41 protein-coding genes, 1 tRNA gene, 1 pseudogene and 1 riboswitch (1 of these 44 only partly in view) are annotated in these 42,742 nt (G+C 53.1%); of the genes and pseudogenes, 29 read left to right on the top strand and 14 right to left on the bottom strand.

The window, feature by feature from the left end; all coding sequences use genetic code 11:
- Positions 1–184: 184 nt before the first annotated feature.
- Positions 185–838 carry a 3,4-dihydroxy-2-butanone-4-phosphate synthase gene (gene ribB / locus ACH0WD_RS16490; RefSeq protein WP_001076978.1) on the bottom strand — a complete coding sequence of 218 codons (654 nt, stop codon included), beginning with the start codon at positions 836–838 and terminating at the stop codon, positions 185–187.
- A gap of 105 nt (positions 839–943) precedes the next feature.
- A riboswitch (FMN riboswitch) is annotated at positions 944–1,142 on the bottom strand.
- Positions 1,143–1,274: 132 nt separating this feature from the next.
- Here ribB and ubiK point away from each other — a divergent pair.
- The gene (gene ubiK, locus ACH0WD_RS16485; RefSeq protein ID WP_000566824.1) at positions 1,275–1,571 is read left to right on the top strand and encodes a ubiquinone biosynthesis accessory factor UbiK; all 297 of its coding nucleotides are present in this window, start codon (positions 1,275–1,277) and stop codon (positions 1,569–1,571) included.
- A 74-nt stretch (positions 1,572–1,645) separates the two neighbouring features.
- On the opposite strand, the gene glgS is transcribed toward ubiK, so the two are convergent.
- Complete coding sequence (gene glgS / locus ACH0WD_RS16480) at positions 1,646–1,855, bottom strand: cell surface composition regulator GlgS (RefSeq protein ID WP_000928927.1); 210 nt, start codon at positions 1,853–1,855, stop codon at positions 1,646–1,648.
- A gap of 257 nt (positions 1,856–2,112) precedes the next feature.
- On the opposite strand from glgS, the gene ACH0WD_RS16475 reads away from it, so the two are divergent.
- From ACH0WD_RS16475 to ACH0WD_RS16465, 3 genes are all read left to right on the top strand, one after another.
- On the top strand, positions 2,113–2,733 hold the full coding sequence (locus ACH0WD_RS16475) for an OB-fold-containig protein (RefSeq protein ID WP_000171739.1): 621 nt from the start codon (positions 2,113–2,115) through the stop codon (positions 2,731–2,733).
- A gap of 18 nt (positions 2,734–2,751) precedes the next feature.
- Entirely contained in the window at positions 2,752–4,431 is a 1,680-nt protein-coding gene (locus ACH0WD_RS16470) for a flotillin family protein (protein ID WP_000342880.1), read from the top strand.
- Between the two features lie 239 nt (positions 4,432–4,670).
- On the top strand, positions 4,671–4,730 hold the full coding sequence (locus tag ACH0WD_RS16465; RefSeq protein WP_111754053.1) for a type I toxin-antitoxin system Ibs family toxin: 60 nt from the start codon (positions 4,671–4,673) through the stop codon (positions 4,728–4,730).
- Between the two features lie 159 nt (positions 4,731–4,889).
- Here the strand turns inward: ACH0WD_RS16465 and hldE are convergent, their stop codons facing one another.
- The 3 genes from hldE to ACH0WD_RS16450 all read right to left on the bottom strand — a co-directional run bounded on the left by hldE (position 4,890) and on the right by ACH0WD_RS16450 (position 10,633).
- Entirely contained in the window at positions 4,890–6,323 is a 1,434-nt protein-coding gene (gene hldE, locus ACH0WD_RS16460; RefSeq protein WP_000867682.1) for a bifunctional D-glycero-beta-D-manno-heptose-7-phosphate kinase/D-glycero-beta-D-manno-heptose 1-phosphate adenylyltransferase HldE, read from the bottom strand.
- A gap of 47 nt (positions 6,324–6,370) precedes the next feature.
- Positions 6,371–9,214, bottom strand: coding sequence for a bifunctional [glutamate--ammonia ligase]-adenylyl-L-tyrosine phosphorylase/[glutamate--ammonia-ligase] adenylyltransferase (gene glnE / locus ACH0WD_RS16455; RefSeq protein WP_000188316.1), 2,844 nt, complete (start codon positions 9,212–9,214; stop codon positions 6,371–6,373).
- 117 nt (positions 9,215–9,331) lie between these two features.
- Positions 9,332–10,633, bottom strand: coding sequence for an inorganic triphosphatase (locus ACH0WD_RS16450; protein WP_000046217.1), 1,302 nt, complete (start codon positions 10,631–10,633; stop codon positions 9,332–9,334).
- A gap of 241 nt (positions 10,634–10,874) precedes the next feature.
- Here ACH0WD_RS16450 and ACH0WD_RS16445 point away from each other — a divergent pair, with 241 nt between their 5' ends.
- A complete protein-coding gene (locus tag ACH0WD_RS16445; RefSeq protein WP_001125344.1) occupies positions 10,875–11,489 on the top strand; it encodes a TIGR04211 family SH3 domain-containing protein in 615 nt (204 codons plus the stop codon).
- 62 nt (positions 11,490–11,551) lie between these two features.
- Entirely contained in the window at positions 11,552–12,793 is a 1,242-nt protein-coding gene (locus tag ACH0WD_RS16440; protein ID WP_000708447.1) for a multifunctional CCA addition/repair protein, read from the top strand.
- A gap of 107 nt (positions 12,794–12,900) precedes the next feature.
- On the opposite strand, the gene bacA is transcribed toward ACH0WD_RS16440, so the two are convergent.
- On the bottom strand, positions 12,901–13,722 hold the full coding sequence (gene bacA, locus ACH0WD_RS16435) for an undecaprenyl-diphosphate phosphatase (protein ID WP_001281933.1): 822 nt from the start codon (positions 13,720–13,722) through the stop codon (positions 12,901–12,903).
- A 97-nt stretch (positions 13,723–13,819) separates the two neighbouring features.
- On the bottom strand, positions 13,820–14,179 hold the full coding sequence (gene folB, locus ACH0WD_RS16430) for a bifunctional dihydroneopterin aldolase/7,8-dihydroneopterin epimerase (RefSeq protein WP_000355776.1): 360 nt from the start codon (positions 14,177–14,179) through the stop codon (positions 13,820–13,822).
- Between the two features lie 106 nt (positions 14,180–14,285).
- Between folB and plsY the strand changes: the two genes are divergently transcribed.
- Positions 14,286–14,897, top strand: a complete 612-nt coding sequence (plsY, locus tag ACH0WD_RS16425; RefSeq protein WP_001272784.1) for a glycerol-3-phosphate 1-O-acyltransferase PlsY — start codon at positions 14,286–14,288, stop codon at positions 14,895–14,897.
- Positions 14,881–15,024: pseudogene (locus ACH0WD_RS16420) on the top strand (fumarate hydratase); the annotation flags it as partial. The gene plsY and the pseudogene ACH0WD_RS16420, both read left to right, overlap by 17 nt.
- A gap of 122 nt (positions 15,025–15,146) precedes the next feature.
- On the opposite strand, the gene tsaD reads toward ACH0WD_RS16420, so the two are convergent.
- Complete coding sequence (gene tsaD / locus ACH0WD_RS16415; RefSeq protein WP_001264394.1) at positions 15,147–16,160, bottom strand: tRNA (adenosine(37)-N6)-threonylcarbamoyltransferase complex transferase subunit TsaD; 1,014 nt, start codon at positions 16,158–16,160, stop codon at positions 15,147–15,149.
- Between the two features lie 227 nt (positions 16,161–16,387).
- Between tsaD and rpsU the strand changes: the two genes are divergently transcribed.
- The 3 genes from rpsU (at position 16,388) to rpoD (ending at position 20,581) form a co-directional block, all read left to right on the top strand.
- Positions 16,388–16,603, top strand: coding sequence for a 30S ribosomal protein S21 (gene rpsU, locus ACH0WD_RS16410; protein ID WP_001144069.1), 216 nt, complete (start codon positions 16,388–16,390; stop codon positions 16,601–16,603).
- 235 nt (positions 16,604–16,838) lie between these two features.
- Entirely contained in the window at positions 16,839–18,584 is a 1,746-nt protein-coding gene (gene dnaG / locus ACH0WD_RS16405; RefSeq protein WP_000918865.1) for a DNA primase, read from the top strand.
- A gap of 14 nt (positions 18,585–18,598) precedes the next feature.
- Complete coding sequence (gene rpoD, locus ACH0WD_RS16400; RefSeq protein ID WP_001120159.1) at positions 18,599–20,581, top strand: RNA polymerase sigma factor RpoD; 1,983 nt, start codon at positions 18,599–18,601, stop codon at positions 20,579–20,581.
- A gap of 123 nt (positions 20,582–20,704) precedes the next feature.
- Here rpoD and mug read toward each other — a convergent pair whose 3' ends face one another.
- Complete coding sequence (gene mug, locus ACH0WD_RS16395) at positions 20,705–21,211, bottom strand: G/U mismatch-specific DNA glycosylase (protein ID WP_000237776.1); 507 nt, start codon at positions 21,209–21,211, stop codon at positions 20,705–20,707.
- 125 nt (positions 21,212–21,336) lie between these two features.
- On the opposite strand from mug, the gene ACH0WD_RS16390 reads away from it, so the two are divergent.
- Positions 21,337–21,412: transfer RNA gene (locus ACH0WD_RS16390), tRNA-Ile, on the top strand.
- Between the two features lie 79 nt (positions 21,413–21,491).
- On the opposite strand, the gene ACH0WD_RS16385 is transcribed toward ACH0WD_RS16390, so the two are convergent.
- Positions 21,492–22,259 carry a siderophore-interacting protein gene (locus ACH0WD_RS16385; protein ID WP_000213690.1) on the bottom strand — a complete coding sequence of 256 codons (768 nt, stop codon included), beginning with the start codon at positions 22,257–22,259 and terminating at the stop codon, positions 21,492–21,494.
- A 231-nt stretch (positions 22,260–22,490) separates the two neighbouring features.
- Between ACH0WD_RS16385 and ACH0WD_RS16380 the strand changes: the two genes are divergently transcribed.
- A complete protein-coding gene (locus tag ACH0WD_RS16380) occupies positions 22,491–23,138 on the top strand; it encodes a PadR family transcriptional regulator (protein WP_001582501.1) in 648 nt (215 codons plus the stop codon).
- Here the strand turns inward: ACH0WD_RS16380 and ACH0WD_RS16375 are convergent.
- Together ACH0WD_RS16375 and ACH0WD_RS16370 are read right to left on the bottom strand one after the other, a co-directional pair.
- On the bottom strand, positions 23,135–24,703 hold the full coding sequence (locus ACH0WD_RS16375; RefSeq protein WP_000478462.1) for a methyl-accepting chemotaxis protein: 1,569 nt from the start codon (positions 24,701–24,703) through the stop codon (positions 23,135–23,137). The genes ACH0WD_RS16380 and ACH0WD_RS16375 overlap by 4 nt on opposite strands.
- A 387-nt stretch (positions 24,704–25,090) precedes the next feature.
- Positions 25,091–26,611: a PAS domain-containing methyl-accepting chemotaxis protein gene (locus tag ACH0WD_RS16370; RefSeq protein ID WP_000094642.1), complete on the bottom strand. Its 1,521-nt coding sequence runs from the start codon at positions 26,609–26,611 to the stop codon at positions 25,091–25,093.
- A gap of 429 nt (positions 26,612–27,040) precedes the next feature.
- On the opposite strand from ACH0WD_RS16370, the gene ygjG reads away from it, so the two are divergent.
- Both ygjG and ACH0WD_RS16360 read left to right on the top strand, forming a co-directional pair.
- Entirely contained in the window at positions 27,041–28,420 is a 1,380-nt protein-coding gene (gene ygjG, locus ACH0WD_RS16365; RefSeq protein ID WP_001520281.1) for a putrescine aminotransferase, read from the top strand.
- 170 nt (positions 28,421–28,590) lie between these two features.
- Positions 28,591–30,609 carry an NADPH-dependent 2,4-dienoyl-CoA reductase gene (locus ACH0WD_RS16360; protein WP_000121522.1) on the top strand — a complete coding sequence of 673 codons (2,019 nt, stop codon included), beginning with the start codon at positions 28,591–28,593 and terminating at the stop codon, positions 30,607–30,609.
- 80 nt (positions 30,610–30,689) lie between these two features.
- Here ACH0WD_RS16360 and rlmG read toward each other — a convergent pair whose 3' ends face one another.
- Complete coding sequence (gene rlmG / locus ACH0WD_RS16355) at positions 30,690–31,826, bottom strand: 23S rRNA (guanine(1835)-N(2))-methyltransferase RlmG (protein ID WP_000019985.1); 1,137 nt, start codon at positions 31,824–31,826, stop codon at positions 30,690–30,692.
- 85 nt (positions 31,827–31,911) lie between these two features.
- Here rlmG and ACH0WD_RS16350 point away from each other — a divergent pair, with 85 nt between their 5' ends.
- The 14 genes from ACH0WD_RS16350 to ACH0WD_RS16285 all read left to right on the top strand — a co-directional run bounded on the left by ACH0WD_RS16350 (position 31,912) and on the right by ACH0WD_RS16285 (position 42,306).
- Positions 31,912–32,409, top strand: a complete 498-nt coding sequence (locus ACH0WD_RS16350; protein ID WP_000202966.1) for a M48 family metallopeptidase — start codon at positions 31,912–31,914, stop codon at positions 32,407–32,409.
- 151 nt (positions 32,410–32,560) lie between these two features.
- Positions 32,561–33,253 carry a vancomycin high temperature exclusion protein gene (locus tag ACH0WD_RS16345; RefSeq protein WP_000937454.1) on the top strand — a complete coding sequence of 231 codons (693 nt, stop codon included), beginning with the start codon at positions 32,561–32,563 and terminating at the stop codon, positions 33,251–33,253.
- An 87-nt stretch (positions 33,254–33,340) separates the two neighbouring features.
- A complete protein-coding gene (locus ACH0WD_RS16340; protein ID WP_000617682.1) occupies positions 33,341–34,339 on the top strand; it encodes a Gfo/Idh/MocA family protein in 999 nt (332 codons plus the stop codon).
- Between the two features lie 270 nt (positions 34,340–34,609).
- The gene (locus tag ACH0WD_RS16335; protein WP_001098833.1) at positions 34,610–35,578 is read left to right on the top strand and encodes a TerC family protein; all 969 of its coding nucleotides are present in this window, start codon (positions 34,610–34,612) and stop codon (positions 35,576–35,578) included.
- A gap of 254 nt (positions 35,579–35,832) precedes the next feature.
- Positions 35,833–37,077 (top strand): serine/threonine transporter SstT, encoded by a 1,245-nt coding sequence (gene sstT, locus ACH0WD_RS16330; protein WP_000235360.1) that lies wholly within the window; start codon positions 35,833–35,835, stop codon positions 37,075–37,077.
- A 449-nt stretch (positions 37,078–37,526) separates the two neighbouring features.
- The gene (yqjA, locus tag ACH0WD_RS16325; protein ID WP_000422143.1) at positions 37,527–38,189 is read left to right on the top strand and encodes a DedA family general envelope maintenance protein YqjA; all 663 of its coding nucleotides are present in this window, start codon (positions 37,527–37,529) and stop codon (positions 38,187–38,189) included.
- 3 nt (positions 38,190–38,192) lie between these two features.
- Entirely contained in the window at positions 38,193–38,576 is a 384-nt protein-coding gene (gene mzrA / locus ACH0WD_RS16320) for an EnvZ/OmpR regulon moderator MzrA (protein ID WP_000917514.1), read from the top strand.
- Between the two features lie 144 nt (positions 38,577–38,720).
- The gene (locus ACH0WD_RS16315) at positions 38,721–39,089 is read left to right on the top strand and encodes a DUF1090 domain-containing protein (protein ID WP_000877300.1); all 369 of its coding nucleotides are present in this window, start codon (positions 38,721–38,723) and stop codon (positions 39,087–39,089) included.
- Positions 39,090–39,130: 41 nt separating this feature from the next.
- Positions 39,131–39,436: a YqjD family protein gene (locus ACH0WD_RS16310; RefSeq protein WP_000031219.1), complete on the top strand. Its 306-nt coding sequence runs from the start codon at positions 39,131–39,133 to the stop codon at positions 39,434–39,436.
- 2 nt (positions 39,437–39,438) lie between these two features.
- Positions 39,439–39,837 (top strand): phage holin family protein, encoded by a 399-nt coding sequence (locus ACH0WD_RS16305; RefSeq protein WP_000785626.1) that lies wholly within the window; start codon positions 39,439–39,441, stop codon positions 39,835–39,837.
- A complete protein-coding gene (locus tag ACH0WD_RS16300) occupies positions 39,834–40,133 on the top strand; it encodes a YqjK-like family protein (RefSeq protein WP_000095496.1) in 300 nt (99 codons plus the stop codon). The genes ACH0WD_RS16305 and ACH0WD_RS16300 overlap by 4 nt, the downstream gene beginning before the upstream one ends.
- Positions 40,134–40,370: 237 nt before the next feature.
- Entirely contained in the window at positions 40,371–40,763 is a 393-nt protein-coding gene (locus tag ACH0WD_RS16295; protein WP_001592732.1) for a DoxX family protein, read from the top strand.
- A gap of 67 nt (positions 40,764–40,830) precedes the next feature.
- Positions 40,831–41,817, top strand: coding sequence for a glutathione S-transferase family protein (locus ACH0WD_RS16290; protein WP_000531167.1), 987 nt, complete (start codon positions 40,831–40,833; stop codon positions 41,815–41,817).
- Between the two features lie 123 nt (positions 41,818–41,940).
- A complete protein-coding gene (locus ACH0WD_RS16285) occupies positions 41,941–42,306 on the top strand; it encodes a DUF805 domain-containing protein (protein ID WP_000384139.1) in 366 nt (121 codons plus the stop codon).
- Between the two features lie 38 nt (positions 42,307–42,344).
- Here ACH0WD_RS16285 and yhaJ read toward each other — a convergent pair whose 3' ends face one another.
- Positions 42,345–42,742 carry the final stretch of a DNA-binding transcriptional regulator YhaJ gene (gene yhaJ / locus ACH0WD_RS16280; protein WP_001041026.1) on the bottom strand. The gene runs 499 nt beyond the window's last position, so 398 of the gene's 897 nt are visible here — the last part of the coding sequence; its start codon lies beyond the right edge, outside the window; the stop codon is at positions 42,345–42,347.

Here is a 42,742-nt window from a genome sequence, read left to right as displayed (position 1 = left end):
CGACCTGCTCAACGACGGCTATTTTAAAGGATAGAGGATAATCGCGTTGGGTGCGTTTGAACTCAGTCATCATCACGTTCTCCGGATTTAAGTCTGGAACGTGTCAACGCTATTCAGGACGGGTCAAGGAATACAAAAAAGCCGATGACATCTCATCGGCTTTTTTCAACCATGATCCGTTCGATCAGCTAGCTTTGCGCTCATGCGCCTGGCGGTAAGCCACCAGATCTTCAATCGTGACTACCGCCATATTATGCTGGCCTGCAAACGCGATACACTCCGGCGCGCGCGCCATCGTCCCATCGTCGTTAGTCAACTCGCACAGTACACCTGCAGGTTTAAAACCGGCCAGCGTCATCAGATCGATGGTCGCCTCCGTATGACCGCCGCGCGTCAGCACGCCGCCCGCCTGAGCGCGCAGTGGGAAAACGTGCCCCGGACGGTTAAGATCGGACGGTTTTGCGCCATCCTTAATTGCCGCACGCACCGTAGTGACACGGTCAGCGGCGGAAACACCAGTGGTCACGCCTTCTGCGGCTTCAATGGTCACGGTAAAACCGGTGCCGTAGGCGCTGGTGTTGTTTTCCACCATCATTGGTAAGTCGAGCTGCTTACGACGGTCTTCAGTAATACACAGGCAAACAATACCGCTACCGTGACGAATGGTTAACGCCATCTGTTCTACGGTCATCGTCTCTGCGGGGAAAATCATATCGCCTTCGTTTTCACGATCTTCATCATCAAGCACCATCACACCGCGTCCTTCACGCAGCGCATCCAGTGCAAGTTCAACACGTTCAAAAGGCGTACCAAAAGAGGAAAGTAGCGTCTGATTCATGGTAAAAAAACCTCATTAACATTATGGTTACCAGAATCAGGGCAGTCTTAGGAGTGCCGACAAGCGGCAAAAAAATAACGTGAGCGGGTCCATGCCCGACTGGATCGTTACCCTCTCCCATCCGGACTTTAACCGTCGGCCCCGGAATTACACCGGATCTGCTGACCTTTTCGCTATGGCAAAAAGCGCTCGCGGGCTTTCAACCTGCTCTCCGCGTTCCGTCACGGCGCGCCGTGATGAGAAATGCGTTAAACATCGCTGATTTACCGCCGGTGGGGAATTTCGCCCCGCCCTGAGAATAAGCGGGTTAACTATAACGCTATTGATTACCTTCATCAACGCCTTTACTCCGTATGACGTCACACAATTCTGGTTTATGGCGTCCACATATCGCACTACAATAAGAGCTAACACTTACCAGTTCAGGGAAACCACAATGATTGACCCGAAAAAAATTGAGCAAATCGCACGCCAGGTTCATGAGTCAATGCCGAAAGGCATTCGCGAGTTCGGGGAAGATATCGAGAAAAAAATCCGTCAAACGCTGCAATCTCAGCTGACGCGTCTCGATCTGGTGAGCCGCGAAGAGTTTGATGTCCAGACTCAGGTCTTGCTGCGCACCCGGGAAAAACTGGCACTGCTGGAGCAACGCCTCAGCGAACTGGAAGCTCGCGACAAGCCTGAAGAAGTAAAACCTGCGCCCGCCATTCCGCCAGTCGATCCACAAGAGTAAAAACGTGAACGGGCCTGACGGCCCGCTCATATAAGATCTGAATAATGCCCTGCGCCTGTATAAGGGAGCCGGCATTAGTGTTCTAATTCTAACCTTTTCGCCTGAGTCGCCTGCTGGCAGTAAAGCGCGTAACGCTTGCAAAACCAGTCGCGGTGCTCCTCGTCCATATTGCCGGTTACCGCCTGAATATCAACAGGACGCCCCTCCGCCTGCATTCTGGCAAAACTGCGCGCCAGAAAATCGAAATTATTTAATGAATAGACGTTATTGTTGTTCATCAGCATACCCTCCAGTTATTGAATTCTGTTAAGGCTATATGCTTTTTCTAATTTCAGTATTTCCCTATATGTACGGCGGTTTTATACATAACGTGCGCAAATTTAATGCGCAAAATCACAATATTCACCAAAGATAACGACGGATAAATCGCTTTTCGGACTTAAGGAGATATGGGTCACATGATATTGTAACGCAATGAAATAACAAGCATGAAAATTATCACGCGAACACCCTTCTGAAGGCGGCGACAAGGATAGAAAATATGACCTTATTTGCGGAGTATAACAGCCCCTATCTGTTTGCCATCGCGTTCGTTTTCTTTATCGGCGTGCTGGAGATGATTTCTCTGATTTTTGGCCACTTTCTTTCAGGCGCGCTCGACGCCCATCTCGATCATTATGATGCCCTGTCATCCGGCCCTGCGGGCCAGGCGCTTCATTATCTGAATATTGGACGCGTTCCCGCCCTGGTCGTCCTCTGTCTATTGGCCGGTTATTTCGGCCTCTTCGGCATCCTCATCCAGCATGGCGGGATCATGCTCTGGCAAGCGCCGCTCAGCAATCTGCTGCTGGTCCCGTTGAGCATTGTCCTGTCGGTCTTTGCCGTGCATTACAGCGGAAAAATCCTCGCGCCCTGGCTACCCAGAGATGAAAGCTCCGCCCTCCGGGAAGAGGAATTTATCGGCGGCATGGCGATTATTACCGGCCACGCCGCCGTCGCCGGTACACCTTGCGAAGGAAAATTTACCGATAAGTTCGGCCAGATTCACTATTTACTGCTGGAACCCGAAAAGGGAAAAGAATTTAAAAAAGGAGACAAGGTGCTGATTGTCTGCCGACTTTCCGCAACGCGTTATTTGGCTGAGCGTACCTTCTATGTCTAATTGAGAGGAACTTACATAATGGATGATGTTTTTGGCATATTGCCATCATGGATGTTTACCGCCATCGTTGCGGTTATCGTCTTACTAATTATCGGGATCATTTTTGCTCGCCTCTATCGCCGCGCATCTGCGGAACAGGCGTTTGTCCGTACCGGGCTTGGCGGGCAAAAAGTGGTGATGAGCGGCGGCGCTATTGTGATGCCAATCTTTCACGAAATTATTCCGATCAATATGAATACCCTAAAACTTGAAGTCAGCCGTGCTACCGTCGACAGCCTGATCACCAAAGATCGTATGCGCGTTGACGTGGTCGTTGCTTTCTTCGTGCGTGTAAAACCCTCTGTTGAAGGTATTGCCACCGCCGCACAAACGCTTGGCCAGCGAACGCTGTCACCGGAAGATCTTCGTATGCTGGTTGAGGATAAATTCGTTGACGCCTTACGCGCTACCGCAGCCCAGATGACGATGCATGAGCTACAGGATACGCGTGAAAACTTCGTTCAGGGCGTACAAAACACCGTTGCGGAAGATTTGTCGAAAAACGGCCTGGAGCTGGAAAGCGTCTCATTAACCAACTTTAACCAAACGTCCAAAGAGCATTTCAATCCAAACAATGCCTTTGATGCCGAAGGTCTGACGAAACTGACGCAGGAAACCGAACGCCGCCGTCGTGAACGTAATGAAGTGGAACAGGATGTGGAAGTGGCGGTGCGCGAAAAGAACCGCGACGCGCTTGAGCGCAAGCTGGAAATCGAGCAGCAAGAAGCCTTTATGACTCTGGAGCAGGAGCAACAAGTTAAAACCCGCACCGCCGAACAAAACGCTAAAATTGCCGCTTTTGAGGCCGAGCGCCATCGTGAAGCAGAACAGACGCGCATTCTTGCTGAGCGGCAGATCCAGGAGACGGAGATCGAACGTGAGCAAGCAGTACGGTCCAGGAAAGTTGAGGCCGAGCGTGAAGTACGTATTAAAGAGATCGAACAGCAACAGGTGACAGAAATCGCCAACCAGACGAAATCTATCGCCATTGCCGCCAAATCCGAGCAGCAATCACAAGCAGAAGCGCGCGCCAACGACGCGCTGGCCGATGCGGTTCGCGCCCAGCAAAACGTAGAAACCACCCGCCAGACCGCCGAAGCGGATCGCGCCAAGCAGGTCGCTCTGATCGCCGCGGCGCAGGATGCGGAAACCAAAGCGGTCGAACTGACCGTTCGGGCAAAAGCAGAGAAAGAAGCGGCAGAATTGCAAGCCGCCGCCATCATCGAACTGGCGGAAGCAACGCGTAAAAAAGGTCTGGCGGAAGCCGAAGCGCAACGGGCGCTGAATGACGCTATCAACGTGCTTTCTGACGAACAAACCAGCCTCAAATTTAAACTAGCGCTCTTACAATCGTTGCCTGCTGTTATTGAGAAGTCTGTTGAACCGATGAAATCCATCGACGGCATTAAGATTATTCAGGTCGATGGCCTCAATCGCGGCGCGACGGTGGGCGACGTCGCCGCTGGCGGCGCTAACGGGGGAAACCTGGCGGAACAAGCGTTATCTGCCGCGCTCACCTATCGTACCCAGGCGCCGCTGATCGATTCGCTGTTAAACGAGATTGGCATCGCTGGCGGCTCGCTAAAGGCGCTGACCACGCCGTTGGTTTCATCGGCAACGGATGAGATTAATCGCGAAGCAACGGTAAAAGAGCAATAACCCCCCGCTATATCTCCTGTCCCTGGCCATAAGGCCGGGGATTTTTTTATCTTTTTTCCACCTTGTCTGTACAAAGCGTTATGACCAGCAGGCCATTTTGCGTGGGCGATCCAGTAACGCAAAATCGGCGGGAGAAAGCCCTTGCGCCAGACAGGCCACTCACCAACAATCGCGATGTCAGCAAGGGGCTGAAACGGGAAAGCCCCTCCCGAGGAAGGGGCTTTAATAAGGAAAGGGTTATGATGCAACAGGTCATCATACTGATTGTTCTGTTACTGATAAGTTTCGCAGCTTACTAACAGCCAATCAGAGGGGGGAGAGATCCCCTCTCACCCTTATTCCTTTACTTTAGGTCGAAAAAAAAGCAGCGTCAACCGCGAGATACGCGTCGAAACAAAATGTCCGACGCGCCTTCAAAATCAGCGCCCGCAGCGTCTGTAACGCCTGATGACGCGGTTTTACTTCTCGCTCTCGGTCTGGATCTTTTTGATGATATTGGTCGTGGAACAACCATCTTCGAAGTTCAGCACCATGACTTCGCCGCCGTTGGCCCAGACCTCTTCGCTGCCCGCGATCTCTTCCGGCTTATAGTCGCCGCCTTTTACCAGCAGATCCGGCAGAATACCGGCAATCAGTCGTTGCGGCGTATCCTCTTCAAAAGAGACAACCCAGTCGACTGACTCCAGCGCGCCCAGCACGATCATACGCTGTTCGAGCGGATTAACCGGACGGCTTTCGCCTTTCAGGCGTTTAGTCGAGGCGTCACTATTGACCGCAACAATCAGGCGGTCGCCCAGTTTGCGCGCGTTCGCCAGATAAGAGACATGGCCCGCGTGCAGAATATCGAAAACGCCGTTGGTCATGACCACTTTCTCGCCACGCTTACGCGCGCTGGCGACGGCCTGTCTCAACTCCTCTTCGGTCATAACGCCGAAGCCGGTATCCGCGCGTCCGCGCACTGCGTTTTCCAGCTCAATAGGGGAAACCGTTGACGTCCCGAGTTTACCTACCACTACGCCCGCCGCCGCATTGGCGAAATAACACGCCTCTTCCAGGGTATTTCCCGCCGCCAGCGTCGCCGCCAGCACGCCGATCACCGTATCGCCCGCACCGGTAACATCATAAACTTCCTGCGCCTGCGTCGGCATATGTAGTGGCGCTTTATTCGGTTGCAGCAGCGTCATTCCCTGTTCGGAACGCGTGACCAACAGCGCGGAAAGGTCGTAATCGGCAATGAGCTTCATGCCGCGTTCAACCAGTTCGTCTTCGCTTTTACATTTCCCCGCGACCGCCTCGAATTCAGAAAGGTTTGGCGTCAGCAGCGTGGCGCCGCGGTAACGTTCAAAATCCGTTCCTTTCGGATCGATGAGCACCGGCACGCCCGCCTGGCGCGCCAGGGAAATCATAGTCTGCACGCTGGTCAGAGCGCCTTTGGCATAATCGGACAATACCAGCGCGCCGATCGATCCCAGCGCCTGGTTGATACGCTCATGCAACGGCTGCGGGTCCACCCCCTCAAAGCCTTCTTCAAAATCAAGACGAATGAGCTGCTGATTACGTGATAGCACGCGCAGTTTGGTAATCGTCGGATGCGTCGGCACAGAAACGAAGTCGCACTTCACATTGACCTCCGCCAGCGTTTTGCTCAGCGCGCGCGCGGCGTCATCAATACCCGTCAGGCCGACCAGACGGGCGTTCGCTCCCAGAGACGCAATGTTCATCGCCACGTTCGCCGCGCCGCCCGGGCGTTCCTCAACGGTATTTACCTTAACCACGGGCACCGGCGCTTCCGGTGAAATACGGCAAGTGGGGCCATACCAATAGCGATCCAGCATTACATCACCCACAACCATGACGCCTGCACGTTCAAACGCTGGCAGATTTACTTTCATTCCTGTCTCCTGAGAGATTCAAAATTTGCGCGCGATAATAGCATAATTCAAACGGCTACCAGCCACTTCCGCCAGCTTGCCTGCACCAGCGCGCGCTCTTTGCTAAAACATGTCTGCGCCACATGACCGGGAAGCTCCTGCAACGCCAGGTGGTGCAGTTCATCACGCAGTGTGGTGTAGGCTACCGTCAGCGCCTGCGCTTCGTGTTCATCCATAATGCCGTTTTGCGCCAGAAGCTCCAGGATGCGCACGTTATCAGACCAGCGCGTTAATTTAGGTTTTTCATGAGCGTAGCGCAGTACCAGATATTGCGCGATAAACTCAATATCCGTAATACCGCCTTCATCAGCTTTAATATCAAAACGATCGCGATGCTTATTGCCGAGATGCGCCCGCATTTTCTCGCGCATTTCACGCACTTCAGTCTGCAATGTCTTGCCGTCGCGCGCCGTCGTCATGATAGTGCGGCGCACCGTATCAAACTGTGAGGTAAGCTGCGGGTCGCCATATACCACGCGAGCGCGTACCAATGCCTGATGTTCCCAGGTCCAGGCTTCATGCTGCTGATAATCGGCAAACGCGTCCGCTGAAGTCACCAGCATTCCCGCCGCGCCAGAGGGGCGTAGACGCGCATCCACCTCATACAAAATGCCGGAGGAGGTGCGCGTACTGAACAGATGCATAATGCGCTGCGCCAGGCGCAGATAAAACTGCCGCCCGTCGATTTCGCGTTCGCCGTTGGTCATGACGTCCATCGGACAGTCATGCAGGAAGATGAGATCCAGATCGGAACTGTAGCCCAGCTCCCATCCGCCCAACTTGCCATAACCGACAACCGCAAACCCCCGCCCCTGGCGCTCGTCCAGATGCGCTGGCTGACCATAACGCGCAACCATTTGCGTCCACGCCTGCTGCACCACAGCATCAATCATCGCCTCCGCCAGCCATGTGAGGTGATCGCTCACTTTCATCACCGGCAGCGTACCGGCAATATCCGCCGCCGCAATCCGCAAAAGCTGTGCCTGTTTAAACTGGCGTAATGCCTCCAGTTGTTGCTCTTCGTCTTCTTCCGGCACGCGCAGTAAATATTGGCGTAATTCGTCGCGGTAAGCGTCGGTAGCCGTCGGCTGATAAAGCGTGCCGGGGTCGAGCAGTTCATCAAGCAACAACGGATAACGCGCCAGTTGGCTCGCTATCATTGGCGAAGCGGCGCAGAGCATAATCAGGTGTTTCAGCGCGCCAGGAAATTCGCTCAGCAGCTCCAGATAGGTAGTGCGAGTGACAATCCCCGCCAGCAACGGCGTTATCCGCGATAGCGTAACAGCGGCGTCTTCGCGAGAGCAGACATCAGCAAGCAGGTGCGGCATCAGTTGGTCCAGCACTTGCCGCCCGCGCGGGCCGATAGGGCGTTTATCCAGTTCCTTACGGAAGTCAGCGATGAGGGTCAGAACTTGTCGCCGATCCTCATCGGCTAAATGCGCCAGCACTGGCGTCGAATCATCCTCCTGTAGCGCATCCTGCCATACTTCACGCCACGGCTCTGAACGTTCTTCCTCCTGCGGGGTATCGGCTTCATCATCGCCAATTAATTCGTTGAATACGCGGCGTACATTAGCCATATGATCCGTCAGTTCGCCAACAAGCTGCGGCCAGTTCTCCGCCTTCATTCCCCAGGCCAGCCGCGCCCGATTCAGATCGTCGGCAGGCAACGTTTGCGTCTGTTCGTCATTGATGCTTTGCAGCAGATTCTCCAGACGACGTAGAAAAAGATAGGCCACGCGCAGTTGCGCCACGTCATTCTCAGGCAGCAAATGCAGCGCAGCGATAGCATCCAGCGTCGGCAGTAACGAACGCGACTGTAGCGACGGCTCGCGTCCGCCGCGGATGAGCTGGAATACCTGCACGATAAACTCAATTTCCCGAATACCGCCCGCGCCAAGTTTAATGTTGTCCTTCAAACCGCGGCGTCGTACTTCGCGGGCGATCATCCCTTTCATATTACGTAGCGACTGGATGACGCTGAAATCGATATAGCGGCGGAAAACGAAAGGCCGCAGCATGGCGCGTAATTCACGAGACCAGGCGTCGTCGTTATCGCCCATTAGCCGCGCTTTCACCATGGCGTAGCGTTCCCAGTCGCGTCCTTGCTCCTGATAGTAATCCTCCAGCGCGGCAAAACTCAGTACCAGCGGGCCGCTATCGCCAAACGGTCGCAGGCGCATGTCCACCCGATAGACAAAGCCATCCATTGTGGGCTGATCCAGCGCTTTGATCAGCCGCTGCCCGAGACGCGTAAAAAACTGGGCGTTATCGAGTTCACGACGCCCGCCCCGGGTCTCGCCATGTTCCGGCCAGGCGAAAATCAGATCGATATCAGACGAAAAATTCAGCTCGCCGCCGCCCAGCTTGCCCATGCCTAAAATCAGCAGCGGCTGCGGAACGCCCTGCGGGTTACAGGGGGTTCCCCATTCGCGGCAACAGGCGGCATACAGCCAGTCACGCGCCCCCACGATGAGCGTCTCCGCCAGATGGCTCAACTGTTGTAAAATAGTCTCGTCGTCCACCAGCGACAGCGTCTGCGCCCAGGCGATGCGTACCATGATGCGACGACGAAAAAGCCTCAGTTCACGCATCAGCGAGGCGTCGTCACAGACACCTGCCAACGCCTCCTGTAACCAGCCAGCATAATGTCGCCATTCATCAGCCTGCGGCGATGCGGATTCCAGTTCGGCAAGCCACTCCGGATGCGCTATCACGCTATCCAGCGCAAAATCGCTAAATGTAAGTACTGACTTCGCCTGCACGCTAAGCGATGTCTCAGTAAATCCTTCTGGTAGGCGCTCAACAACGGTCTGCCAGTACTGCGATAAGGGTGAAGAGAGCGGCGTCATTTAGGGGATATCCTTTAAATAATGCCGGATGGCGGCATTTCGCCTGACCCGGCCTACAAGTCCGCATACCGTAAGCCTGATAAGCGCAGCGTCATCAGGCGCTTTCTACGGTTCTGATTATCGTTTTCCGCTGTGCAACCAGAACGGCTGCTGGTTAATGGCCTCATTACGGAAATGTTCAATTTCAATACGTTGTCCGGTAATAATGGCGTGACGCAATCCCTGCCAGTTCTCCAGCCATGCCTGCGCGATCATCGCATCATAATACCCAGCCAGCAGTAAAACGCTGTCGATATCGCGAGTCAAACGCGGCAACTGATCGCGATACTTATCACCCAGCGGTTGTCCAAAAACTTTTTTTAATTCAGCAGCATGACGAGAAAGATGAATGTCGGCGAAACGCTTAAAAGAATCGGCCATTTTGGCCTGCGCCTTCGCGTCCAGAAATGGCTGCCAGGCTTTCGTCACCAGCCATTCCGTCAATGCCAGTTTCGCCATCGCCGTTTGCGTACTATAAACGGCTGTGACGGCGGACACCGCGGATGTCATCGTCGCTTCCGCCTGGGTAAGTAGATCACGTAAGTGAGCGCTCGCTTTACGCGGAACAATGCCACCAAAGAGCATTAAGGCATGGCGCACTAATCCCATAGCATCCAGCACGTGTTCTTTCGCCGACTCGTCGCCGCGCAGCCAGAGCTCTTCATGGTACTGCCACTGTGACAACGCCAGATCCAGCGAGGCCTCCAGCCCTTGCTCTACCGTGGCTTTCGCGGCGGTCCGCAGAATTGTCGTTGGTGTATTCTCTCGCGGCGCATTCCCCTGCGCCAGGTGATAACCTCGCGCCGCCTTACTCAGACTGCCCTGACGCAAACCGGTTTGCGACAGCAGTTGCTTCGCCAGTTTTAACACGGCGCGCGTATCGCCGCGAAGCAACTCAAGCTCCAGCTCACAAATCGGTTCGGCAAACTCGCCCGCTTTTACGTCGCCGAGATCGAGCGCAATTTCAATCCTGCTGCCGTCAACGTCCAGACACCATTTTTCCCGGTAAAAATCGGTACTGAACAGCGGCTGTACGCTTGATGCCAGGCCGACAGGCAGTTTGCCATCCGGCCAGACCTCCGCCGGAAGTTGCGTCAGATCCAGCACGGGTTCGCTTAGCGCAACATTGTATTCGGGTCGCTGGTGCAGCCCGCCCGTTACCCGGCCGGCAATTTTCATGGTCATTTCATAGCGCCCATTTTCACCACGAATACGCAGCCCCATATCATGGCGGCGTAGCCAGTTATCAGGCGTTTCGAAGTAGATATTCAGCAACTGGCTGGGCGCATGATGCTCGCCGCCGAGCGTATGAAGATGATTTCGCAGCGCATCTACGGCGTCGTGATTGACGATAAACTTTAATTCGATTTCCTGAGCCATGGCCTTGTACTTATGGGTTATGTCACATCTGGGAAGATTCTTGGCGAACTTACCCGCATTATTTTTGTCAGTAGATAGTATTTTGCGCCAAATTGCCATGCAACGAGCAATTTGACGGGCGTAAAAGTTTGACGTAGCGGCAAAGGCGACACAGATGATTCCGATTGATGTCGACTACTTTGCGTAGCGACACTGATGCCGTTACTATCGTTCCACTTTCTCTGACAATAACGACAGCCTGATGCCAAAATTACGCCTGATTGGACTAACTTTACTTGCGCTTAGCGCCACCGCCGTCTCTCATGCTGAAGAGACGCGTTACGTTTCTGATGAACTGAATACCTGGGTCCGCAGCGGTCCGGGAGATAATTATCGCCTTGTGGGTACCGTCAACGCCGGCGAGGAAGTCACGCTCTTACAGAGCGATGCCAACTATGGTCAAATTAAAGACAGTTCTGGTCGTACTGCCTGGATACCGTTAAAAGAACTGAATACTACGCCAAGCCTGCGTACCCGCGTGCCGGATCTGGAAAATCAGGTCAAAACGTTGACCGATAAACTCAACAATATTGATACCACGTGGAATCAGCGCACCGCCGACATGCAGCAGAAAGTGGCGCAAAGCGACAGCGTCATCAACGGGCTAAAAGAAGAGAACCAGAAGCTGAAAAACGAGCTGATTGTCGCGCAGAAAAAAGTGAGCGCCGCGAATCTGCAGCTGGATGACAAACAGCGCACCATTATTATGCAGTGGTTTATGTATGGCGGCGGCGTGTTAGGTATTGGCTTGCTGTTAGGGCTGGTGCTGCCGCATATGATCCCAAGCCGTAAACGCAAAGACCGCTGGATGAACTAAATCGCCTTCTCTGCGGCACTGTCTTATCATTAGAGGATGATCGTTTTTAAAAGGAAAGTGGCGTGAAGATTTATCTGGTCGGTGGTGCGGTTCGGGATGCGTTGTTAGGGCTACCGGTTAAAGATAAAGATTGGGTCGTTGTCGGCGCCACGCCGCAGGAGATGCTTGATGCGGGCTACCAGCAGGTAGGCCGTGATTTTCCTGTGTTTCTCCATCCGCAAACTCACGAAGAATACGCGCTGGCGCGTACCGAGCGTAAGTCCGGTTCCGGCTACACGGGTTTCACCTGCTATGCCGCGCCGGACGTTACCCTGGAAGCCGACCTCCAGCGTCGCGATCTGACCATTAACGCTCTGGCGCGCGACGATGACGGCCAGATTATCGACCCTTACCACGGGCGCCGGGATCTGGAGGCGCGTCTACTGCGCCATGTCTCTCCCGCGTTTGGCGAAGATCCCTTGCGCGTATTGCGCGTGGCGCGTTTTGCCGCCCGTTACGCTCATCTTAGTTTCCGTATCGCCGATGAAACACTGGCGCTAATGCGCGAAATGACCGCGGCAGGCGAGCTGGAACATCTGACGCCGGAACGGGTATGGAAAGAGACGGAAAATGCGCTTACCACCCGCAATCCGCAGGTTTACTTCCAGGTATTGCGCGACTGCGGCGCCCTGCGCGTCCTGTTTCCGGAAATCGACGCCCTGTTTGGCGTACCCGCGCCGGCAAAGTGGCATCCGGAAATTGATACCGGAGTTCATACGTTGATGACGCTGTCGATGGCCGCCATGCTCAGTCCGCAGCTTGATGTCCGTTTCGCCACGCTTTGTCATGATCTGGGCAAAGGCTTAACGCCGAAAAACCTCTGGCCGCGCCATCATGGCCACGGCCCGGCGGGCGTGAAACTGGTCGAACAGTTATGCCAGCGTTTGCGCGTCCCCAATGACCTGCGTGATTTAGCTAAACTGGTCGCCGAATACCACGATCTGATCCACACCTTTCCGATACTCCAGCCGAAAACGATCGTTAAGCTGTTTGACGCCATTGATGCATGGCGTAAACCGCAGCGCGTCGAGCAGATTGCGCTGACCAGCGAGGCCGATGTCCGTGGACGTACCGGATTTGAAGCGTCGGATTACCCGCAGGGGCGCTGGCTGCGCGAAGCCTGGCAGGTGGCCCAAGCGGTACCGACGAAAGAGGTGGTGGAGGCCGGATTTAAGGGCATTGAGATTCGCGAGGAGCTGACCAAGCGACGAATTGCAGCGGTCGCCAACTGGAAAGAGAAGCGCTGCCCGAACCCCGCCAGCTAAACGCCATCCGGCACGATAAATTGCCTGATGGCGCTGCGCTTATCAGACCGACAAAACAGTTAGGCCGGACAAGGCGGTACGCCGCCGCCATCCGGCACGGTCAATCATCAGAAGAAGACAACGTAAACGGCAGCCGCCACCACAAAGCGGTAAATCGCAAACGGAATAAACGAGATACGCTTAATCAGTTGCAGGAAGGTCTTGATGGCGATCAGCGCCACCACAAACGCCGTCACAAAGCCCACCGCGAACATTGGAATATCCGCTGCGGTCAGGAATGACCAACTTTTGTAGAGATCCAGAACCGTTGCGCCCATCATCATCGGCACAGCCAGTAAGAACGAGAACTCAGAGGCGGCGTAACGGCTGACGCCCATCAGCATCCCACCGGAAATAGTCGCTCCGGAACGCGAGAAGCCCGGCCACAGCGCCAGACACTGGAAACAGCCAATCATAAACGCCTGACGATACGTCATATCATCCAGCCCCGGCGCGCGCGGTTCTTTCGGCTTCAGGCACTCGGCGGCAATCAGCAACAGACCGCCTACCACCAGCGCGTACATCACGTTAATTGGGTTAAATAGCGACTTGATCGTGTCATGAAAGACTAACCCCAGCACCACCGCCGGAATCATGCCCAGCAGGATGTGAATCAACGTTAATCGACCTTTACTTTCACCTTCACGCTGTAGCGGGCGGCCAAAGTGAATACCGATGAGACCAAACAACCGCCGCCAGAACATCACCACGACCGCCAGAATAGATCCAAGTTGAATCACCACTTCGAATGTCTTGGCCGTATCGCCTTCAAACCCCAGCAGATGACCCACAATAATCATATGGCCCGTGCTGGATACCGGCAAAAACTCCGTCAATCCTTCGACCACACCCAAAATTGCCGCTATCAGCAGCGAGTGCATATCGCTCATCAATAAACCCCTAAAATGAAAAACACTGCAAAAATGGATCTCGCGTTAAGACCCCATATATAACCGTTTGGTTTAAAAAATATAAAATTATTTATTTTTATTTCAGATTATTGCCACGCTCAATAATTACCCCTACGTTCGCCGCGCGCGCGACGGCGCCAGGCTTGCTCAGTTTGATGCGAACCCACGGAGAATTAAATCGGCTAAGCAGCAGATCCGCCACCTCTTCCGCCACACGCTCGACCAGAGCAAAACGCCCGCCTTCAACATGATTTATCACCGTGTCGGCGATATCCGCGTAACTTAGACAATCTGCGACATCATCGCTTTTCGCCGACTTGCGGTTATCCCATGCCATTTCGATATCGAACACCAGTTTTTGCTCGATAGTCTGTTCCCAGTCGTAAACACCGATAGTGGTGATTACCGAAAGTTGCTCTATAAATACAATATCCATCACGACCTGCCTGCTTTTTGGCTAACCCGGATACCACTTCCGGCGAAATGTGCGTATTATCCACAGAAATAGTAAATAAAACGACACTTTCAATACGGAACAGCTTATGAGTGCAATCGCGCCTGGAATGATCCTCTTCGCGTACCTCTGCGGCTCAATTTCCAGTGCCATTCTGGTTTGCCGCATCGCCGGGCTGCCCGATCCGCGAGAAAGCGGTTCCGGCAACCCGGGCGCGACGAACGTATTACGAATCGGTGGCAAGGGAGCGGCTGTCGCGGTACTTATTTTTGACATCCTTAAAGGCATGTTGCCCGTCTGGGGCGCGTATGCGTTAGGCGTTACCCCTTTCTGGCTGGGGCTTATCGCTATCGCCGCCTGTCTGGGGCATATCTGGCCGGTCTTTTTTGGCTTTAAAGGCGGGAAAGGCGTAGCAACCGCGTTTGGCGCCATTGCGCCCATCGGCTGGGATTTAACCGGCGTCATGGCTGGCACCTGGCTGCTGACGGTCCTGTTAAGCGGTTATTCATCGTTAGGGGCGATTGTCAGCGCCTTGATTGCACCGTTTTACGTCTGGTGGTTTAAACCGCAGTTCACCTTCCCGGTATCGATGCTGTCATGTCTCATTTTGCTGCGCCATCATGACAACATCCAGCGTCTGTGGCGTCGCCAGGAGACGAAAATCTGGACGAAGCTGAAAAAGAAACGCCAGAAAGATTGAGCTGGAACTGCGTCTGGAAGAGGGCCTCAACCGTCTGGGGATCGGCTCACAAGGGTTAACCGGCAATAGCTCGGTGATGGGCGTACATATCGAATCCGCCGCGCGTCACCCTTCCACCATTGGCGTGGTTAGGCGCGATTTTCGGCCTGATCTTCCTGGTGCTGCTGATCGTCTCCAGGCTGTTGTGGATGCCCATCGTTTTGCTGTAAATCCGTTGGGGCGGCATGATGTCGCCCCCTTTTTCCGCTTTTACGCCGCCGGCAGCTCGGCCAGCGGCCAGCGCGGACGTACCGTTACGCCAAGATCCGCCGTAACGCCCGCCTTAAACCGCACCATTCCGGCATAGGCGATCATCGCCCCGTTGTCGGTACAAAATTCCGGGCGCGCATAGAACACTTCGCCGCGGCGTTTTTGCATCATTTCGGCAAGCTTCGCGCGCAGCGTGCGGTTAGCGCTGACGCCGCCCGCCATGACCAGACGCTTAAAACCGGTGCTTTCCAGCGCGCGCTTGCACTTGATCATCAGCGTATCCACGACCGCATCTTCAAAAGCGCGCGCGATATCAGCGCGAGTTTGTTCGTCGCCGCCATTACTACGAATGGTGTTAGCGGCAAAGGTTTTCAGACCGGAAAAACTAAAATCCAGCCCCGGGCGATCGGTCATCGGGCGCGGAAAGACAAAACGTCCCGCCGTCCCCTGCGACGCCATTTTCGACAGCATCGGGCCACCAGGATAATCCAGCCCCAACAATTTGGCAGTTTTATCAAACGCTTCGCCGGCGGCATCGTCAATCGACTCGCCCAGCAGTTCGTACTGACCAATTCCGGTCACGCTAATGAGCTGCGTATGTCCGCCGGAGACCAGTAGCGCCACAAACGGGAACTCCGGAGGGTTATCTTCCAGCATCGGCGCCAGCAGATGACCTTCCATATGGTGTACAGGAATGGCCGGCACATTCCAGGCAAATGCCAGCGAACGCCCGACGGTTGCGCCGACCAGCAGCGCGCCGACCAGGCCCGGACCTGCGGTATAGGCCACCGCGTCGATATCGCTCGCCGTCAGACCGGCTTCTTTTAATGCCGCCTGAATCAGCGGCACGGTTTTACGCACATGATCGCGGGAAGCCAGTTCAGGCACTACGCCGCCGTAGTCAGCATGTAATTTCACCTGACTATACAATTGGTTGGCTAACAGACCTTTTTTGTCGTCGTAAATAGCGATGCCGGTTTCATCGCAGGATGTTTCAATACCCAGTACACGCATGACTTGTTTTACCTCGCTCTAATACCGCGCAGTGTAGGTCGAATGCGGGTGGATGTATACCCTCAGTCCCGACTTCGTGTATACTCCCTCACCTTATAAAAGTCCCTTTCAAAAAAGGCCGCGGTGCTTTACAAAGCAGCAGCAATTGCAGTAAAATTCCGCACCATTTTGAAATAAGCTGGCGTTGATGCCAGCGGCAAACCGAATTAATCAAAGGTGAGAGGCACATGCCGGTAATTAAAGTACGTGAAAACGAGCCGTTCGACGTAGCTCTGCGTCGCTTCAAGCGTTCCTGCGAAAAAGCAGGTGTTCTGGCGGAAGTTCGTCGTCGTGAGTTCTATGAAAAACCGACGACCGAACGTAAGCGCGCTAAAGCTTCTGCAGTGAAACGTCACGCGAAGAAACTGGCTCGCGAAAACGCACGCCGTACTCGTCTGTACTAATCTTTTGAGAGCGGGCTGCTCTCAATTCAGATCGAGTTGTAGTTGTAAGGCCGTGCTTCCGAAAGGAATGCGCGGCTTGTTTTCGTTTATGCATTAGCATATACACAAAATCATTCATGCTGCGTCCAGGCGGCAAGAGAGCAAGTCCCCGGCGCTTACGCAAGTCAGCGACAGGGGTGAGCGAACGTAGCCAACACTACGGCAGCCTGAAGAATGACGTGTATAAAAGGGGCATATGGCTGGACGAATCCCACGCGTATTCATTAATGACCTGCTGGCGAGAACCGATATCGTCGATCTGATCGACGTGCGCGTAAAACTCAAGAAACAGGGCAAGAACTATCACGCGTGTTGTCCATTCCATAATGAGAAAACCCCTTCTTTCACCGTAAACGGTGAAAAACAGTTTTATCACTGCTTTGGATGCGGCGCGCATGGCAATGCGATCGACTTTTTGATGAATTACGACAAGCTCGAATTTGTCGAAACCGTCGAAGAATTAGCGGCCATGCATAACCTGGAAATTCCCTATGAAGCAGGCACCGGGCTTAGCCAGATAGAGCGCCATCAACGGCAAAACCTCTATCAGTTGATGAATGGTCTGAATGACTTTTATCAGCAGTCGCTTACCCATCCTGCGGCAAAACCTGCGCGTGACTATCTGCAAAAGCGCGGTCTGAGCGCTGAAATTATTCAGCGTTTCGCCATTGGCTTCGCGCCGCCAGGTTGGGATAACGCGTTAAAGCGCTTCGGTAATAACAGCGATAACAAGGCATTGTTGCTGGATGCCGGGATGCTGGTCAATAACGAGCAGGGCAGCACTTACGATCGTTTCCGTAATCGGGTCATGTTCCCTATTCGGGACAAACGCGGCAGGGTGATTGGTTTTGGCGGCCGAGTTCTGGGGAACGACACGCCGAAATACCTTAACTCTCCGGAAACGGACATTTTCCATAAAGGCCGCCAGCTATATGGTCTTTATGAGGCTCAGCAATATAGTGCTGAACCGCAACGCTTGCTTGTGGTCGAAGGTTATATGGATGTCGTCGCACTAGCGCAATACGACATTAACTATGCGGTCGCCTCGCTGGGTACCTCAACCACGGCAGACCATATGCATATGTTATTCCGGGCGACGAACAACGTGATTTGCTGTTACGACGGCGACCGGGCTGGCCGTGATGCCGCCTGGAGAGCGCTGGAAACAGCAATGCCTTATATGACCGATGGTCGGCAGGTACGCTTTATGTTTTTACCTGACGGCGAAGACCCGGATACGCTGGTGCGTAAAGAAGGCAAGGCGGCTTTTGAAGCGCGGATGGAGCAGGCGCAGCCGCTCTCTACGTTTCTGTTTAATAGCCTCCTGCCGCAGGTGGATTTAAGCTCGCCGGATGGCAGCACGCAGTTAGCCGCGCTGGCGCTGCCGCTCATTAATCAGGTGCCTGGCGACGCGCACCGTATTCAGCTGCGCCAGACGTTGGGGCTGAAGTTAGGCATTTTCGATGATAGTCAGCTTGATCGTTTAGTGCCAAAACAGGCGGAAAGCGGCGTTTCCCGCCCGGCTCCGCAGCTAAAACGCACGACCATGCGTATACTGATAGGATTACTGGTGCAAAATCCGGATCTCGCGCCGTTAGTGCCGCCCTTAGACGCGCTGGATCAGAATAAGCTGCCTGGACTTGGCTTATTTAAAGAATTGGTCAAAACTTGTTTGGCTCAGCCAGGTCTTACTACCGGACAACTTCTGGAACTCTACCGTGGCACAAATGATGCTGCGACCCTTGAAAAATTATCGATGTGGGACGATATAGCAGATAAGGCGATTGCCGAAAAGACCTTTACCGACTCACTCAACCATATGTTTGATTCGCTGCTGCAACTGCGACAAGAAGAGCTGATCGCTCGCGATCGCACTCACGGTTTAAGCAGCGAAGAACGCCGAGAGCTCTGGACGTTAAACCAGGAGCTGGCCAGAAAATGAATTTAACGGCTTAAATGCCGCATATCGATCGGGAAGCCCCCGACAGCCGCAGTGAGAGGCAGCGGCCAAAATATAAGTATGCCCTCGCTTTAAATGTCGACAGCTATACCGTCGACACCAATCAAACGAATAAGTGTGGATACCGTCTTATGGAGCAAAACCCGCAGTCACAGCTGAAACTTCTTGTCACCCGTGGTAAGGAGCAAGGCTATCTGACCTATGCTGAGGTCAATGACCATCTGCCGGAAGATATCGTCGATTCAGATCAAATTGAAGATATCATCCAAATGATCAACGACATGGGTATTCAGGTAATGGAAGAAGCGCCTGATGCCGATGATCTGCTGCTGGCTGAAAATACCACCAGCACCGATGAAGATGCGGAAGAAGCTGCTGCACAAGTTCTGTCCAGTGTTGAGTCTGAAATCGGTCGTACGACTGACCCGGTACGCATGTATATGCGTGAAATGGGCACTGTTGAACTGTTGACCCGGGAAGGCGAAATCGACATCGCTAAACGTATCGAAGACGGGATCAACCAGGTTCAATGCTCCGTTGCCGAATACCCGGAAGCCATTACCTATCTGCTGGAACAGTACGATCGCGTTGAGGCTGAAGAGGCTCGTTTGTCCGATCTTATCACCGGCTTTGTCGATCCGAACGCGGAAGAAGAGATGGCGCCGACCGCAACTCACGTCGGTTCTGAACTCTCCCAGGAAGACCTGGATGATGACGAAGACGAAGATGAAGAAGACGGCGACGATGACGCCGCCGATGACGACAACAGCATTGACCCTGAACTGGCACGCGAAAAATTCGCTGAGCTGCGCGCGCAATACGTCGTTACGCGCGACACCATCAAAGCGAAAGGCCGCAGCCATGCTGCCGCGCAGGAAGAGATTCTGAAGCTGTCTGAAGTGTTCAAACAGTTCCGTCTGGTACCGAAGCAATTCGACTATCTGGTCAACAGTATGCGCGTGATGATGGATCGCGTGCGTACCCAGGAACGTCTGATCATGAAGCTCTGCGTCGAGCAGTGCAAAATGCCGAAGAAGAACTTTATCACGCTGTTTACCGGTAACGAAACCAGCGAAACCTGGTTCAACGCCGCTATCGCGATGAACAAACCGTGGTCGGAAAAACTGCACGATGTCGCGGAAGAAGTGCAACGCTGTCTACAAAAACTGCGGCAGATTGAAGAAGAGACCGGTCTGACCATCGAACAGGTGAAAGACATCAACCGTCGAATGTCCATCGGGGAAGCGAAAGCCCGCCGTGCGAAGAAAGAGATGGTTGAAGCGAACTTACGTCTGGTTATTTCTATCGCTAAGAAATACACCAACCGTGGCTTGCAGTTCCTTGATCTGATTCAGGAAGGCAACATCGGTCTGATGAAAGCGGTAGATAAGTTTGAATACCGTCGCGGCTACAAGTTCTCCACCTATGCAACCTGGTGGATCCGTCAGGCGATCACCCGTTCTATCGCCGATCAGGCGCGCACCATCCGTATTCCGGTGCATATGATTGAGACCATCAACAAGCTCAACCGTATTTCTCGCCAGATGCTGCAAGAGATGGGCCGCGAGCCAACGCCGGAAGAGCTGGCTGAACGGATGCTGATGCCGGAAGATAAAATTCGTAAGGTGCTGAAGATTGCCAAAGAGCCAATCTCCATGGAAACGCCGATCGGCGACGATGAAGATTCGCATCTGGGTGATTTCATCGAGGATACCACCCTCGAGCTGCCGCTGGACTCTGCCACTACCGAGAGCCTGCGTGCCGCCACTCACGACGTTTTGGCTGGCCTGACCGCTCGTGAAGCGAAAGTGCTGCGTATGCGTTTCGGTATCGATATGAACACCGACCACACGCTGGAAGAAGTGGGTAAACAGTTCGATGTTACCCGCGAACGTATCCGTCAGATCGAAGCGAAGGCGCTGCGTAAACTGCGCCACCCGAGCCGTTCTGAAGTGCTGCGCAGCTTCCTCGACGATTAATTCGCCGCACACGTATAAACGCCGCCGCAAGGCGGCGTTTTTTTATCAGGCCATGCGCAAGCGCCCTATTTGGCCTGCAGAATTTCTACACAGCGCGAGTATTCGCGCCCTCATTCCCCATTGCTATAGCCCACGCATAATGAGCGCTTGATCCAGTTCGCGATAGGCCTCGACCAGTTTTTCCGTTTTAATTCGGTTTAAGCCACTGGGATTCGGCAACACCCACACCATCGTCGCGCCAATGGCGATCTTTTGTTTACCCCAGGCGATACCGCGCTGGCTGAATCCCTGTTCAAAAGCCTGTTTACCAAGCACCGCCAGCGCCGCGGGCTGGTAGTCCTCTATCTTTTCAATCAGGTTTCGTCCGCCGCTACGTAATTCATGCAACTTCACCTCAGTCGCTTGTACCGTCGGTCGATCGACGAGTTTCGTTACCCCGCAGCGAAAATCCAGTAATTTTTCCGCCTCTTCCGGTTTCAACTGTCGATCGGTGAAACCGGCCAAATGAATAACTTTCCAAAAACGATTCGCGGGATGTGCAAACGGAAAGCCGGTATTCGCCGAGGAGAGTCCCGGATTGATGCCGCAAAAAACCACCCGTAGCCCTGGCGCCAGTATGTCCTTAACCATTATTACTCCTGAGCAATACAACGTTCTTTAAGTATAACGGGTTGAAAACACATTGTTTATAAAAACAGCACCCGCACGGTTACGGCTGGATTACAGCGTAAAGTTACATTATAATCCACCGCCACGGCCCCTTAGCTCAGTGGTTAGAGCAGGCGACTCATAATCGCTTGGTCGCTGGTTCAAGTCCAGCAGGGGCCACCAAATTTTAGCTTTAAAATCATATAATTAAGCCACTCTAAAGAGTGGCTTTTTTGTTTCTGACAGGGCTCGCCCCATACCGCTATTTACGATGCCAATAGGCTGCCGCACGTACCAGGTGTGGATCAAACCCCTTTTCAAAGCACTGACTTAAACGTTTTACCGTCTTGCCTTCGCCAGTAATCCAGATGAAATAGTCTGATTCTGGTATTGTCAGCTGCGACAGGCGCGTTTGTATTGCCTGTTCATCGCCGCCAACAACATATTCCACAGTAATATCCGTCAAATGGGCGAGATAATCGCGGTATGCCGCATCCTGAATGCTCACCAGCGCGGTTACCGCAGGGCGCGCAGGCAGAAGGCTAAGCGATTCCAGACGACGACGCAGCGCAGGCATACCGGACTCATCGCAGACATAAACCTGACAGGCATAATCTTCCGGCACCACCAGCGAACCGCGCGGCCCGCCGATCGTCAGTGTATCGCCTTCACGGGCTTCCATTGCCCAACGGCTGGCTACGCCGCCATCGTGGATAAAGAAATCCAGCGCCAGCTCGCGACGCGCCTCATCATACAGCGGCGTGTAATCCCTGGAGACCGGACGAACGCCCTCCCCCCAGATAATACCTTCCTCAGTGACTGTCGGAGGCGTAAAGCGACAGCCTGACTCAGGGAAAAAAACTTTCGTGTGATCGTCAAAGCCCAGGGAGGTGAAACCGTCCAGCGCCTCGCCGCCAAGTACGATCCGCTGAAATCCTGCGCTAATACGTTCTACCCGCAGAACGGTCAGCTCGCGAAAACGCAGTTCATTACGAACACGCTGTGGATAGCGTGCGGATGATGTCGTCATTTTTTGCCTTCGTGAAGTAATACGATATATCTAAATTAAAGTTTTAAATGATAATGATTGTTAATCAGTAAAAATGCAACTGTTTTTTGATAGTGTTCTGGCAACGCGTCGCTAACTATAACCTTAGAATAAAATGTTATAAGTTAATAGATTATATCAACAATGGCTTTTACCCTTGCTAAAACCCATCATTTAGATATAAATTAGATATATCTAAATAAGCAGGAGGCAATGATGCAAAATCAACATGAAGGGTGTTGCAAAAACCAGGATCATAAGCACGACGGCTGCTGTAAAGATCGAGAACATCAGCATGAAGGCTGCCATAGCGCGCATCAGCATGAGAAGGCCAGTTGCGGCGGCGAACACCGTCACGGACACGGCTGTGGTCGTCATGGACAGGGCGGTGGTCGACGTCAGCGATTTTTTGGCCACGGGGAACTTCGGCTGGTCATTCTTGATATCCTGACCCGGGACGCCAGCCACGGCTATGAACTGATTAAAGCGATAGAAAACCTGACGGGGGGCGGCTATACGCCAAGCGCTGGCGTGATCTACCCTACGCTGGATTTTTTACAGGATCAGCAATTTATCACGATTAGCGACGAAGAAGGCGGGCGGAAAAAAATCGCGATTACCGCGAACGGCGCGCAATGGCTTGATGAAAATCGCGAACATCTGACGCATATTCAGGCGCGGCTAAAAGCCCGTTGTGTGGGCATGGAGTTACGTAAAAATCCGCAGATGAAGCGGGCGCTGGATAACTTCAAGGCCGTGCTGGATCTGCGGATAAACCACAGCGATATCAACGACGCGCAAATCAAACGCATTATCGGCGTGATTGATCGCGCGGCGCTGGAAATCGCCGAACTGGATTAAGCGGGCTGCGTGTCCTCTTCGCGGACGCGGAACACGTTAACCAGCTCTTTTAAATGTAACGCCTGTTCGTTCAGCGACGCTGCGGCGGCAACAGACTCTTCCACAAGGCAGGAGTTTTGTTGCGTGGCGGCGTCAATCAGGCCAATCGCGCTGTTAATCTGCGAAATACCGTCAGTTTGCTCGCGGCTGGCCTGCCCAATCTCACGTAATATCACATCCATCTCTTCGACGTTATCTACCATGCCATTAATCAGGGCGCTGGCTTTCTCCACCAGGTGCATCCCTTCCTGAGTCTGACTGGTTGAATCTTCAATCAAATTACGGATTTCACTGGCTGACGAGGCGCTCTTTTGCGCCAACTGGCGAACCTCTCCGGCGACAACGGCAAAACCACGCCCATGTTCGCCCGCGCGCGCCGCTTCAACCGCCGCGTTCAGCGCCAGAATATTGGTCTGAAAGGCAATAGAATCAATGATATTGATGATATCCGACATACGATTTGCCGTATCGTTAATGACGCGCATTTTCTGCGTCACTTGATTCATCATCTCCCCATTGTTTTTCACCACGCTGGCGGCGCCGGCAGAGAGTTTGGTCGCTTCACTGGTATGATCGGCTGTGTTTTTAACCGTGGCGGTAATCTGTTCCATCGACGCCGCCGTTTCTTCAACCGAGCTGGCCTGCTCTTCCGTACGCGCCGCCAAATCCTGGTTACCGGCGACAATTTGCGCCGCCGCCGTGGAGATACTCTCCGAACCGTTTTGCACTTCCTGTACGATATCCAGCAGACGCGTTTTCATCGCCATTAATGCTTGCAGTAGTACGCCTGTTTCATCTTTATAGTCGGTGGTGATATGACGAGTCAGATCGCCATCGGCAATCGCCTCGGCAAAGCGTACTGCGTCATCAAGCGGCCGGGTAATAGAACGCACAATATACCATCCCATTACGCCTCCGGCGGCGATGCTTATCAGCGCCAAAGTGATTAACAGCGTCCGATTATTTTTAAAATCCTCTTTGACCTGCACGCTCGCTTCATGCATCTGCGCGTCCTGAACAGCGATAAGTTCCTGGACTTTGTCCTTATAGACTTTTTGCACCTGCACCGTTCTGGTCATCATCTCCTGAATGGCCGCCTGACGATTATTGCTTTGAATATCTTTCAAAATACGGAATCTGGACTCCAGGTATTGCTGGCGCGCTTCACGGATCTCATTAATGATTTTCTGTGAATCCGCATCGTGACTATTTTCCCTGGAAAGCTCATCCAGTAGCGCCGAAATGCGCTGGCTTATCTCACTGAGTTCTTTCTGCGAGCTCTGGCTCCAGCGCCCCTCTTCATCCAGTAACATGAGCTGCTGCGCGATGATGAAATCATTAAAATTATCGATTAACAGATTGGCTTTTACCGTGGTGGGATAATCATTGGTAATAATGTCCTGCATACCCGTATTAGCCCGATCAAGGCTAAACAAAGACAGAGCGGAACTCACCACCATGAGAACAATGAATAAGCCAAAGGCCATAAATAATTTTGAACGTATTTTAATGTTATGCAAAAACATATTTTCTCCCTGGGATTGCATATCCTCATACAGGAAGATTTATCGGCAATAATGTTACTAACTTTATGATATTGATCGCTTTTTATTTCGGAACATTATTAGTAAGTAATATTTATTGTTCACAGAAAGATGAACCAAAAGTGACATAAATTGGCACTAATAATGAAAGAAATACGCTAAAAGGTTAACCATTTCTTATTTATTAACTGAGTTTATACCTATTAATAGGTAGGCAAGGGAGAAGGAATAAATATCACATTATTTTTAACATCACAGGCCACTGGTACTCTCTATGATGGCAGGCACCGCCTTCTATCAGAGCACATCCGCCCGGTAAGCTTGTTGCTACCAGGCGGATGTCATTACCGTTGCTACCTACAAATAAATTTAATGCAGTACCGTGACCGCATCCTCCAGCCGGCTGGCACGGTGTTTTACCATCGCGGAGACTTGTGCGCTCTCTTCCACCAGCGCCGCATTCTTCTGGGTTATGCGGTTCAACTCGTCCACGGCGCGAGTCAGGCTGGAAAGCCCATCTGTCTGTTCCTGCGTCGACTGGCTGATCCGTGCGATAAGCAGGGTGACATTTTGCACCTGGGCTACAATGTCATCCATGGTACGGCCTGCGGCGTGAACCTGCTCGGAGCCTGACTGCACCTTTGTTGCGCTGGCGTCAATTAATTTACGAATATCGTTCGCCGCGTTAGCGCTGCGGCTGGCAAGATGGCGTACCTCGCCAGCAACCACGGCAAACCCTTTCCCCTGCTCGCCTGCTCTCGCCGCTTCTACCGCCGCATTCAGCGCCAGGATATTCGTCTGAAAAGCGATATCGTTAATTAGCGTGGTGATCGTCCCGATACGTTGCGTACTGTGAGCGATATCATCCATCGTTTTAATCACCGTATCCATCGCCTCACCTCCCTGAGTCGCCGCGCTACTGGCCGCCATGGAAAGCTTATCCGCAGCGGAAGCCGTCTCGGAATTGAGCTTCACGGACTCCGCCATCTGGTTCATGGTCGTTACCGTTTCCTGAACATTCTCCACGGTCTGACGGGTGTGTTCGTTCAGATCATTGTTACCCTTCGCCAGCCTTTCACTGCCGTTTCTGACGCTGGAAACCTGACTTGATACGTCATTGATCAGCCAGCGGCACATCAAGCCAAGCTGCCCCACGGCCCTCAGCATCAGCCCCAACTCATCGCTGCGATTAAGATGTTGTACGCTGTTGCGTTCGCCGGTCGCCACTTTCAGCGCCTGCGTCGCCACATTTTCAATGGGACGCACAATTTGCCATTCAAATAGCGCCGTACCTGCCAGCATCGCCAACGCGCCCAACAGCAACGCCTGCCATGAGGCATCCGTACCGAACAGCGCCAACGCCAGCATTACGGCCATTAGCCCCATAATACTACGCACTCGCCAGCGAACAGGCATAGCGGGCAGTTTGCCCAGCAAGCCCTGACGAACCACCAGGCCTTTATGAATACGTTTACTACACCGCCCTTCATTTAGCGCCTGATATAAAGGCTCGACGGCGGCAATCTCATCATCCGTGGCGCGGGTACGGATCGACATATATCCCGTCACACGCCCTTCACGTATCATCGGTACCGCGTTGGCCCGCACCCAGTAATGGTCGCCGTTTTTACGCCGGTTTTTCACAATGCCGCTCCACGGTTCGCCCTGTTTTAGGGTGTACCACATATCTGCGAAGGCAGCTTTCGGCATATCCGGATGACGCACCAGATTATGTGGCTGCGCCAGTAACTCGTTTAACTGATAGCCGCTCACCTGGACAAAAGTGTCATTGGCGTGAGTGATATAGCTTTCCAGGTCGGTCGTAGACATCAGAGTGGTATCATCATCCAGCGGAGTATTTAGCTGGCTGACGTAGGGATGAGAAGACATGATAGCGTCCTGTGCAGGTTATCTGGATGTTAATTTTTCGCTCAGATGTTATTTCGGCGCTAATCTATTTATCTTTAGTTGTTAAAATTGCTCTGGATCGCAATTTGCGATTAATCCTTAATATTTGTACGATTTTCACCTCATCCTGCGCCTTATTTTCATTATGAAATTGTTTAGCATGGACAACCTTTTTCTTTAAAATCTGCCCTGGCTCACCTTTTTCTCACGCCGCCGCTAACGCAACACACCGTAAACCGTAAAACAAGATCTGCTCAAAATGCACCCAATTGTTAACACATGACATTAAATGTTGTGTAAATGTGATTATTCCTGGTGTTTATCCCGATTTTCACTATGGGCTTAGACCCCCGCTAATCCCTGCAATACTTAATTCAGTATCATGTGATACACGGCCCTCTGGAGCTCATTTTGAACAGGTTACCTTCCAGCGCATCGGCTTTGGCCTGTAGCGCGCACGCACTGAATCTCATCGAGAAGCGAACGCTAAACCATGAGGAAATGAAAGCACTAAATCGAGAGGTCATTGACTACTTTAAAGAGCATGTAAATCCAGGATTTCTGGAATACCGGAAATCTGTTACCGCCGGCGGGGATTACGGAGCCGTAGAGTGGCAAGCGGGCAGTTTGAATACGCTTGTCGACACCCAGGGGCAGGAGTTTATCGACTGTCTTGGGGGGTTTGGCATCTTTAACGTGGGGCACCGTAATCCTGTTGTGGTATCCGCCGTCCAGAATCAACTCGCAAAACAACCTCTCCACAGCCAGGAGTTACTTGATCCCTTGCGGGCGATGCTGGCAAAAACGCTGGCGGCGCTGACACCGGGGAAACTCAAGTACAGCTTTTTCTGTAACAGCGGCACCGAATCCGTCGAAGCGGCGCTAAAACTGGCAAAAGCGTATCAGTCGCCGCGTGGCAAGTTTACCTTTATCGCCACCAGCGGCGCATTTCACGGCAAATCATTGGGCGCGCTCTCCGCCACGGCCAAATCCACCTTCCGCAGACCCTTTATGCCTTTACTGCCGGGCTTCCGCCATGTGCCGTTTGGCAATATTGACGCGATGAGCATGGCATTTAGCGAAGGCAAAAAAACGGGCGACGAGATAGCAGCCGTGATTCTGGAGCCTATTCAGGGTGAAGGCGGCGTGATCCTGCCGCCGCAGGGATACCTGACAGAGGTACGTAAGCTCTGTGACGAATTCGGCGCGCTGATGATTCTGGATGAAGTACAAACCGGCATGGGGCGTACCGGCAAGATGTTTGCCTGTGAGCACGAAAATGTGCAGCCTGATATTCTGTGTCTGGCGAAAGCCCTGGGTGGCGGCGTGATGCCGATTGGCGCCACCATCGCGACTGAAGAGGTGTTTTCGGTTCTGTTCGACAACCCCTTCCTGCATACCACCACTTTTGGCGGTAATCCACTGGCTTGTGCTGCCGCGCTGGCGACCATTAACGTCCTGCTGGAGCAAAATCTCCCGGCCCAGGCGGAACAAAAAGGCGATACGCTCCTGGATGGTTTTCGACAACTTGCGCGTGAATATCCCAATCTGGTACACGATGCGCGCGGCAAAGGTATGTTGATGGCCATTGAATTTGTCGATAACGAAACGGGCTACCGTTTTGCCAGTGAGATGTTCCGTCAACGCGTGCTGGTCGCTGGTACGCTGAATAATGCGAAAACAATTCGTATTGAGCCACCGCTCACGCTAACCATTGAACTGTGCGAACAGGTATTGAAATCAGCGCGTAATGCGCTGGCGGCGATGCAGGTGAGCGTTGAAGAGGTTTAAAAACGATGCCGGATGGCGCTATGCTTATCCGGCCTGTTTTCCCCGGGTCGCGGCCTCTTTTTTGAATCCCATCACAATCACCACATTCCCCTTTTCCCTTTTACCTCGCGACGGCTACAGTAGTAACTCATCCGACCACATAACAATAATTTTACATACTGGATACGCTTATGAGCTACCCATCGCTGTTCGCCCCGCTCGATCTGGGCTTTACTACTCTCAGAAACCGCGTGCTGATGGGATCGATGCACACGGGTCTGGAAGAACATCCTGATGGCGCCGAGCGCCTGGCGGCATTTTATGCCGAGCGCGCGCGACACGGCGTAGCGTTAATCGTCACCGGCGGTATTGCGCCCGTTCCCTCCGGGGTCGTGATGACCGGCGGCGCGATGCTGAACGATGCCAGCCAGTTAACGCCTCACCGCGTGGTGACCGATGCCGTACATGCGCAAGGCGGTAAAATCGCGCTGCAAATTCTGCACACCGGACGTTACAGCTATCAGCCGCACCTGGTCGCGCCGTCGGCAATTCAGGCGCCAATCAACCGCTTTATGCCGCATGAACTGACGCATGATGAAATCTTGCAGTTAATCGACGACTTCGCGCATTGCGCGCAGCTGGCGCGGGAAGCAGGCTACGACGGCGTAGAGGTGATGGGATCAGAGGGCTATCTGATTAATGAATTTCTCACGCGGCGAACTAACCATCGCGATGACGAATGGGGCGGCGACTATGCCAGCCGTATGCGCTTCGCGGTTGAGGTAGTACGCGCGGTACGCCAGCGGGTAGGGAACGACTTTATTATTATCTATCGCCTGTCGATGCTCGATCTGGTGGAAAATGGCGGCACGTTCGACGAAACGGTACAGCTGGCGCAAGCCATTGAAGCCGCAGGCGCAAGCCTAATTAATACCGGCATTGGCTGGCATGAGGCGCGAATCCCGACCATCGCCACGCCAGTACCGCGTGGCGCCTTTAGCTGGGTGACGCGGAAACTCAAAGGTCATGTGTCGGTTCCGCTGATCGCGACCAATCGCATTAACGATCCGCAGGTCGCCGAGACGATCCTGACGCGCGGCGATGCCGATATGGTGTCGATGGCGCGTCCCTTCCTTGCCGATGCCGAATTCCTGACTAAAGCGCAATCCGGACGCGCAGATGAGATCAACACCTGTATCGGCTGTAATCAGGCCTGTCTGGATCGGATCTTTATCGGCAAAGTGACCTCCTGTCTGGTGAACCCGCGCGCCTGTCACGAAACCCACATGCCGATAACGCCGGCCATACGCAAAAAGAATCTGGCCGTTGTCGGCGCAGGCCCGGCGGGGCTGGCTTTCGCGATTAACGCCGCGTCGCGCGGCCATCATGTCACGCTGTTTGACGCCCAGAGTGAAATTGGCGGCCAGTTTACTATCGCCAGGCAGATCCCGGGTAAAGAGGAGTTTTACGAAACGCTGCGCTACTACCGTCGAATGATCGATGTTACTGGCGTTACGCTGAAACTGAACCAACGGGTGAACGCAGAGGATCTTCAGCCGTTTGACGAAGCGATCCTCGCCTGCGGAATAGTACCGCGACGCCCGCCGATAGACGGTATCGATCATCCAAAGGCATTGACCTACCTGGAGGTATTGCGCGATAAAGCGCCGGTTGGTAAACGAGTGGCGATCATCGGCTGCGGCGGGATCGGTTTTGACACGGCCATGTATCTGAGCCAGCACGGCGAATCCACCAGCCAAAATATTGCTGAATTTTGTACGGAATGGGGAATTGATACCAGCCTGCAACAGGCAGGCGGTCTGCGCCCGGAAGGCCCACGCCTGGCACGTAGTCCACGGCAAATCGTCATGCTGCAACGCAAAGCCAGCAAGCCGGGCGAAGGATTAGGTAAAACCACCGGCTGGATCCATCGCGCGACGTTACTGGCGCGCGGCGTGAAGATGATCCCGGCGGTCAGTTACCAGAAGATCGACGACGACGGATTACATCTCTTGATCGGCGGCGAACCGCAGTTGCTGGAAGTGGATCATGTGGTGATCTGCGCCGGACAAGAACCCCGCCGCGAGCTGGCGGACCCGTTACGCGCCGCAGGTAAAACGGTACATCTTATCGGCGGATGCGATGTCGCGATGGAGCTGGATGCCCGACGGGCGATTGCCCAGGGCACCCGACTGGCGCTGGAGATTTAATGACTTTGCCTGATGGCGCTGCGCTTATCGGGCTTACGCCGTCATACCGGTTTTATAGGCCGGTATGACGCTTGAGCGCCTTATCGACGGCGTCCTTGCTTCACCGCTTTCAGAATAACAAATTTATTGTTGGTTGCTATCGTCGCGCAATTACCGAAAATCTTCTTCAGCTTGTGGAAATAGTCCAGATGGCGGTTCGCCACAATATACAGTTCGCCGTTGATTTTCAGGCAGCGGCGGGCATGATGGAACATCTCCCAGGCGATATTATCCGTCAGCGCATGTTTCTGGTGGAACGGCGGGTTGCAGAACACAGCGTTAAAACGGAACGGCTCCACGCCGGAGAGCGCGTTGTTGATCATAAATTCGCAGCGCTCGAACGCTTCCGGCAGGTTCGTTTCTACATTCAAACGGCTGGAATCTACCGCCATCGGCGATTCATCGACAAATACCACTTTCGCCTGCGGATTTTTCGCCAGTAAGCTCAGGCCAATCACCCCATTGCCACAGCCGAGATCGACAATCTCCCCGTCGAGGTTTTCCGGCAAATGCTGCATAAAGAAGCGCGCGCCGATATCCAATCCGGTACGAGAAAACACATTCGCGTGGTTGTGAATCGTCCAGCCTGTATCTTCCAGTTTCCAGCTTAGCGTTTGCGGCGCGTCGGCCAGTTGCGGATGACTGAAGGTACAGTTAATCAGGCGCGCTTTCTTCCACGCCAGCGTCGTCGTGGTTGGGCCCAGCACTTTTTCAAACAGTTCCAGCGTAGAGGTATGAATATCACGCGCTTTCGCGCCGGCGATAATACGCGTTTGCGCCGTAACGACCTTACGCAAAGCGCGTAACTGCTGTTCCAGCAACGCCAGTGTTTTCGGTACCTTAATCAATACCACGCCCGGCGCCTGCGGGTAGTCAGCGGTACTGTCGAGAAACGTTACGCTGGACTCCGCGATGCCGTTATGACGTAAATTCTCTCGCGTACCCAGTTCGCTTAAATATGAATCGCCAATACTATATGGCGAATGTTCCGCCAGCGCACAGCTTAGCGCGCCAAACGTATCATTCAGGATCAGCACCGGGCCGCGAATTTCCGTCTCATCCAACTGTTGCAGCAGATACTCATCGGCCGCCTCCCACGCCAGAAGCGGGTTAACATCATCCGTTTGCGGAAAACGTTTCAGCGTCAGTGAACGGAAACCGTCGTCTACGTGGCTCATTAGGCCTCCTGAATGGTAAAATTGCGGCGTTATCCCTGAAAAGGGTGCGTGAGTATACACTTTTTATCAGCAACATGGAGCTTTGATGACCTCACTAACTTACCTTCAGGGGTATCCGGAACATCTCCTTGCCCAGGTGCGCGCCTTAATCGCCGAGCAGCGCCTGGGAGCAGTGCTGGAAAAACGTTATCCCGGCGCGCATGATTACGCCACTGACAAAGCGCTATATCACTATACTCAGGAACTGAAAAGTCAGTTTCTACGCAATGCGCCGCCCATTAATAAAGTGATGTATGACAGCAAGATCCATGTGCTGAAAAATGCGCTGGGACTGCATACCGCTGTCTCGCGCGTTCAGGGCGGCAAGCTCAAGGCAAAGGCGGAGATCCGCGTCGCTACCGTGTTTCGCAACGCTCCGGAGCCATTCTTACGGATGATTGTGGTTCACGAGCTGGCGCACCTGAAAGAGAAAGATCATAACAAAGCGTTTTATCAGCTCTGCTGCCATATGGAACCGCAGTACCATCAACTGGAGTTTGATACGCGACTGTGGCTGACGCATCAGGCGCTGTCGGCACAATAAATTCTGAAAATGCCCCTTCCCCCGTATCTTTTTAACGGCGTGGGCATAAAATCGGCGCGTTCACATTTCGCTCATTGCCTGCCGCCACGTCAAGGATGACGATCTGTAGAGGGTATTTTTTATCCACCGCCAACGGAACCGCGCAACGACCATGCTCCCACAATGTGCCCGTTTTATCCGCCGCCTCTGTTTTACACGCCGGGCGTTAACAGTGGCGTGTTTTCTGCTTGTCGCGGCAGGCGTCGCGCTTTTCTATTCTAACTGGCTTATCGTCAACGCCTCACAGCATCTGACATGGAATGATATTCAGACCGTTCCCGCCCGCAACGTCGGGCTGGTGTTAGGCGCTAAACCCGGCAATCGGTATTTTACCCGGCGGATTAATACTGCCGCCGCGTTGTATCACGCCGGTAAAGTGAAGTGGCTGTTAGTCAGCGGCGATAACGGCAAAAAAGAGTACGATGAACCTTCGGCGATGCAGCAGGCGCTGATAGCGAAAGGTGTGCCGGAAGCGGCCATTTTTTGTGATTATGCCGGATTCTCCACGCTGGACTCCGTGGTTCGCGCCCGGAAAGTGTTTGGCGAAAGCCGCATTACGATTATCTCGCAAGCATTTCATAATCAACGGGCGATCTGGCTGGCGCAACAATATGGCATTGACGCTATCGGCGTTAACGCGCCGGATCTGAATAAAAGGCACGGAACCTACACACGACTTCGGGAAAAGCTGGCGCGGGTTAGCGCAGTGCTGGATGCCAAAATTTTGCATCGTCAGCCTAAATATCTGGGCGCTGGCGTCACTATTGGGGCTGATAGCGCACACGGGTGCCCTTCTCGCCAGTAAAATGCCAGAGTGCGTCGCAGCGCACTGGCAAGGGCGGAAAGGCGTGCTACATTGACGAAAATCCCTTTCTGGAGTCCGCTGACGTTTATGATACGTTTCGCTGTAATTGGGACTAACTGGATCACGCGCCAGTTTGTCGACGCCGCCCATGAAACCGGCAAATTCAGGCTCGCCGCCGTTTACTCCCGTAGTCTTGAACAGGCGCAGTCTTTCGCAAATGATTATCCCGTCGAGCATCTGTTTACCTCGCTGGAAGCGATGGCGCAAAGCGACGCGATTGAGGCGGTTTATATCGCCAGCCCGAATTCCCTGCATTTCTCCCAGACGCAGCGCTTTTTGCAGCATAAAAAACATGTCATGTGCGAAAAGCCGCTGGCTTCTAACCTGGCGGAGGTTGATGCCGCTATCGCCTGCGCGCGCGATAATCAGCGGGTACTGTTTGAAGCCTTTAAAACCGCCTGCCTGCCCAATTTCCTGCTGCTGCGGGAATCGTTGCCGAAAATCGGCAGAATGCATAAAGCATTCCTAAATTACTGCCAGTACTCTTCACGTTATCAGCGCTATCTGAACGGTGAAAATCCGAATACGTTTAATCCGGCCTTCTCCAATGGTTCGATTATGGATATCGGGTATTACTGTCTGGCGTCGGCGATCGCGCTATGGGGCGAACCGCGCAGCGTTCAGGCGTCGGCGAATTTATTGGAAAGCGGAGTAGATGCGCACGGCGTCGTGGTTATGGATTACGGCGATTTTAGCGTCACGCTACAGCATTCCAAAGTCAGCGACTCGGTACTGGCCAGTGAAATTCAGGGCGAGAGGGGATCGCTGGTCATTGAAAAGCTGTCGGAATGCCAGAAAGTGTGTTTTGCGCCGCGCGGCGCGCTGATGCAGGATCTGACCCAGCCTCAGCATATTAATACCATGCTGTATGAAGCCGGGGCGTTTGCCCAGCTTATTGAAAACCACGCCGTGGAACATCCGGGGTTGTCGCTAAGTCGCGCCACGGCAAAATGGCTGACAGAAATACGCCGTCAAACCGGGGTCATCTTCCCGGCGGACGATCTGACCCATCCCCTTACTGCGTAAAATTATGTAAATCATATGTTACAGGTCATTGACTCTACGCGTGGCCTGTCATACTTTGTTACGCGCAAAGGGGAGTAACTTCATTGCCGGTCGATCGTCATTACGATGTGTGCAAAACCACATCCGGTCACCGGGCAGCCATAAAGGAATGCGTCAGCGTATTCCTTTATTGTTGTAAGTGAGACCTTGCCGAATGGCAAGGTCTATGCATAAAAGCAGCGGCTAATGCCATTCGGCGTTAGCCGTTTTTTTTTTGCATGGGGAGAAATAATGAATACTGTTGGTACGCCATTATTATGGGGTGGATTCGCGGTTGTTGTGGTGATAATGCTATCCATCGACCTGTTGTTGCAGGGACGCCGTGGCGCACATGCTATGTCGATGAAACAAGCGGCAGGATGGTCAATCCTGTGGGTAACGCTCTCGCTACTGTTTAACGCCGCTTTCTGGTGGTATCTGGCTGAAACGCAAGGGCGCGAAGTTGCTGACCCGCAGGCATTAGCGTTCCTTACCGGCTATCTGATTGAAAAGTCGCTGGCCGTAGATAACGTCTTTGTCTGGCTGATGCTGTTTAGCTATTTCTCCGTCCCTCCGGCTCTGCAACGCCGGGTGCTGGTGTATGGGGTTCTTGGCGCGATCGTGTTGCGTACTATCATGATTTTCGCCGGTACCTGGCTTATCACTCAGTTCGAATGGCTGCTGTATGTGTTCGGTGCCTTCCTGCTGTTTACCGGCGTAAAAATGGCGCTGGCGAAGGAAGACGAATCCGGCATTGGCGAAAAACCGATGGTGCGTTGGCTGCGCGGGCATTTGCGCATGACTGATACGATCGAGAACGAGCACTTTTTCGTACGTAAAAACGGCCTGCTGTATGCCACGCCGCTGCTGCTGGTGCTGATTATGGTTGAGTTCAGCGATGTGATCTTCGCCGTTGACAGTATTCCGGCGATCTTTGCGGTCACCACCGACCCGTTCATCGTACTGACCTCTAACCTGTTTGCCATCTTAGGACTGCGCGCGATGTACTTCCTGCTGTCCGGCGTGGCGGAACGCTTCTCGATGCTGAAATATGGTCTGGCGGTCATTCTGGTCTTTATCGGCATTAAGATGCTGATCGTCGACTTCTACCATATTCCTATCGCGATTTCGCTGGGCGTAGTGTTTGGTATTCTGACCATTACGCTGGTGATTAACGCCTGGGTTAACCATCAGCGCGATAAGAAACTACGAGCGCAATAATCTTTTATCGGGGTAAACCTGCCCCGTCAAAAACGCCCGGCAGCGCACACCTGTCGGGCGTTTTTGTTTAACATGTCACAATACTGTTAATATAAAGTTATAAAACATGATCACAGCAAAAAATCCAGGATATTTCGCTTCCCGAACCTTCAACTTTCCTTATACTCAACCAGGCAAACACTTTGTTACATCCTGAAAGATGCGCCGTAAGAGCGTGCAGGGGATGACCAGCAACACAATACAAGGAACATGAAATGGCTACGCAACGAGCATCAGGGCTACTGCAGCGTTTAGCGCAAGGCAGTCTGGTTAAACAAATTTTAGTGGGTCTGGTACTGGGGATTTTACTGGCATGGATTTCTAAGCCTGCGGCGGAAGCGGTTGGCTTGCTTGGCACCCTGTTCGTCGGCGCCTTAAAAGCGGTCGCCCCCGTTCTGGTGCTGATGCTGGTCATGGCCTCGATCGCCAACCACCAGCACGGTCAAAAAACCAATATTCGCCCTATTCTCTTTCTTTACCTGCTAGGCACCTTTTCAGCCGCGCTGGCGGCCGTTGTGTTCAGCTTCGCCTTCCCTTCAACGCTGCATCTGTCCAGTAGCGCCCAGGATATCGTGCCGCCGTCCGGCATTGTAGAAGTCCTGCGCGGTCTGCTGATGAGTATGGTGTCGAACCCCATCGACGCGCTGCTGAACGCTAACTATATCGGGATTCTGGTATGGGCCGTCGGTCTGGGATTTGCCCTGCGTCATGGCAATGAAACTACCAAAAACCTCGTGAACGATATGTCTAACGCCGTGACCTTTATGGTGAAACTGGTGATCCGTTTCGCGCCAATCGGTATTTTTGGTCTGGTTTCATCAACGCTTGCAACCACCGGCTTCTCCACCCTGTGGGGCTATGCGCACCTGCTGGTCGTCTTGATTGGCTGTATGCTGCTGGTCGCGCTGGTGGTCAACCCGCTGTTGGTATTCTGGAAAATTCGTCGCAACCCTTATCCGCTGGTGTTCGCCTGCCTGCGTGAAAGCGGCGTTTATGCCTTCTTTACCCGCAGCTCTGCCGCCAATATTCCAGTGAATATGGCGCTGTGCGAAAAGCTGAATCTGGACAGGGATACTTACTCCGTTTCCATTCCGCTGGGCGCCACCATCAATATGGCCGGCGCGGCAATTACCATTACGGTTCTGACGTTGGCGGCAGTCCATACGTTAGGCGTCCCGGTGGATCTGCCTACAGCGCTGCTGCTGAGCGTGGTGGCCTCGCTGTGTGCTTGCGGCGCCTCCGGCGTGGCAGGCGGTTCATTGCTGCTGATCCCGCTGGCGTGCAACATGTTTGGCATCCCGAACGATATCGCGATGCAGGTAGTAGCGGTCGGCTTTATTATCGGCGTATTGCAGGATTCGTGTGAAACGGCGCTGAACTCATCTACCGATGTTCTGTTCACTGCGGCAGCCTGCCAGGCAGAGGACGAACGTCTGGCGAATAACGCCTTGCGTAGCTAAGTGATTATTGATGCCGGATGGCGTATGCCATCCGGCGTAACGATAGATCTGAATCTCCCAATCCGTAGGCTGTGACGGAAAGCGAATTGATGTTCACGCGCAACATCCTCGCGTAACGTTATATGTAGATGGCGTCTGCCGCGGCGCTCGGTCAGCGTACAGTATAAAGTGTCAGCCTGTGTAAATCCTCTCGCCACCCTCCCTTGCGATAAGCAAAATCAAAGCTCAACGACGCGTAATTTCTATAACGGACTTCGTTGACCTTTGTTACAATTAGATGCATTTTGAATTTTTGTGTGTTAGTGCTTGCTTACTTCACAACTTAACAAGGAATAGTTCAGGCCGCGAATTTGCCGTTTCCGCAACGCTGATAAAAACTCCAACTCTGTTGCGGCAGTGCAAACCTCAGATCACCGGCGTGACGTTAACCGATTCTCCAGGAATACTGAATGGAACTACTGACTCAATTGCTGAATGCCCTGTGGGCTCAGGACTTTGAAACACTGGCCAATCCTTCCATGATTGGCATGTTATATTTTGTGTTATTTATGATTTTGTTTCTGGAAAATGGGCTGCTCCCTGCCGCCTTTTTGCCTGGCGACAGCCTGTTGATCCTGGTCGGCGTGCTGATCGCCAAAGGCGCGATGGGTTATCCACAAACCATTTTGCTGCTTACCGTCGCGGCCAGCCTGGGTTGCTGGGTCAGCTATATTCAGGGCCGCTGGCTGGGGAATACCCGCACCGTGCAAAACTGGCTCTCTCATCTCCCCGCACATTATCATCAACGCGCCCATCACCTTTTCCATAAACACGGCCTGTCGGCACTATTGATAGGCCGTTTTATCGCGTTTGTCAGAACGCTGCTGCCCACCATTGCCGGCATATCCGGCCTGAATAACGCGCGCTTTCAGTTCTTCAACTGGATGAGCGGCTTGTTGTGGGTGCTTATCCTGACGTCGCTGGGCTATCTGCTGGGCAAAACGCCCGTCTTTATGAAGTATGAAGATCAGCTAATGTCATGCCTGATGCTGCTGCCCGTGGTGCTGCTCTTTTTTGGCCTGGCGGGTTCACTGGTCATGCTGTGGAAAAAGAAGTATGGGAGCCGGGGATAACTTATGCTTAAACCACGCATAACTGCCCGACAACTCATTTGGATCAGCGCTTTTCTACTGATGCTGACCATACTCATGATGACGTGGTCAACGCTGCGTCAGCAAGAGTCGACGCTGGCCATTCGCGCGGTTAACCTGGGCGCCAGTATGCCAGACGGCTTCTCAGTTCTGCATCATCTGGATGCGAACGGCATTCATTTTAAAAGCATTACGCCTAAAAATGACATGTTGCTCATTACCTTCGATTCCCCTGCGCAAAGCGCCGCAGCAAAAACAGTGCTTGATCAAACGTTACCACACGGTTATGTCGTCGCTCAGCAGGACGATGACAACGAAACGGTACAGTGGCTGTCCCGCTTACGGGAAAGCTCACACCGCTTTGGCTAATCTCCAGGAATCCGAATCATATCACTCACTTTGGTGATTTCATTGTTTAATGACTATGATTAATAAAGCGGTGTTTAACCCACCGCGTTATTATCGGGATCACCGCCCCGGACAACGGGTCCGAACATAAGGGAAAGTTCAGGAATGAAATACCGCATCGCTTTGGCTATCACGCTTTTTACACTTAGCGCCGGTAGCTACGCTAATTCGCTTTGTCAGGAAAAAGAGCAGGATATACAAAAGGAAATTAGCTACGCTGAAAAGCACAACAATCAGCGCCGTATTGAGGGTCTGAACAAGGCGCTCAGCGAAGTACGCGCCAATTGTACTGACAGCAAGCTGCGCGCCGAGCATCAGAAAAAGGTCGCTGAGCAAAAAGAAGAGGTAGCCGAACGCCAACGTGATTTAGCCGAGGCAAAAGCAAAAGGCGATGCGGATAAAATAGACAAACGTGAACGTAAGCTGGCCGAGGCTCAGGATGAGCTAAAAAAACTTGAGGCCAGAGACTACTAAATTAACGCCGAATGTAAATACTCACTCACCTGGAGAAAACTATGTCGAAAGATAACACTACGGAACATCTGCGCGCTGAGTTGAAATCCCTGACCGATACGCTTGAAGAAGTGCTGAGCTCTTCGGGCGAAAAGTCGAAAGAAGAGTTGAGTAAGATTCGTAGCAAAGCCGAGCGCGCGCTGAAAGAGAGCCGTTACCGCCTGGGTGAAACGGGTGATGTGATTGCCAAACAGACTCGCGTCGCCGCCGCCCGTGCCGATGATTATGTGCGCGAAAATCCCTGGACAGGCGTAGGCATTGGCGCCGCTGTCGGTCTGGTGTTGGGCGTACTGCTGACGCGTCGTTAATTATGGCGGACTCTCGACAGGCACAAGGACCAGGCAAAAGCGTACTGGGTATCGGGCAGCGGATTGTCACCATTATCGTTGAGATGGTGGAAACCCGGCTGCGACTGGCGGTAGTAGAACTGGAAGAAGAGAAAGCGAACCTCTTTCAGCTTTTGCTGATGGTAGGTCTTACCATGCTCTTCGCGGCGTTTGGCTTAATGAGCCTGATGGTTCTGGTCATCTGGGCTATCGATCCTCAGTACCGTTTGAACGCGATGATCGCTACCACAGTTGTGCTGTTAGTGCTTGCGCTAATCGGCGGCATCTGGACTTTGCGCAAAGCGCGTCAGTCCACGCTATTGCGCCATACGCGGCACGAACTGGCTAACGATCGGCAAATTCTGGAGGACGATCAGTCGTGAGCAGCAAAGGCGAACGCGAAAAACGTAAAGCGCTGCTTCTCAGTCAGATCCAGCAGCAACGGCTGGATCTGTCCGCCAGCCGTCGCGACTGGCTGGAGACCACCGGCGCGTACGATCGCGGCTGGAATACGGTGTTAAGCCTGCGCTCCTGGGCGCTGGTCGGTAGCAGCGTAATGGCCATCTGGACCATCCGTCATCCTAATATGTTGGTACGCTGGGCGAAACGCGGCCTGGGTATCTGGAGCGCCTGGCGCCTGGTAAAAACTACCCTCCGTCAACAACAGCTCCGCGGTTAATATCTTTTCTTTTATAGCATCGCGCCATCAGGTTATCACCTGGTGGCGCGATACTTTTATGCATATCGTCTCTTTAGCAATCACTCAAATTTTTTGAAAAAATTTGGCAATTTTCCTTGCTAACAATTCCTGCACGCCACGTTTATGATTCTCTCCAGCGATAACAATGATGCGCCAAACCGCGTCATTGCTCATGAAAATAGCAGCAGCCGCCGAATCGGCCCCCTGGAGAATAAAATGAAAAAATTAGAAGATGTTGGTGTACTGATAGCGCGTATTTTAATGCCAGTTCTGTTTATTACCGCAGGATGGGGAAAAATTAGCGGCTATGCGGGCACACAACAGTATATGGAAGCGATGGGCGTACCAGGATTCCTGCTGCCGCTCACCATACTGCTTGAGTTCGGCGGCGGTCTGGCGATTCTACTGGGGTTCCTCACCCGCACCACTGCGCTTTTTACCGCTGGTTTTACGTTGCTGACGGCATTGATCTTCCATAGCAATTTTGCAGAAGGTGTAAACTCGCTGATGTTTATGAAAAACCTGACCATTGCCGGCGGATTCTTATTACTGGCGTTAACCGGGCCTGGCGCGTTCAGCCTTGACCGTCTGCTGAATAAAAAGTGGTAAGCAATCTATACTCAATTAAAAAAGCGAGGGAATAGCGCCTCGCTTTTGTCATCTGAAGGAGAGAGACATGGGACAACTGATCGATGGCGTCTGGCACGACACCTGGTATGACACCAAATCTTCCGGGGGGAAATTTCAGCGTTCAGCGTCGGCTTTCCGCAACTGGCTTACCGCTGACGGCGCGCCCGGACCTTCCGGCGAAGGCGGATTCGCCGCAGAAAAAGATCGTTACCATCTGTACGTTTCCCTTGCCTGCCCCTGGGCGCATCGCACGCTCATTTTCCGTAAACTGAAAGGTCTGGAGCCGTTTATTCCGGTTTCCGTCGTGAATCCATTGATGCTGGAAAACGGCTGGACGTTTGATGATACTTTTCCGGCGGCCACCGGCGATACCCTCTATCAGCATGAATTTCTCTACCAGTTGTATCTGCACGCCGATCCACACTACAGCGGCCGCGTCACCGTACCGGTCTTATGGGATACAAAAAATCATACTATCGTCAGCAACGAGTCCGCCGAAATCATTCGTATGTTTAACTCCGCTTTCGATGGGCTGGGCGCTAAAGCCGGGGATTACTACCCCCCCGCGCTGCAAAGCAAAATTGACGAGTTAAACGGCTGGATTTATGACAACGTTAATAACGGCGTTTATAAAGCAGGCTTCGCCACCAGCCAGCAAGCGTATGATGAAGCGGTAGAAAAGGTGTTTACTGCGCTGGCGCGCCTGGAGCAGATTCTCGGACAGCACCGCTATCTGACGGGCGACCAGTTGACCGAGGCGGATATCCGCTTATGGACGACCCTGGTACGCTTTGATCCGGTTTACGCGACTCATTTCAAATGCGACAAATACCGAATCAGCGACTACCTGAATCTGTACGGTTTCCTGCGCGATATCTATCAAATACCGGGCATTGCTGAAACCGTTAATATGGACCATATTCGTCACCACTATTTCCGTAGCCATAAAACGATTAACCCCACAGGCATCATTTCTATCGGACCGTGGCAGGATCTGCTCGAACCTCACGGGCGCGACGTGCGCTTTGGCTAATTTCAGGCGTCCTCCGGGACGCCTTATTAATAAATACCACAAATATTTACCAACATTTCATTCGCGGCTATTCTTAGTTTGATTACTTTAAAAACAAGTGATTGAACCATTATTGAGGCGAAAATGGATTGGTATTTAAAGGTTTTAAAAAATTATCTGGGATTTGGCGGCCGCGCGCGACGCAAAGAGTACTGGATGTTTATTCTGGTCAATATCATCTTTACCTTTGTGTTGGGCCTGCTGGACGCCATGCTTGGCTGGCAACGCGCCGGGGGTGAAGGCGTTCTGACCACCATTTACGGCGTTCTGATCTTTTTACCGTGGTGGGCCGTGCAGTTCCGTCGTCTGCATGACACTGACCGCTCCGCATGGTGGCTACTGTTGCTACTTATCCCCATTATCGGCTGGCTTATCATCATCGCGTTCAACTGCCAGAATGGTACGCCAGGCGACAACCGCTTCGGCCCCGATCCGAAACGTTTTTCCTGATGGCGGCGCGGCGCCGCTTTTAAAGCGCCGCGCGCTATTTATTTTCCGGCGAATAGCTTAGGTATTTCCCGCAGGCACCAGGCTTTTGCCTCTCCCATACTGTCGCGCCGCCAGGCCATAATAATATCGATTTCGCTGGTCGATTCCGGGCTGACCACGCGTAGCCGCCCTTCGGCAATATCCTGTTCCACCATCGAATATGGCATGGTCGCGACGCCAAGCCCGGCCAGCAGCGCCTGACGTTTATCTTCAATCGTGCTTACCGTCAGACGTGGCTGCTTATCCAGCAGTTGCACCGTTAATACCGGCCGCTCGCGCGCGGTATCCGCTACCGCTACGCCGCGGTATTTAACCCGCGTCACTTCCGAAAGCGGCTCCGGCTCCTGATGAATAGGGTGGTCAGGCGCGGCGACATACACATTCATTAACGTATACA

Origin of the sequence: Salmonella sp. 2020_1395, assembly GCF_043848115.1 — a bacterium.
GTDB classification, from domain to species: Bacteria; Pseudomonadota; Gammaproteobacteria; order Enterobacterales; family Enterobacteriaceae; genus Salmonella; species Salmonella enterica.
This window is presented reverse-complemented; position numbering and strand designations above follow the sequence as displayed.

Excerpts from the sequence above, each read along its gene's own strand:
- rpsU (WP_001144069.1), top strand. The coding sequence starts at position 16,388 with ATGCCGGTAATTAAAGTACGTGAAAACGAGCCGTTCGACGTAGCTCTG.
- ACH0WD_RS16310 (WP_000031219.1), top strand. The coding sequence starts at position 39,131 with ATGTCGAAAGATAACACTACGGAACATCTGCGCGCTGAGTTGAAATCC.
- glnE (WP_000188316.1), bottom strand. The coding sequence starts at position 9,214 with ATGACGCCGCTCTCTTCACCCTTATCGCAGTACTGGCAGACCGTTGTT.
- ACH0WD_RS16470 (WP_000342880.1), top strand. The coding sequence starts at position 2,752 with ATGGATGATGTTTTTGGCATATTGCCATCATGGATGTTTACCGCCATC.
- ACH0WD_RS16305 (WP_000785626.1), top strand. The coding sequence starts at position 39,439 with ATGGCGGACTCTCGACAGGCACAAGGACCAGGCAAAAGCGTACTGGGT.
- plsY (WP_001272784.1), top strand. The coding sequence starts at position 14,286 with ATGAGTGCAATCGCGCCTGGAATGATCCTCTTCGCGTACCTCTGCGGC.
- mzrA (WP_000917514.1), top strand. The coding sequence starts at position 38,193 with ATGCTTAAACCACGCATAACTGCCCGACAACTCATTTGGATCAGCGCT.
- ACH0WD_RS16445 (WP_001125344.1), top strand. The coding sequence starts at position 10,875 with ATGCCAAAATTACGCCTGATTGGACTAACTTTACTTGCGCTTAGCGCC.
- folB (WP_000355776.1), bottom strand. The coding sequence starts at position 14,179 with ATGGATATTGTATTTATAGAGCAACTTTCGGTAATCACCACTATCGGT.
- ACH0WD_RS16360 (WP_000121522.1), top strand. The coding sequence starts at position 28,591 with ATGAGCTACCCATCGCTGTTCGCCCCGCTCGATCTGGGCTTTACTACT.
- glgS (WP_000928927.1), bottom strand. The coding sequence starts at position 1,855 with ATGCTGATGAACAACAATAACGTCTATTCATTAAATAATTTCGATTTT.
- hldE (WP_000867682.1), bottom strand. The coding sequence starts at position 6,323 with ATGAAAGTAAATCTGCCAGCGTTTGAACGTGCAGGCGTCATGGTTGTG.
- ACH0WD_RS16285 (WP_000384139.1), top strand. The coding sequence starts at position 41,941 with ATGGATTGGTATTTAAAGGTTTTAAAAAATTATCTGGGATTTGGCGGC.
- ACH0WD_RS16315 (WP_000877300.1), top strand. The coding sequence starts at position 38,721 with ATGAAATACCGCATCGCTTTGGCTATCACGCTTTTTACACTTAGCGCC.
- ACH0WD_RS16295 (WP_001592732.1), top strand. The coding sequence starts at position 40,371 with ATGAAAAAATTAGAAGATGTTGGTGTACTGATAGCGCGTATTTTAATG.
- ACH0WD_RS16335 (WP_001098833.1), top strand. The coding sequence starts at position 34,610 with ATGAATACTGTTGGTACGCCATTATTATGGGGTGGATTCGCGGTTGTT.
- ACH0WD_RS16370 (WP_000094642.1), bottom strand. The coding sequence starts at position 26,611 with ATGTCTTCTCATCCCTACGTCAGCCAGCTAAATACTCCGCTGGATGAT.
- sstT (WP_000235360.1), top strand. The coding sequence starts at position 35,833 with ATGGCTACGCAACGAGCATCAGGGCTACTGCAGCGTTTAGCGCAAGGC.
- bacA (WP_001281933.1), bottom strand. The coding sequence starts at position 13,722 with ATGAGCGATATGCACTCGCTGCTGATAGCGGCAATTTTGGGTGTGGTC.
- ACH0WD_RS16385 (WP_000213690.1), bottom strand. The coding sequence starts at position 22,259 with ATGACGACATCATCCGCACGCTATCCACAGCGTGTTCGTAATGAACTG.
- ACH0WD_RS16290 (WP_000531167.1), top strand. The coding sequence starts at position 40,831 with ATGGGACAACTGATCGATGGCGTCTGGCACGACACCTGGTATGACACC.
- tsaD (WP_001264394.1), bottom strand. The coding sequence starts at position 16,160 with ATGCGTGTACTGGGTATTGAAACATCCTGCGATGAAACCGGCATCGCT.
- mug (WP_000237776.1), bottom strand. The coding sequence starts at position 21,211 with ATGGTTAAGGACATACTGGCGCCAGGGCTACGGGTGGTTTTTTGCGGC.
- ACH0WD_RS16375 (WP_000478462.1), bottom strand. The coding sequence starts at position 24,703 with ATGTTTTTGCATAACATTAAAATACGTTCAAAATTATTTATGGCCTTT.
- ACH0WD_RS16380 (WP_001582501.1), top strand. The coding sequence starts at position 22,491 with ATGATGCAAAATCAACATGAAGGGTGTTGCAAAAACCAGGATCATAAG.
- rpoD (WP_001120159.1), top strand. The coding sequence starts at position 18,599 with ATGCCGCATATCGATCGGGAAGCCCCCGACAGCCGCAGTGAGAGGCAG.
- ACH0WD_RS16345 (WP_000937454.1), top strand. The coding sequence starts at position 32,561 with ATGCTCCCACAATGTGCCCGTTTTATCCGCCGCCTCTGTTTTACACGC.
- ACH0WD_RS16450 (WP_000046217.1), bottom strand. The coding sequence starts at position 10,633 with ATGGCTCAGGAAATCGAATTAAAGTTTATCGTCAATCACGACGCCGTA.
- dnaG (WP_000918865.1), top strand. The coding sequence starts at position 16,839 with ATGGCTGGACGAATCCCACGCGTATTCATTAATGACCTGCTGGCGAGA.
- ACH0WD_RS16475 (WP_000171739.1), top strand. The coding sequence starts at position 2,113 with ATGACCTTATTTGCGGAGTATAACAGCCCCTATCTGTTTGCCATCGCG.
- ribB (WP_001076978.1), bottom strand. The coding sequence starts at position 838 with ATGAATCAGACGCTACTTTCCTCTTTTGGTACGCCTTTTGAACGTGTT.
- ubiK (WP_000566824.1), top strand. The coding sequence starts at position 1,275 with ATGATTGACCCGAAAAAAATTGAGCAAATCGCACGCCAGGTTCATGAG.
- rlmG (WP_000019985.1), bottom strand. The coding sequence starts at position 31,826 with ATGAGCCACGTAGACGACGGTTTCCGTTCACTGACGCTGAAACGTTTT.
- ACH0WD_RS16340 (WP_000617682.1), top strand. The coding sequence starts at position 33,341 with ATGATACGTTTCGCTGTAATTGGGACTAACTGGATCACGCGCCAGTTT.
- yqjA (WP_000422143.1), top strand. The coding sequence starts at position 37,527 with ATGGAACTACTGACTCAATTGCTGAATGCCCTGTGGGCTCAGGACTTT.
- ACH0WD_RS16350 (WP_000202966.1), top strand. The coding sequence starts at position 31,912 with ATGACCTCACTAACTTACCTTCAGGGGTATCCGGAACATCTCCTTGCC.